Here is a 57,671-nt window from a genome sequence, read left to right on the forward strand (position 1 = left end):
CCTAGTTTGTAAGCATCTCTAGGGTGATTTGTAATAATTAAATCTGTTGTTTTTTGTGTAGCAAATAAAGGAGCTTGTTTAAACCTCTGTGCATTTGCAATAGCTAATTTTGTAGCATTATTTACAGATAAATCTCCTTTTTTATATTTAGAAAAAGGTCCTGGCCCAGCAAATGTTCTCCCAAATTTAATACCTAGGTCGTTAAATAAATAATTGGGGTCTTCAGCCAAAGCACCGTCATTGTATGACGCGTGCATTGCAAAGTATTTTTCTCTGTTTAGTTCACTTTTATCTCCAATAAATTTTTGAGTAGTAAAATCTATTTGTACACTATTATTCTGAGAAAAACATAATGAACAAAGTGTAACGCTTATAAGCGTCAAAATGTTATTTTTCATATGTTTAAAATTTTGCAAATTTGTAATATTCGTTTGTGCTAGTAATGGCAAAATAACCACCATTAGAAAGATTTTTTATATTAATAGATTTACTGTTTTTTGACTCTGAAACGGTTTTCCCTTTTAACGTAATTATTTTTATATAATCATAATTAGTAGCTGATGGTAGAATTAAAATATTAGATGTGTTATTTACAGATACCTGTATGCTTTTATCGTTTATCTCTGCAATAGATAAACGGTTGGCAGCTTTTGTAATTTGTACTCCAGAAATTTCTTTAGTTACATATGATTTTGAGTCAAAGTCTTCTTTGTCTCCAAAAGAGATTGAATACTTATAATTTTTACCCTCTAAAGCCTGTTCATAATTTATTTGTAACTGCTTTTCTCCTTGCCCTGACATAACTTTTATACGGTCTGATGATGCTAACCATTTACCACCCTCCCAAATTGCAGCTTGTATAAATATTGGTTCTTTTGTAATGTAACTTACAGGCACATTGTATTTTGAATTACTAGAAATATTAGTAGCCAAAAGTGGAGAAAACGTTACATTGTTAGAAAATGAAACAGCTTGTTTAACCATTTCTATGTTGCTAATAACCTGCCCTGTACGTGTAGTTTTCCAATTGCCATTTACATCTCTTAAACTTAAAACAAGTTTATAGCCTTTGCCTTTAGTTGGTTTTTTATTAGTGGTAATAGTTAACTTTTTTATACCCTGACCTTTTTTTACTTTTACCTTGCTACCAGCATAAAATTTAGATGGTCCACCGCTAAGTTCAACACTTAAATCGCTATCAGTTAAAGCAACATAGCCAATAGTAAACTCATACGTAGTATTAGCTTGTAAAGTAGTGTTTGGTTCTTTAATAAAAATTACTTTCTCATTTTGTCCTTGGGCTATTATGCTTGTAAAGCATAGTAGAAACAGCCAAAGAAACTCTTTTTGTAGCATTATTTTCATTTCATTTAGTTTATTAAGTAGGTGTTAGTACAATACATTATTTTACTTGTTTTATTACAAAACCATTTAGCCACAAATCGCCTGTATTTTGCAAGTTTTTAAAATTGATGGTTATTGTGCTTTTACCATCAGCAGAAAAGTTAGATGTTATAGATAATGGCTTGCGTTCTCCTGTATTATCATTCTGGTAGTAATCTACTATATGATCATCAGATTTTCTTGAAAAAGAACCATTAGTATCTACAACCTGTACTTCAATTTCATTTGTCATTTTAACGTTGCCTCTTCTAGTATGGTGAAACGTTTCTATTTCATAATTTCCAGCTTTTAAGTTACTTATGTTAAGACTTAAATTTCCTTTTTCTGAGTATAAACCATCTGTTCCCACAAAGCTTAAATCACCTAACATTGCAGTATCTCCTAACCATTTAATTTTATCTGTAGCACTAACTGCAATAGTTGCATTAAAATCCTTTAGGTTATAAGTTAAGTTAGCATTGCTGTTACCTGTCCATTCTTCCCAATCAAATTGTACTAATTGTTTATTGCCTCCAATGTCTACTCTGGTTACCGGAAAATCGTAAATAGGAGTAGCATTATTTACAATTTCATTTGTGTTATAGGTTGATGTTGTAATACTTGTTTTGGCAGATTTTAAGCCCTTAGCTTTAGCTGTAATTGTAATTTTTCCTGGATTATTTTTACCTCTAATATAAATTGATGCCACGCCGTTAAAAGAGCGTGCAGGGTTGGCATCTATTTTACCATTGTCTATTAATTCTCCTGCTCCAGATACAAAAAACTCTACGCGTTGCTTTGTATTAGTAACTACCTCGCCATTTTTATCTAAAATAGATGCGTGTACCAGTCGTATGTCAGATCCGCCAGCATAAAAAGGTTGGTCTGTGATATTTAAATCTAATTTTAAATTATACGGACTTTCTTCCTTATGCCTAATAAATTCGGTTACTTTTTCTTCGTTTGTATAACCAATTGCTTTTAAGGTTCCGCTTTTCCAATTATATTTAAATGTAAACGAAGGGTGGTTTAGGTTTAGTTTGGTAAGACTATTATCTGGAGTTTGCCTTGCAATAAGTTTCCCATTATGATAAAGTACTACCTCTTGGCAATTGCTAAAAACTCTAACTTTTCCGTTTTTAGAAGCTGTTTCATCTGCAATATGTACTATTGGTTTATTTACCAATTCAGATTGATACCAGTAGTAAACCGGTTTAGGTACTCTAAAAGCAGACAATACACCGTAAGTAGTCATAAAATCCCTTTTCCATTGATCATCATCTACATCTGGTTGTAAATGATTATAATCTGCCCCCAACCAAGTTATGGCTGCAAAATTGTTTTTATTTCCTTTATACCTAGAAATATGAAACTGATTTACCTCGGAATCTGGCGTACTACCGTGCTCCATTACCATAGTAAAAGCACTCTCAGGAAATTCTGTTCTACGGTAATCCATAGTTGCGTGTATATCTGTAACACCTTCATTTTTTACTCCGTTCCATGGGCTAGATGCAGATGCTGTTAACCTAAACGGATCTTCTTCTTTAGCAACGGTTTGCATTCTTGGTACTGGACCTCTGTGGTTTATGCCAGCACCCCAAACAATAATAGACGGGTGGTTTCTGTGGTTACGTATCATAGTTCTTGTAGCGTCTTCTAAATTAGAAAACCAAGCCTCATCTCCCCATAAAATCCATGTACTAGGCTCTTCATAAACTAAAATACCCAACTCGTCACAAGCTTGTAAAAAAGCATCATCTTGCGTGTAGTGAGATAGGCGAATAATATTCATACCTGCTTTTTTGTATTGTAGAGCTTCATTGTAATGAAAAGAATTAGGAACAGCATCACCTATATTTGGGTAATTTTGATGACGATTAGCACCAACTAAAAATAATGGCTCGCCATTTAGAACAAATCCTTTACCTTTTTCTAAACTAAATTTTCTGAAACCAAATTTGTTTTCTACAAAATCAACAGCATTATTTTTATCATAGATAACAGAGTTAGCCCTGTACAAATAAGGAGAATCTGGAGACCATAAATGGTAATTATCTTCTATAGTTGCAGATTGTCTAAAGGTGTATACAGTATTAGGCGCTATTGTTTTAGTAGAAGTAATTTTTTTTACAACCACGCCATCTTTATTTATAATTTTAGTAACTATTTTGGTGTTTTTGGCAGTAGCATTTTCGTTTTTTACGGTAGTTTTTATAGTAACTGTTCCGTTATGCTTATTTACTGTTGGGGTTGTAATATGCACGCCAGCATTAAAATCTTCCCAGTTGTAGTTAACGTGTAACTTATTTGTTGTTACCAAGTACACATCTCTATATAACCCGCCAAATTTTACATAATCTGTTCTGTGTGGGTCAGGAGCAATTACCTGACTAAAACTATTATCTGCCTTAATAGCAATAGTATTTTCTTTTCCTAAGGTTACAAAGTCTGTAATATCAAAATAAAAAGGCACATAACCATTTACAGCATAGTTGCCTACCTTTTTACCATTTACCCAAAGTTCTGTAGCATTATGTATAGCTTCAAACTCTAAAAATATTTTTCCTGTAGCATTGGCATCAATATTAATTTTCCTGCGGTACCAACTTATGTCACGTAAATACTTTTCTTGTATCCAGGTTTCTTTTATGCTATCCATTTCATAAGATACCAATTGTGGTGCATGAGGCACAGATACATTTTCCCAATTACTATCGTCATAATTAATAGTAGTAGGAGCGTTTGGTAAATCTCCTAAATGAAATTTCCAGTTAAAATTTAAGTTTGTTTTGGTTCTGTCACCAACAGTAAATCCTTCTGGTAAATTATTACTTTGTGCAAAAGAAATTGCAGTAACAAATAAACTTAAAAGCGCTAATTTTATTTTCATTATAATGAGTTTGGTTTATAAGAAATTAAAATTATTTATTCTTAGTCTATTTGGTAATTAGATATGTATTGAAAAATAGAACATATGGTTTATTACATATTTTTAAGGTGTTACAAGTATTAAAAAGCAAAGTGTTTGTATAAAAAAAGACCTTGAATTATGTTTTCAAGGTCTTATAAATTTTGGTTAAAGTAATAAGTTATTTCAATTCTAATTCTTTTATTTCCTCTGTAGTTTCTCCTCTTAATTGTGTGTATACAGAAATAAGTTCAGATAGCTTTTTGGCGTTTGTTTTTGCCAAGTTGTTTTGTTGCTCTTTGTCTTCTTTTAAATTATAAAGTTGATACTCATTAGCTATACCTAATTCTATGTTTACTTGTGTATTTATAGCTTTGCCTGGGTAAGGCGGAATCAGCACCCAGTCGCCACTCCTTAAAGCTGTTTTTTTGCTAGCTTCTAAAATTAGATGTTCTCTTCCGTTTTTAGATGTACCCAATAATACATCTAACATTTGCTTACTGTCTTCTGTTTTAGTTTTATTACCAGTTAGTTTGGCAAACGAACTAAGTAAATCTACTTGGCAAACTAGCGCATTAGATACCCCTGGTGTAATTTTCCCTTTCCAATACGTAATAAAAGGTACACGTGTACCAGCGTCAAATAAACTGTATTTTCCGCCTCTTAATCCACCTGCAGGTGTGTGTTTTCCTAATTTTTCTACAGCATCATCAAAATAGCCATCGTTTAAAACAGGACCATTATCACTTGTAAATACAATTAAAGTATTTTCTAATAACTGTTCTTTTTCTAAAGTTTTTATAAACTCACCAATAATCCAATCTGCTTCTAAAATTACATCACCTCTTGGTCCCATACCAGATGTACCAACAAAACGAGGGTGAGGTGTACGGGGTACGTGTGGTTGTTGCAAAGCATAGTATAAAAAGAAAGGCTCGTTTTTATGTTTAGTAACGTAAGATTTAGCCTCTTTTAAAAAATGATCTGCCATATCTACATCACTCCATTTAGCAGCTTCGCCACCTTTCATAAAACCAATTCTAGGAATACCGTTTACTATACTATTATTATGTCCGTGATGCCATTTCATACTTAACAATTCCGGATTGTCTTTACCTGTTGGCTGGTTGTCATAATTTTTAGAGTAATCTACCTCTATAGGATCTTTTGGATCTAAACCATCTACGTGTCCGTTTTTTATATAAACTGTTGGAACACGGTCTTGCGTAGCCGCCATAATGTAAGAATAGTCAAAACCAACCTCATTTGGGCCAGGAGAAACACGTTCATTCCAATTTACATTACCACTACCAAGACCTAAATGCCATTTACCTACAATGCCAGTAGCGTAACCTTCTTTTTTTAACATTTTAGGAATAGTAGTTTGCTCTGTGCTAATTATAAGTGGTGCTGTACCAGGTAAAATAGCGGCATCTTTATTACGCCAAGGGTACACACCAGTTAGTAAACCATATCTACTAGGGGTACAAGTTGCAGATGTAGCATAACCATTAGTAAACCTAACGCCTTCGTTGGCAAGTTTATCTATATTTGGAGTATTTATTTCTGTAGCACCATTAGCACTAATATCTCCATAGCCTAAATCATCCATATAAATAACAACAATATTTGGTTTGGTAGCCTCCATTGCTGTTTCTTTATTGGCAGATTTGTCTGTGTTTTTTTTAGTTTCTTTACAACTGCTTGTAAAAATACTAGCTACAATTGCTAGCGAAAAGTAAATATTTTTTCTTTTGGTTTTAAGTAAATGTATCATTGAATTGGTTTTGTGGCTAAAGTATTACTTTTTTAAGGATTTTTCGCGTGTTTTTTTCCATCTTTTATCCTCTTTAATTACATTTTCTGCATGAGGATCTAACCAGCCAGGAGCCTTATTTTTAGCATCCCAATTGGCATAAGACTTTTCTAAATCTAAGCATATCTCTGGATGTTGTTTAGCAATGTCATACCGCTCTAAATTATCTTCTTCAATATTAAAAAGTAAGGTTTTATTTTTATAGGCACTTTTGTATAATTTGTATTTTCCTTTTCTAACAGCATATTCAAAATTACCAGAAGACCTCCAAAATAGTATGTTGTGTGGGTTACCTTTATTTTTATTTAATATGTAAGGCATTAAATCTACACCATCTAATTGTTTTTCTTTTGAAGCACTAGCACCCGAAGCATTTAAAAACGTAGGAAATAAATCTAATGATGAAATAGGTTTAGAGTACAGGCTCTTTTCTTTTATTTTACTTGGCCAGGAAATAAAAAAAGGCACTTTTATTCCGCCTTCAAACAACATTCCTTTGTGCCCTCTGTTTGGTCTGTTGTCTGCATGCTCTATTCTTCCTCCATTATCACTTAAAAAAACTAATATAGTGTTATCTTTTATACCATTAGCAACTAGTGTGGAGTCTATTTTGCCAACATTTTCATCAACGGCATTAACCATAGCTGCATACACACTTCTGCCAGCATACTCTATATGTTTAGTTTTGTCTAAATACTTTTTTGTAGCGTGGTCTGGTGCGTGTGGTGCATTGTAAGCCAAGTAAATAAAAAAGGGTTTCTTATCTTTTTTATTAATAAAATTAATGGCTTCATTAGTAAAATCGTCTGTTAAATAACTAAGTTCCTCTTCTGGGACTGGTTTTCTGTTGCGATATATGGTCTTAATCTTACTTTGTGCTGTTCCCCAGTAGTTTATAGCTCCGCCAGGAAAGCCAAACCAATGGTCAAATCCTTGTGCAGGAGGGTACAAATCTGGGTGATCTCCTAAATGCCATTTGCCAATTGCACTTGTTCTGTAGCCTTGTTCTTTTAAAGCTTCAGATATTAGTTTTTCTGATAAGGGTGTACCAACTGTAACATCATTTTCTCCGTTATAAGGCATGTTACAATCGTGCCCAAAACGCGCCTGATATCTACCAGTAAGTAAGCCTGCTCTAGATGGACTACAATATGGATGCGAAACATATCCATTAGAAAATACAACACCTTCTGATGCTAGCCTGTCTAAGTTTGGTGTTGGAATATCTGTTGCACCATTAAACCCCACATCTGCCCAACCTTGATCATCTGTTAGTATAACAATAATATTGGGTTGCTTTTGTGCTGTTACTATTTGTATAAAAAACAGAAAATAAACAAAGAGTATTATATTTTTTAAATAGCTCATATTTACTTAGTTTTTATAGTTATTGTAGCAGAACTAAGTTTATCTGAACTTGCGGTAATTTTAATTTCACCAGCAGTTTCTGTAGCTTTTATAATAGCTAAGCTTTTACCGTAAAAGGATTTAATATAATTTGCTTTAAAAGATTCTAGTGAAGCAGAGTTGCCATTACCAACAGCTTCTAAATCTCCATTGCCAGATACTTTAAATGTTATAAGGTTATCTGCTTTAGGACATAAATTACCATCTTTATCTTCAACCCTAACTGTAATAAATGATAAATCTTTTCCAGATGCATTAATCGTATTTCTGTCTGCTGTTAATTTTATTTTATAAGGTTTACCTGCTGTTTTAATTTCTTTAGTAGCAACTGGTTTGCCATTTTTATAACCAACAACTTTTAAGCTTCCGGGTTGGTAAGGTACATTCCATGATAATCTGTATTTAGAGTCAATAGTACCGCCTTTAAAACCGTTGTATTCTGCAAAAATAGTAGTGGTGTCTTTTCCTTTTATTTTTTTGCCGTAAGATTTTCCGTTTACAAAAAGCTCTACTTCATCGCAATTTGTATACGAATAAACAGGAATGGTTTGCCCTTCTTTGCCCTCCCAGTTCCAATGTGGTAATACGTGTACCATTGGCTCTGTTGTCCATTGGCTTTGGTACAAATAAAACCTGTCTTTAGGAAAACCTACCAAATCTACAGGCGCAAAATAAGAAGCGTGAGATGGCCAATCATCATTCCAATATCCGTTTGTAGAGTTATCTCTTCCGCCATATGGAGTAGGTTCTCCTAAATAATCAAAACCTGTCCATATAAATTCTCCCAACGAATGTGGATTTTGCTTTTGGGCTTCAAATTCTACCTCTGGAGGATACGTCCAAGACGGACCAATATTTACATCATAACTAGAAACTTGATTTGTTTCTTTGCTAACTCTTTCTTTTAACGGAAACTCATAATAACCTCTAGTACTTGTTTGCGAAGATGTTTCTGAACCGTAAAAAATCATATCAGGGTTCTGTTCTCTAATTTCTGCATAGTAAGCAGGTTTGTAGTTTACACCAACAACATCTATTTGGTATGCCAATTTATTTGTAAACGAAGCAGGGTAGTAGTTAAAACCAGCAGTTGTAGGTCTAGAGGCATCTTCATTATGGCAAATGTCATTTAGCATTTTAGCTATTTTCCAACCATCTTTTTTACCTTGTTCTAAAATTTCATTTCCAATACTCCACATAATTACAGATGGGTGGTTACGATCTCTTTTTATCATATCTCGTAAATCTTTTTCTGCCCATTTGTCAAAATATTTATGGTAACCATTAGGTACTTTAGCCTCTTTCCATTCATCAAAAGCTTCATCTATAACCACAATACCTAGTCTGTCACAAACCTGTAGCATTTCTGTAGAAGGTGGGTTGTGACTTGTGCGTAATGCGTTGGCACCCATTTGTTGCATTATTTGCATTTGGCGTTCTGTAGCTCTATAATTTACAGCGGCACCCAAAGGGCCAAGATCATGATGCATACAAACACCATTAAGCTCTACAGCTTTTCCGTTTAGGTAAAAACCTTCTTTTTTAAACTCAATAGTTCTAATACCAAATTCTGTAGTATACTCATCTACAACCGTATTGTTTATTTTAATACGACTTACGGCTTTGTATAAATTAGGCTTACCAATATCCCATAGGGTAGGGTTAGAAACTGTAATTTCTTGTGTTTGTTTTTGTTCTGATGTTTTATCTAGTTCTACTTTGTTGTTAGAAACAGCAACAGTTGCATTATTTATATCTAAAATAGTTGTCTCTAGGACTATGTTGGCAGTACTATTTAATGTGTTTTTAATTTTAGTTTCTATGTTAACAATAGCTTTGTTGTCATCTATTTTAGGTGTAGTAATATATGTACCCCATTGCGGAATATGCACAGGTTCGTTTAATTTTAGCCTTACATTGCGGTAAATACCAGCACCAGGGTACCATCTTTCAGACAAAATTTCTGGAGCTAATTGTACTGCAATAACATTGTTTTCTCCAAATTTAATAAACGGTGTTAAATTATATTCAAAACCACTATATCCGTAATGGCGCTCTCCAACAAAATTACCGTTTATATACACTTTAGAGTTATCCATAACCCCATCAAACTCTATAGAAATTTGCTTGTTCTTATTTTTTGCATCTACTTTAAAATGTTTTCGGTACCAAGCAATACCATCTATGGGTAAACCACCATTACGAGCATTATTTTTGTCGCTAAACGGACCTTCTATAGCCCAATCATGTGGTACGTTTACTTTTCTCCAATTGCTATCATCAAAATTTACAGTTTCTGCATTTGGTATACTATCTTTTATAAATAACCAGTTTTTATTAAAATCTTGATCCTCTAAAACTTCTATTTCTTTTTTTTGACAAGAAGAAAAGACAACTAGAAAAAGTAGTAAAGCAGTTAGTTTATATGTTTGCATAAAGTTTATTTTTTAGTTTGATTTAAGTTGAGGTTTAGAAGTAGAAATATCTAACGGGTCATTCATTGCTTTTTGAAGCTTTTGTAGTTCATTAAATAATTGTACCACCCTGTTTTGTTCTTCAGGTAGGTTAGCAATGTTATTCATTTCTTCTGGGTCCTTGTTAAGATTAAACAGCAACACTTTTTTTATTTTTGGATATACAAGTAGCTTGTAGCCATCTTTTCTAATCATTCTTTGTACGTCTAAATACGCACCATAAACACTAGTGTATTTACTTTGGTTAGAGTTTTGTTTTGCTAATTGTAAAAAGCTATTAAACTCTACATAACTGGGTTTTTGTATACCTGCAATTTCTAGTGATGTTGCCATAGCATCTTGTAAGTACACATCTGCAGTATTTTTTTTGTTTTTTGGAATATCTGGACCAACAATTACCATTGGAGGCCTAATACTGTGGTCAAATAAATTTTGTTTACCAAGTAAGCCGTGTTTTCCCATAGCTAGTCCATGGTCTGATGTAAAAATGATATACGTATTGTCTATTTTTCCAGAGTTTTTTAATGCTTTTAGTATTTTTCCTATTTGAGCATCTAAGTGTGTTATGCTGGCGTAATACTCTTTTATATGTGTTTTTATTGCAAGCTCTGTTCTAGGAAAAGGAGCTAAGGCTTCGTCTCGTAAATCATCACCATTGGCAATACTATGCCTGTACGGATACTCTGGTAAAAAACTTTTAGGCAAACTAATGTCTTTTACATTATACATATCTTGATATGCTTTTGGAGCCTGCCTAGGATCATGCGGAGCATTAAAAGCCAAGTACATAAAAAAAGGTGTTTCTTTTTCTTTTGCTGTATTTATAAACGTAATAGCATCGTCTTTTAAAACTTCACTCCAATGTTTTCCGCCTTTCCAGTATCCGCCTTTAGTATTATCTGTAGGCAACCAAGTTGTATCTGTAGTAGTTTTTGGTCTATTGTAACCATTGGGCATAATTGTTTTAGAATCTGGGTTTTTAGTTTTGTAAAGCGAATCGAACTTTGCTACCATAGTTGCATGGTCCCAAGCATCTTTAGGCATACCAGGTCTTATATGCGCAGTGTTTTTAAAAACTTTTGTTGCTGCAGCATCTACGTGCCATTTGCCGGTCATATACGTGTCATAACCACTATTTTCTAATAGTTTTCCCCATGTTTTATCTAAAGAATCTTGTTTTTTCCAGTTTTGTCTAAAGTTATTAGCTCTCCATACAGATCTGCCAGAAATAAGCATTGCTCTAGATGCAGCACATACTGCACCGCTCCAAGAACCCATATTGTAAGCGTTAGTAAAGGTTGTACCTTGGTGTACAAGAGCATCCATATTTGGAGTCTTAATTTCAGAATTTCCTAAGGCATTAATAGATGTGTATGTTTGGTCATCTGTAAAAATAAAAACAATGTTAGGTTGTTGTTTTTTTGACTTTGGATTGCTTTTTTTACCACAAGCACTAAGTGTAAGTACTAGTATTAAAACAGCTGCATAAATCTTCATAACTATATGTTTTACCATAAAATTATTGTGCACACTAAAGTTGTGCGCACAATAATAAAATTAACTCCTATGTAACAAAGTTGAGATTTGTAGCTTTAAAAGCAGTATACAGATGGTTTTAATAATAAAACATATGTTTTTTACTAAAGTCTATTCTTTATCTGTGGTGTCTTCATTATTAATTCTTATGTATTTGCTAGGGACAACTCCAAATTGTTTTTTAAAACATTTAGAAAAGTATGACGCTGTGTTAAAACCGGTCATATACATAATTTCTTTTACAGATAAATCGCTTTTTTCAAATAGCTGTACAGCTCTTTTTAATCTAATATTTCTTATAAATTCACTAGAAGAAAGTCCCGTTAATTCTTTAATTTTTAAATACAAGTTACTTCTACTCATATTCATTTCTTTAACCAACATTTCTACACTAAATTCTGAGTTCATCATATGTTTTTCTACAATTTCTATGGCGTTTTGTAAAAAAGTCTCATCAGAAGATGTAACTGTAACTTCATTTGGTTGCAGTGTAATTTCTCTGTTAAATTTTTTCCTTAATTTTTCTCTGTCATTTAAAATATTAGAAAGTTTAAGCTCTAGTAATTCTAAGTCAAAAGGTTTTCTAATGTAAGCATCTGCACCTGTTTTAAGCCCCTCAATTTCTTTTTCTTGAGATGTTTTTGCTGTTAGCATAACTACAGGAATATGACTGGTTTCTTGTGTAGATTTTATTTGGTTACAAAATTCTATACCATCCATAACTGGCATAACTAAATCTGTAATAACAATATTAGGAATAAACTTTTTGGCAAGTTCTAGTCCTTTTTCTCCATTTTCAGCTTCGTAAACGTAGTAACTTTCACCTAGTCCCTTTTTAATAAAAGACCGTATGTCTTGGTTATCATCTATAATTAATAATATAGGTAGTTTAGATCTAGACCTAGTCATATTTTGGTCTATAATATCATCCATAAAACTAATTGCGTGTGACTCTGCATCTACCTTACTAATAAATGTATTTTCCTCAAAAACTTCATGAAAGTTAAGTTCTTTCTTTTCTTGGTAAGTTTCTTTATCTTTTGGCAACCAAACATAAAAGGTAGATCCATTTTCAGAGTCGCTCTGTACTTTTATAATACCTTGATGCAGCTCTACCAAGTTTTTGGTAAATGACAATCCAATGCCTGTTCCTTTGGTGTTTACGTGAGTTGTAATACCAATATCTGTATAAAAACGCTCAAAAATATGTTGTAACCTGTGTGCAGGTATACCAGGTCCAGAATCTTTTACTTGTATAACTATATATTTAGATTGATCTATATTAAGATCTATATCTGCAGGTTTTATAAAGTCTTTGCCATTAAATATATCTAGTTTAATACTACCATTTTCTGGAGTAAATTTAAATGCATTGGAAAGTAAATTGTTTATGATTTTTTCAACAGCATCAGGATCAAACCAACTTAAAATAGATTCATTAGAAACATTAATTTTAAAATTGATATTCTTTTTTCTACTTAAAAACTGAAATGGTTCACCAACATCCTTTAAAAACTCTACAATATTATTTTTGCTTAGGTTAAGACTCATTTTACCGTGGTCCATTTTTCTAAAATCTAATAGTTGATTTACTAAGCGTAACAAATAATCTGTGTTTTTGCGCATTAACACATATTGGTCTTTTGCTTCTTTAGGGCTAATAGTATCTGCTTTTTTTAATAAAAAATCTAAAGGGCCTTTTATAAGTGTTAGTGGAGTTCTAAATTCATGAGATATGTTTGTGAAAAACTCTAATTTTAAACGGTGAATTTCTTCGTGTTTTTCTTTCTCTAGATGATCTAACTCTAGCTTATGTTTTTCTGCAGATCTTATAATGGTGTATCTTCTAAAAGCAAGTAATAGTACAACTGCAAGCAATACGTATAGCACTTTAGCAAGTGTTGTTCTCCACCAAGGTGGCGTAACATCTATTTTTAGCTCAATTGGTGTCTCATCCCAAATGTAATCGTTATTAGATGCTTTTATTTTTAGCACATAAGATCCTGGTTCTAGATTTGTATAGGTAGCATATCTATTTTTTGATGTTGTGTATATCCAATCCTTGTCAAAACCTTCTAATTTATATGCATATTTGTTTTTTCTAGATGCGGCATAGTGCAAAGCAGCAAACTCAAAAGAGAAATTGTTTTCGCTATACTTTAGTTTTATTTTATCTATGGCGTTTATAGACTTGTCTAGAATTACTCTTCCGTTTATACGTTCTCCAATTGCAACAGGTTTATTAAAAATAGAGAAGTTGGTAAGTACAGTTTCTGCTTTAATTTTGTTACTTATTATTTCTTCAGGATAAAAAGTGGTAAAACCATTTACACCACCAAAAAATAATTGACCTTCCTTGGTTTTTAAAGCTGTTAGCTCGCTAAACTCATTACTTTGTAATCCGTCATTAACATCGTAATTCTGAAAACTTTCATCAGTAGGGTTAAATTTAGATAATCCATTGTTTGTAGATATCCATAAATTACCTTGGTTATCTTCTAAAATACCTTTAATTACATTATTGGGTAACCCTTCCTTTTCTGTGTAACGTTTAAAACCTATCGTTTTATCTTTATTTACAATTAGTTTATTTAGTCCGCCTCCAAATGTGCCAACCCATATGGTCCCTGATTTACACTCAAAAACAGTTAGTATATAATTATGACTTAATGTTGTATCATCATTAGGATTATTTTTAAAGGTTATAAATTTAGGGTTTTTAGAATTTTGCTGTTCAGGAGTTAACTTACTTAAGCCATTACCTGTGGCAAACCATTTATTTCCTTTAGAGTCTTCAAAAATATCTCTAATAATATTATTAGGTAAGCTATACTGTTGGTTGTTATTCTGTTTTAAAATATCTTTAGTAAATGTAGAGCCATCTTTATTAATTAGCCATCTGTGTACACCGTCATTATAAGTTCCTATCCATATATTTTTTTCTTTGTCTTGTAAAATAGAAAACACACTACCAGATATGTCTGGGATTAATTTTAAATCGTTTTCAGATAATTTTTTATCATTAGTAACATCAATCTCATAAAGTCCTGGAGAAAATTCACCTCCAATAAATATTTTTCTTTTATTCTTTAATTCTATTTCTTCAATAGCAAAAATTTTGTTGACATTATTAAAGTGTTGAAACTGATTAAAATCTTTGGTAATGTTATTCTTTTTAAGAAAATTAAGCCCGCCACCTTCTGTTCCAATCCATAAGTTTTGACGACTATCTTCAAAAATAGCACGCACTTTGTCATTACTTAGGCTATTTGGATCTAAGCTCTTTTTTATATGAGAGAACTGCTTTCTATGCGGATCAAATTTATTTACGCCACCACCATTGGCACCAGCCCAAATAATTCCAGTGTGGTCTATAAATAAAGATTTTATAGCATTTTTACTTAAACTATTGCTAGGGTTTTTAGGATCATATTTATAAACACTAATTAACTCTGGTTTAGCAGTGCTAGATATGTTAGAAAACTCTAGTAAACCGTTATCTCTACCTGCCCATATATGATTGTTATTTATAGAAATGGCGTTGTATGTGCCTTCTTGTAAAAGTTCAATTTGGTTGGTGTCTTTGTATGGTGAGTACTTGTATAAACCGTTACTAGTACCTAACATTAAATTACCATAACTATCTTCTGCAATAGCTTTAACATTAACACTAGGAAGATTAATAAGGTGGTTAACAGACTGAAAGTAAATGTCGCCATTATTATCTCTAGATAATTTAGACAACCCGTTTATACCACCAATCCAAACTTGATGTTTACTATCCTCAAAAAATGAACTAACATTGTTGGTGTTTTTTATTGGTCTAGAGCTGTTTTGGTATAAGTTGTAGTGTTTAAATTTTAAGGAATCTGTAGGCTCATTTAAATCTACCATACTAACACCTTTAACTGTACCAACCCATAGCCTATTACTACTGTCTCTAAAAAGTACAGTAACATAGTTGCTTTTTAAACTGTTATCATCATTAGGGTCATGCTTGTATGTTGTAAATTCTTCTGTTTCTCTATTAAAGTAATTTAATCCTCCACCAGTAGTTCCAATCCATAAATCGCCTTTTTTATCATCAATAATTTTCCAAATTAAATTACTACTAATGCTTTTTTTGTTTTCAGCATTGGGCTTAAATACCTTAAAGTTATAGCCATCATATCTATTTAATCCGTCATGAGTTCCAAACCACATGAACCGATCAATATCCTGAAAAATGACATTTACATCACTTTGTGATAAACCATTTTCTGTTGTTAAATGCTCAAACTTTAAAGAATTTTGAGCATAAGTAATTGCAGTTAATATTAAGAATAAGCTAAGTGTTAGTAGCTGTATTCTATGGTAAGGGTAAAGTTTAGTAGGGTTGCTGGTCATACTAACAAATATATCAAAATAGTAAATACAATAGATCATATGTTTTATTACTTAAATAGGTGATAAAACATATGTGTTGTGTGTAAGGTGTTGTTTTTAAGTTGTTTGCGTGTATTTGGTTGATATTCTTTAGGGTGAACAAATAACATATGTTCTAGTTTTTAAATCATTTACTGTAATTAACAAAAATGATATAAACGAACTTTACCAAAGAACTAAAGATCGTATTTGGGTAGCAATATCCAAATAAAATTAAACGCAAAATAACGCCATAAATAATGAAATATATAGTTTGTGAAAAACCAGGTAAATTTCTTTTAAAAGAGAAAGATGCACCAGTTAGAAAAGAAGGTGAAGCTCTACTAAAAATAAATAAGGTTGGTATTTGTGGTACAGATTTACACGCGTATGGTGGCAACCAAGCTTTTTTTACATATCCAAGAATTTTGGGTCATGAGTTAGCGTCTGAGGTGTTAGAAATTGGAGAAAACCCAAAAGGTATTAAAGCAGGTGATAAGGTAGTAGTAATGCCATACATAAGCTGTGGAACTTGTATAGCTTGTAGAAACGGAAAAACAAACTGCTGCACTAATATTAAAGTTTTGGGTGTGCATACAGACGGTGGTATGCAAGAACAAATTACCGTACCTGCTAGTATTTTAATACCTGCTAATAATTTATCTAATGACCAAATGGCAATTGTAGAACCTTTGGCAATAGGAGCACACGCTATTAGAAGAGCAAATATTACAAAAGGAGAAACTATAGCTGTTGTTGGTTGTGGTCCTATTGGTATAGGAATCATGAAACTAGCACAAATTGCAGGTGCCAAAGTAATAGCTCTAGATTTAAACGAGCAACGATTGCAATATGCTAAAGAAAAAATAGGTGTAGACTACACTGTAAATGTTGCAGATGATCCTGTTGCTAAAATTACAGAGATTACAAATGGCGATTTATGTACTGCTGTTTTTGATGCATCTGGGCATAAAGGAGCATTAGAAACTTGTCCTTCTTATATGTCTCACGGCGGAAGATTTATACTTGTTGGCTTGTCTAAAGGAGAGTTAACCTATATGCACCCTGCAATACACGCTAAAGAAATGACATTAATGTGTAGCAGAAATGCAACAAGTCAAGATTTTGAACACGTAATTAATGTTTTAAATCAGTTTCCTACAGAATCATTTATTACTCATACTGTGCCTTTTACAGAGATGATTTCAAATTTTGATAGTTGGCTTAATCCAGAAACAGGAGTAATAAAAGCAACTGTAAATTTTTAAAAAATAGCAATGTCTAAAAACTACATACAAATAGATGCTAAAGACAATATTATAGTAGCTATTACAGCATTAAGTAAAGGTACAGTAGTAACTATAGCAGGTAAACAAATAGTTTTGCCACAAGACATAAAGCAAAAACATAAGTTTGCTTTACATGATTTTAATACTGCAGATAAAATTTATATGTATGGTGTTTTAATTGGTAAAGCAACAACAACTATTAAAGCAGGTAGTGCAATTACAATAGAAAATGTAAAACACGCATCATCAGACTTTACAAATAAAAAAGAAGAGTTTGTTTGGAGTGCACCAGACATATCTAAGTTTAAAAACAAAACATTTAACGGGTACCATAGAAAAGATGGTAAAGTAGGTACAGCCAATTATTGGTTGGTAATACCACTAACATTTTGTGAAAACAGAAATATTGATGTTTTAGAAGCTGCACTTGCAGAGAAACTTGGCTATCAAACAAAAAAAGATTTTGCTGTAGATACAGATGCTTTAATTAAGCAGTACAAATCTGGAGCCAGCAAAGATGCTATTTTTAATACGGCTATAATTACTACTCACGAGGAAATGGCTAAAAATAGAGTATTTCCTAATGTAGACGGAATTAAGTTTTTAAAACATGATGGTGGTTGTGGAGGCATACGTCAAGACTCTGAAACTTTATGCAGACTATTAGCTGGGTACATTTGTAACCCAAATGTAGCAGGAGCTACAATTTTAAGTTTAGGATGCCAAAATGCACAAATTTCTATGCTGCAAGATGCCATTTTAGCCATAGACCCAAAGCTTACTAAACCAGTAAACTACTTAGAGCAACAAGGTAGTTTAAGTGAGCGTAACTTTATAGAAGAAGCTGTAAAACATACGTTTTTAGGTTTAATAGAAGCCAATAAAATAAATAGAAAACCCGCACCGCTTAGCAAACTAATTTTAGGGTTAGAGTGTGGTGGTTCTGATGGGTTTTCAGGAATATCTGCAAACCCTGCTTTAGGTTATACATCAGATTTATTAGTAGCCTTAGGAGGTAGTCCTGTTTTAGCAGAGTTTCCAGAACTTAACGGTGTAGAGCAAGAAATAATTAATAGATGCGATACAGAACAAGACTCTAAAAAGTTTTACAATTTAATGAGAGCGTACTCTGCTGCAGCTGTTGCTGTTGGTTCTGGTTTTGAAAACAATCCGTCTCCCGGAAATATTAAAGATGGCTTAATTACAGATGCTATGAAATCTGCAGGAGCTGCCAAAAAAGGAGGTACATCACCAGTAGTTAGTGTGTTAGATTATACAGAGCAGGTTACAAAGCCAGGTTTAAATTTATTATGTACACCAGGTAACGATGTAGAGTCTACTACCGGTTTGGTTGGTTCTGGTTGTAATGTGGTTGTATTTACAACTGGCTTAGGAACGCCCACAGGAAACCCAGTTGCTCCTGTACTAAAAGTATCTAGTAATAGTGATTTGTACCAACGTATGAAAGACATTATAGATATAAACGCAGGTACTGTTATAAGTGGAGAAGATACTATAGAAACTATGGGAGAAAAATTTTTAGAACACATTATAAAAGTAGCTAGCGGAGAAGTAGCATCTAAAGCAGTAATACACGGTAATAACGACTTTATTCCTTGGAAGAGAGGAGTTTCTTTATAAATAAGATTTACGTAGTAAACAACGTATTGTAAAAATGACAACAAAAGAAAAAACTATACAATTATTAGACAGGTACACAGCTCAAAAACCAGTTAAGCATCCCGTACGTGTTATGCAATTTGGTGGAGGTAACTTTTTGCGCGCCTTTTGTGATTGGATGTTTGATGTGTTAAACAAAACAACAAATTTTAATGGTAGTGTAGCTGTAATTAAACCAACAGAAAGAGGAGATTACACAGCTCTTAGGGAGCAAGATGGTTTGTTTACTGTAGCCTTAGATGGTATTAAAAATGGTGAAACAGTATCAGAAGTTACTTTAGTAGAGTCTATAAGTACCATTATTCAACCTTACACAGAATGGGATAAATACTTAGAGTTGGCAGAGTTACCAGAATTAAGATTTATAGTATCTAACACTACAGAAGCCGGAATTCAGTTTTCTGAAAATGATAAAATTACAGATTGCCCTCCTAAAGAATTTCCTGCAAAACTAACATTATGGTTACATCATAGGTTTAGTTACTTTAATGGAGACAAGGATAAAGGCTGTATTTTTTTGCCTTGTGAGCTAATAGAAAATAACGGTGAGGCTTTAAAAGAAACAGTTATACAGTATGCAAAACATTGGCAGTTAAAACAAGAGTTTATAGACTGGATTTTAAATTGCAACCATTTTTGTAGTACACTGGTAGACCGTATAGTATCGGGTTATCCTAAAGATAGGGTTGCGTCACTAGAGAATAAAATAGGCTTTAAAGACAAGCTTTTAGTTGCTGGTGAAGAATACCATAGCTGGGTTATTAAGGCAGATGAATTGGTACAAAAAGAATTGCCTTTTTCTAAAACAGATTTAAATGTACAGTTTGTAGATAATTTAGACGATTACCGAGAAATGAAAGTGCGTATTTTAAATGGTGCACATACTTCTTTAGTTCCGGTTGGTTATTTAGCCGGATTAAGAACGGTAAAGGAAAGTATGGATAATGATATAGTTAGTAATCATATTTTTCAAATTTTAGCTACAGAAATTAAACCTACGTTAACTAAGTTTTCTTTTAACGAAATAGATGCTTTTATAAACGCTGTGGTAGACAGGTTTAAAAATCCTACGCTTCAACATTTTTTAATTGCAATATCATTAAATAGTACCTCAAAATTTCAATCAAGATTATTGCCTGCATTTAAAGACTATAATGAGCTAAATGGTTCTTTTCCTAAACGCATTGCTTTTTCGTTGGCCAGTTTAATTCGTTTTTACAAAGGCAGTTTTAATGAAGAGGATATAGCTATTAAAGATGATAGCTTGGTAGTTGAATTTTTTAAAAATCAATGGCAAATGGTAGATAATAAGTCGCAATCTGTAACAGATTTAGTTACGCATACTCTAGCAAATAAAACTATAGTGGGTAGTGATTTAACTAAATATAAAGGGTTGGTAAACTTTATAGCTAAATCTATTTTAGAGATTGAAAAAAACGGAGTAGAAGAAAGTCTTAAAAGTTTAGAAGAATAATATGATAATAGATGCTCATCAACATTTTTGGAAATATGAACCAACAAAACATAGTTGGATAGACGATACTATGGCTGTAATTAGAAAAGATTTTATGCCAGCCAAACTAAAAAAAGTTTATTTAGAAAATAATATAGATGGTTGTGTAGCTGTACAAGCAGACCAAACAACTTTAGAGAACGACTTTTTAATAGACCTAGCTTCTAAAAATAGCTTTATAAAAGGTGTTGTTGGCTGGGTAGATTTTAGAGCTAAAAATATTGATGAGGTTTTAAAACATTACAGTAAAATAAATATAATAAAAGGCTTTAGACACGTAGTACAAGGTGAGCCAGATCATAATTTTTTATTAAGAACAGACTTTTTAAACGGAATATCAAAATTAGAAAAATACAATTTTACGTATGACATTTTGGTTTTTCCGCATCAGTTAGGAGCAGTATTAGAGTTTGTAAAAAAGTTTCCTAAAATAAACTTTGTCATAGACCATATTGCTAAACCATATATAAAAGATGGTTTTTATGATGGTTGGGCAAACTTAATGTTGGCAATTGGCGCACAACAAAATGTGTACTGCAAACTATCTGGTATGGTAACAGAAGCAGATTATATAGCGTGGACACCAGATACTATACAACCTTATATGCAATTGGTTTTAAAAGCTTTTGGAGTAGATAGGTTATTATTTGGATCAGATTGGCCTGTGTGCTTAGTAGCGGGCAACTATAAAAAAGTAAAAGAGTTAGTTACAGATTTTATTTCCCAATTAAGTGCAGAAGATCAAGAAAAGATACTTGGGTTAAATGCTGTAAAATTTTATAATTTATAAAAAGATATAAAATGGATTTAGGATTAAAAAATAAAGTAGTTGTAGTAACAGGAGCTGCAGGTATAAAAGGTAGTATAGGAGAAACAATAGTACAACATTTAGCGGCAGAGGGTGCAATACCAGTTATAGTTTGTAGAAATGATAGAGGTTTTGGATATGAAAAAGAACTTAAAGAAAAAGGTATAGATGCTTTGTTTGTAAAAACAGATTTATCAGACCATACACAAATTGAAGCTGCAGCTAAAACAATAGAAGAAAAATACGGTAAAATTGATGCCTTAATAAATAATGTTGGTGTTAATGATGGTGCAGGTTTAGATGCACCTATAGAAGATTTTATGTACTCTCTTAAGCTTAATATGGTAAGTTATTTTGCAATGGCCAAATACTGTTTGCCAATGCTAAAAAAAACTAAAGGAAATATTTTAAATATTGGGTCTAAAGTAGCACTTACAGGCCAAGGAGGTACATCTGGCTACGCAGCATCTAAAGGAGGTGTATTTGGGTTAACACGTGAGTGGGCTGTAGATTTAATTAGCTACGGGATACGTTCTAATGCCATTGTTATTGCAGAAAGTTGGACACCTGCTTATGAGGCTTGGATTAAAACTTTAGAAAACGGAGAAGAAAAACTTCAATCTATTGTAAAAAAAATACCATTAGAAAATAGAATGACAATGCCAGCAGAAATTGCAGACCAATGTTTGTTTACAATATCTTCAAAATCATCACACACAACAGGACAGTTTATCACAGTAGACGGTGGTTATGTGCATTTAGATAGGTCTTTATTAACAGAGTAAAATAATAAAACATTTGTTCTATTATTTAAGCCAGTAGTGGCCTTTGCAAGCAGCTATCATTTTTAATTTTATATAAAAGTAATTTACCTAAATATGAATCAACCAAAAGATAACCCAATAGTAAAAAAGGAATTGTTATTTCCTTTTATAATGATAACTTCTTTATTTGCTTTATGGGGAATTGCAAATGACTTAACCAATCCTATGGTTTCTGCGTTTAAAAAAGTAATGCCAGAATTGTCTAATATGCAGGCTTCTTTAGTGCAGTTTGCTTTTTATTTTGGGTATTTTTTTATGGCATTACCAGCAGCTTTATTTATTAGAAAATACAGTTACAAATCTGGTATTATATTAGGGTTGTGCTTGTATGCAATAGGAGCTTTTTTATTTTATCCGGCAGCAGCTTTACAAGAGTTTAATTACTTTTTAATTTCACTTTGGGTAATAACATGTGGTTTGGCATTTTTAGAGACCACATCTAACCCATTAATATTGTCATTAGGAGCAAAAGAAACTGCAACACAGCGTTTAAATTTAACACAAGCTTTTAACCCAATAGGATCTTTAATTGGGATGATAGTAGCACAACAATTTGTAATTTCCTCTTTACGTTCTGATGACAAAAATGAAGCAGGAGAGTTGGTTTATGATTCCTTATCTACTTCTGCAAAAGCTGTTATAAGAGAAAACGATTTAAACGTAATTAGCGTACCATACATTATACTTGGTGTAGTTGTTTTGTGTATTATGGGCATTATATTATTTATTAAAATTCCTAAATCTGTAGACGGAGATAAAATGTCTATTTCAGATTCTTTTAAAAAATTACTAGCTAATAAAAACTACATTTTTGGAGTTGTAGCACAGGCATTTTATGTAGGAGCACAAATTATGTGTTGGACCTATATTTTTCAATATGTAGATAATATAAATGAAGGTTTACCTAAAAACGAGGCATTAACAGCTACGTGGTATAATGTAGCAGCAATGATTATATTTTTATCTGGTAGATGGATAGGTACAGCTTTAATGAAAACATTAAATCCGTCTCGTGTATTACTATTATTTGGTGTAGGAGGAGTATTGTTTTCTGCAGGTGCAATTTTAATACAAGGCCAGTTAGGTTTATATTCATTGGTTACAGTGTCTTTATTTATGTCTATTATGTTTCCTACCATTTATGGTATTGCACTTAAAGATATGGGAGATGAAGCTAAAATAGGATCTGCAGGTTTGGTAATGGCAATTGTTGGCGGTGCTTTAATGCCAGTTTTACAAGGAGGAATTTTAGATTGGGGAGGACCTGGTTTTTCAGATGTAAAAGTGTTAGGGTTTATACCAGAAATTAATTTTTCATTTATACTACCACTTATATGCTTATCTGTAGTTACTGCTTATGGGTATGTAACTTATAAATCATCAAAAAAAATATAATAATGAGTACCAAAAGATATTGCTATTCTTGCGACTTAAAAGACGACTCTAAACTTATAGAAGAGTATAAAGCCTACCACGCAGCAGGTAAAGCTTGGCCAGAAATTACTAAGAGTATAAAAGATGCTGGTATTGTAGATATGCAAATTTACCTAACAGGTAATAGAATGTTTATGATAATGGAGGTAGACGCAACTTTTAATGCTAATAAAAAGGCAAAAATGGATGCAGAAAACCCCAAAGTACAAGAGTGGGAAAACTTAATGTGGAAGTACCAACAAGAATTACCATGGGCAAAAGATGGTGAAAAGTGGATTGCTTTAGAGAAGATATTTCAATTATAAAAAGTTAGTTTTTTTTAGTTCTTTTTGTTTAAGTTTAGGCTGTTTTTATTAACAGTCTAAACTTTTTACAGTTAAAAGGCCTGCTTAAAAAAGCAGGCCTTCCTTACAAATAAAACTAAACTAACTACAAGTTTTGGTTTTAAACTATACTGTTGCTATAAGCAACTATTACAATACCAATTACCATACAACTAAGTCCTAGGTATAAAAAGTTTCTTGCTTTTTTAGATGCGTTAATCCACTCTTTGGTTATTATACCACTTAAAATTGCTGTTACCACACATGAAGTATTAAAAATTGCGTAACCAACAGTGTTACCCGAAGCTCCTAATTTATAAGCTGCAAATGCAAATAGGGCAGAAGCGGCATAGTGAAAAAATGCCATTACTAATATTAATACAAAGTTTTTACTAAAAGCAGGCGTTTTAAAATCTTTCCAAGCTTTTTTACTGTTTAATTGCCATAGAAAATAGGCAGTCATTACAATACCACCACTAATAAAAATAGGAAACATAACAGCAACAGCAGTAATCCACTCAGCATTTCCTGCAGCTTGGCTAGCCTCGTGTAAGTAAGGTCTTCCTGCTGCATTAGCATAACTAAAGCCAGTAGCTAACAAACCGCCAACTACAGCAATTAAAATACCAGTGGCCATAGAACCTTTTTTTAAAGTATCATCTTTTGTGTTTTTTTCTACTTTTTCTCGTATAAAACCAGCTTTTCCGTTAGCAAATATGCCTATTAAAACAACAAACAAACCAATCAAAATTATTGATAGTTTATTAGTAGGGGGTAAGCCATCTTCAATAAAAGGTAATACAGAACCTACTAAAATTATGGTTCCAATAAATAAAGAAAACCCTAAAGACAAACCAATGTGATTAATAGCCTTGCTCCACATCATAACTCCAACTCCCCAAAGAAAACTTGTAAGTCCCATTTTTATCCATATATCTGTTGGCATATTTCCAAAAATATCACCAAACCCTTTTATTAAAGTTATTGATGCAATTATTGGAACAACAAACATTGTTAATAGAAAAAATAAGCTCCAAGTATTCTCATATTTAAAATCTTTGGTAAATTTTTCTGGTAAGGCATATAGGCCCAACATTAATCCTGCAAAAATTGCTAGTAATACTCCTTCTGTCATAGTTTGGTTGTTTTTTTGAGTGAATTAGTTATTGTTAAAATGAAAATTTAAAGACGGTTGTGCTCTTAAAATTTTCACCAGCTTTTGTGATAGATTTTGGTGAGTTTTTAATATTTGGTCCGTTAGGATATCTATGAGTTTCACAACAAAAACCTCTGTATTTGCCGTATTTAAGTCCGTTTTCTCGTTTTAAATTATTGGCAGTGTATTTACCTGTGTATAAAAGCATACAAGGCTCTGTAGTAAAAACATCTAAACTTAATTGCTCATTTTCATTGGCTACTGTTGCTACTTTAGTTACTGTTTCTCCAGTATTATCAAAAACATAAAAATGTTCAAAACCATCATTCATTGCATTGTGTGCGTCTGCAATTTTTTTTGGATTTCTTAAATCATCTACTGCATTAGAAACATCTACTATTTCTCCTGTTGCCGCACCAGTATTATCTAATTTTAAACGTTTATTTGTAAATACTTGAGCTGTATGGTTCTCTATAGATGTGTTAAAGCCAGACAAGTTAAAATAGGTGTGGTTTGTTAATGATAATGGTGTATCTGCGTCTGTAATGGCATTATAATTAATAGTAAGTTCATTATTCTCTGTTAATGAGAAAGTTACAGATACAGTAACATTTCCAGGAAAACCTTCTTCTAAATCTTTACTTATTAAAGTTAGTTTTACTAAGTTTTCATTGGTACTATCTAGACTCCATAATCTTTTGTCAAAACCCACTGTACCTCCGTGTAAATTATTAGGGCCGCAATTTTTCTCTAATTGATATTGTTTACCGTTTAAAGTAAAATTAGCATCTTTAATTTGTGAGCAATACCTACCTACGGTACTTCCAAAGTAAGGAGCATTTTCTTTATAGTCATCAGAGAAATAACCATCTAAAGTATCAAAGCCACAAGCAATTTCTACTAGGTCTCCTTTTTTATTAGGTATTTGTATAGACGTAATTGTTGCTCCGTAATTGGTTATTTTTACCACCATTCCGTTTGCATTTTTTAAAGTATATAAATCTACTTTTTTATCATCTATAAGTCCAAAATTGCTTTGTATTGGTTTCATACTATTTTTTTTATTGTTGATAAGGAGCTAGTTTTTCCCAGTTAAATACTACGCCTGTTCCTGCTTCGTTTGGAGCCACAGCTCTATGATTTTTTACAACAAGTGGTCTAGTTGTGTATTCATCTATAGGAAAACTATGTACTTCTAACCAACCTGCGTTAGGTTGGGCAGAAACTAAACTTACGTGCAGTTCTTGCATACCATGTGAACAAGCAGGAACTCCTTGTTTATCTGCTAAACGAGCAGCTTTTAACCAGCCTGTAATACCACCACAGTTAGATGCATCTGGTTGTATAAAAGAAAGCTTTGCTTGCTCAAAAGCATACTCAAACTCATGTATAGTGTGCAGGTTTTCTCCCATAGCTAAAGGAAATCCAGTTTTATCAACTATTTCTCCAAACCCTTTGTAATCATCAGGAATAATAGGTTCTTCAAACCAAGTAATATCGTATTGCTTAAAACCTTCAATAGCTTTTATAGCCTTTTCTATAGACATAGAATAATTGGCATCTACCATAAAAGTAACGTCTGGCCCAATAAATTCTCTAACAGCTTTTATTCGTTCTAAATCTTCATCTAAATTTTCTCTTCCTATTTTAATCTTAACAGCATTAAATCCGTTTGCTAAATAGGTTTTCATGTTATTAAGAAGCTTTTCTATTGGAAATTGTAAATCTATTCCGCCACAATAAGCTTTACATGTGTTATCTGTACCGCCAGCCATTTTCCATAGAGGAAGATTGGCTTTTTTACATTTAATATCCCAAAGAGCTATATCTATAGTAGAAATTGCAAATGATGCAATGCCACCACGACCAACGTAGTGAATGTGCCACTCCATAAAATCGTATATACCATCTATATCTGTACCATCTTTACCAATTAAAACAGAGGCAAAGTCATATTCTATCATTGCTTTAATTGCGTGTCCGCCTTTACCACCAGTATAAGTATAACCAGTTCCTTGGCTGCCATCTTCTAAAGTAATAGTAGTAGTTACTAACTCAAAATGTGTGTGGTCACCGTGTTTGGCATCGTTTAAAACCTCTGGCAACGGAACTTTAAATAGTTTAGCAACTACACTTTTAATTTTTGTACTCATTTTAAATATATAAAGTTGCTATTATGCTTTGTGTTTAATGTAAAAAGTCTTTTTCTCCATATACTGTTCAAAACCATATTTACCATCTTCGCCACCAGAACCAGAAAGTTTGTAACCATTATGAAAACCCTGGTGTTGTTCTCCGTGACCACGATTTACATAAATTTCTCCATATTCTAGTTCATCATTACATTTCATAATGGTATTCATATCATTAGTAAAAACCATTGCAGCAAGTCCGTATTCACAGTCATTTGCATAGCCAATAACTTCATCAAAAGTTTTAAACTTTAAAACAGGTAAAATAGGACCAAAAGATTCTTCATGAACAATAGTCATATCTTGTGTTACGTTGGTTAAAACAGTAGGCTCAAACCAGTATCCTTTTTCAAATTCTGCTCCTTCTGGTCTTTTACCACCAGTAGCTATAGTTGCACCTTCTTTTACACTAACAGCAACTAAATGCTCCATATGTTTTAACTCGGCAGCATTTACTTTAGGACCCATATCTGTATTCTCTAACATAGGATTGCCAACTTTTAATGCCTTAGTTTTTGTTATAAATTTTTCCATAAAAACATCATAAATATCTTCATGCAAATACATACGTTCATTACAGGTACAAACTTGTCCGCAATTATCAAATCTAGAATGTAAAGCAGCGTCTACAGCAGCATCAATATCAGCATCTTTAAAAACTATAAAAGGAGCTTTACCACCAAGCTCTAATTGAACGTGAGTTAAGTTATTGGCTGCATTTTTTGCTATTTGCTGACCAACAGGTGTAGAACCTGTCATTGTTACCATTTTTGTAATAGGACTTTCTACCAATGCGTTACCCATAGCTCTGCCAGGACCAGTAATAATGTTTATAACACCAGCAGGTATCCCCACTTTATTTGCTAAGTTTCCTAACTCTAGTGTTGCTAATGGTGTTTCTGATGTAGGCTTAATAACAATACTGTTACCAGCAACTAAAGCCGGACCTAGTTTACGGCCAGCCAAAGCCAAAGGAAAATTCCAAGCTGTAATTGCAACAACAACACCACGAGGAACTTTTTGAATCCAAATTTGTTCATTAGGATTGTCAGAAGGGATAATATCACCTTCAATTCTACGTGCACCCTCACAGGCATATCTAATAAATGAAGCAGTAACAGCAACCTCAAAACGGGCAACCTTTAAAAGTTTCCCTTGCTCTTTAGTTAATAGTTGAGCCAAATGTTCTGTATTTGCATCAATTTCATCTGCCAATTTATATAACATATCTGCTCTAGAACGGGCAGGTAATTTTTTCCATTCCTTTTGGGCTTTGTCTGCAGCTTTTAATGCATCTAAAGCTTCTTCAGCTGTTCCGTTTTGCACATTTGCTACCACTTCTTCTGTAGATGGGTTTACAATGGCTATGGTTTCTCCAGATGTAGATTTTACCCACTCTCCGTTAATAAATAACTTGTATTCTTTAGTTGATGACATAGTATTTGGTGTTATTTTTTTGTGTTCGTTTTTTTATAAGCATCCATACGCTCGGCAGCGTGGCCTTCAAACTCTCTTCTTAATTGCCAAAGAGGTCTTTCTAGGCTTAGTTCCCAAGCAAATAGTTGCTTGTATAATTTTTTAACTTTTTTAGGATATTGTGTTGCTAAATTGTTTGTCTCAGAGACATCTTCTTGTAAGTTGTACAGCTCTGCAGGCCTATCTGGAAATCGTATTAGTTTCCAATCCATATTCCTAATTGCTCCTCTGTTTTCTTTTTTCCAGAAAAGAACTTTATGCGGTCTTTCTTTATCTTCTCCTTTTAGATAAGGTATTAGATCTACACCGTCTAATTTTTTTAAGCTTGATGGTTCTCCGTTTGCAGCATTCAAAAATGTAGGAAAAAGATCTAAGGTGCTAATTGGGTAGTTGTATGTTGTATTTTTCTTTAGTTGACTAGGCCATGACATTAAAAAGGGAACTCTAATACCACCTTCTAAATGGTTAGCTTTTGTGCCACTAAGCGGGCTATTATTAGATTGGTTTGAGTCTGATGGTCCTCCGTTATCATTGGTAAATACAACCAATGTATTATTAGCTAATCCTTGCTTTTTTAACTCATTTAAAACAGTCCCAATAGCTCTGTCCATTGCTAAAGTCATTGCAGCTAATGTTTTTCTTTTTCCGGTAAGATTTGGAAATTTCTCTAAATCTTGTTTTGTTGCCTGCATTGGAGTGTGTACAGCATTAAAAGATAAATAGATGAAGAAGGGGTCTTGCTTGTTTTTTTTAATGAATGATATTGCTTCTTTAGCCAATTCATCTGTTAAATAGCCATTATGTTCTAAAAAGTTTCCAAACCCTCTTTCTAATCTGTCTTCATTTTTAGTTAGTACATTATTTTCGTTATAGGGTAGGTAGCTACGAGCACCTCCTCTAAAACCATAAAATGTATCAAAACCACGTTTTGAAGGGTGAAAACGGTCTGCGTTACCCATATGCCATTTTCCAAATAAGGCAGTGGTATAACCTTGTTTTTTTAAGTAATCTGCAATAGTAAGTTGGTTTGTAGGCAGCCCCATATTATCACCTGTTAAACCAGAATAGCTCATGTAACCGGGTACGTTATTTTCTTCAAAACCAAATTTTTGTTGGTATTGACCTGTTAACATACCGGCTCTAGACGGTCCACAAACAGCTGCACTTACGTAAGCTTGTGTAAATTTTACACTCTTTTTAGCAAGTTTATCTAGTTCTGGAGTTTTAAATTCAGTACTACCTTGAAAACCAAAATCTGCATAACCAGCATCATCAGATAGTATAAAAACAATATTAGGTTTTTGCTGGCCAAATAGTAAACTCACCTCTAAAAGGACACAAAAAAGAACTGCTATTTTTATATTTTGATGATGCATTGTTATACTATATAAATTAATTATCTACCCATCCATCCGCCATCTACTAAGACGATAGAACCACTCATATAATTTGCAGCTTCAGATGCTAAAAAGACCACAGGACCAGCAAAATCTTCTGGTTTACCCCATCTTCCTGCAGGTATTCTTGCTAAAATAGATTCTGCTCTTTCTGGATTATTACGTAAAGCTTCAGTATTATCTGTGGCAATGTAACCAGGAGCAATGGCGTTTACATTTACGCCTTTACCAGCCCATTCATTAGCAAATGCCATAGTTAACTGTCCAATAGCGCCTTTACTAGCAGCATAGCCAGGAACTGTAATACCACCTTGGTATGTTAATAATGAAGCTGTAAAAACAATTTTTCCGTTACCTCTAGCAACCATTTCTTTACCAATTTCTCTAGTAAGTATAAATTGTGCATTTTGGTTAACTTCAATTACTTTATCCCACATTTCATCTGGATGCTCTACGGCCGGAGCTCTTAAAATTGTACCAGCATTGTTTATTAGAATATCTATTTGTGGATGATCTTTTTTTACCTGATTTATAAATGTGTATAATGCTTTTCTATCAGAGAAATCGCATTGGTATGCGCTAAACTTTTTGCCTTTAGCTTCTACTTCTTTAGCCACGCTACTGCCCGTTAACTCTAAACTTGCCGAAACACCAATAATGTTTGCGCCAGCTTCTGCTAATCCAATAGCCATAGCTTTACCAATTCCTCTTTTACAACCTGTAACTAAAGCTGTTTTACCTTCTAATTTAAATGTATCTAAAACACTCATTTTCTTATTTCTTAAATTATAAACTACAATCCATTAATACTTTCATCCCAGAAGGATTTTTATCTATATTTTCAAATACATCCTGAATTTTACTTAATGGCTGTACGTCTGTAATCATTGCCTCAAAAGGCAGTTTGTTTTCTGTTATTAATGCAATAGATTTTTCATAATCTTCTTTCTCGTAAACTCTAGCTCCAATTAAGCTTAGTTCTTTCCAGAAAAATTTAAAAAGATCTACAGGCTTTTTATCTCCGTGTATAGCAACCATTAAAATTCTACCTCTAATACCAGCAACCTCGCACATAATATCTAAAGCAGGTTGTACACCAGCTACTTCAAAAACTACGTCTGCTCTTTTATCATCAGTTTTGCTTTTAACGTATTCTACTAAATCAACCTCAGTAGGGTTTACGGCATCAAAACCTAGGTCTTTAGCCATCTTAATTCTGGTAGGGTTAACTTCAGAAATTATTACTTGTGCACCAACTTCTTTAGCAACCATAGCAACCAACATACCTATTGGTCCACCTCCTAAAACAACAGCAGTTTCACCTTTTATAAGTCCGCTTCTACGTACATCATGTGTTGCTACAGATAGTGGTTCAATTAAAGCAGCTAGTTTTAAATCTGTTTCTGGTTTTAATTTATGAAGTACAAATGTGGGAACATTCCAATACTGTTGCATAGATCCAGGACTGTCTATACCTATAAATTTTAAATCTTCACAGATGTGGTTAAATCCCTTATCAGAAGCTTTAACTTTTCTGTCATCTAAAGGCCTAACAACAATTTTTTCCCCTACTTTGTAATCGGTTACATTTTTACCAACAGCATCAATAACGCCAGACATTTCATGACCAATTGTTTGTGGTATTGAAACTCTTTTATCCATCATACCGTGGTAAATGTGCACGTCGGTACCGCAAACACCAGAGTAGGCTACTTTAATACGTACTTCATCTTCAGTAGGTTCTTCAATTTTTTTATCAATTATGGCAAAAGTTTTATTGCCCTTGTATTGTGTTGCTATCATTTATTTAAGTTTCAAATAGTAAACTAGTTTCATATTTGAAACAAAGATACATTTTTTTATAAGATATAAACTATCTATATAAACTTAAATTAAGTGTAATGTGTTAAAATATAGTAGTGTAGGGGTAAACCCTTTATTAAATAAGGGCTTGTAGATTATGTGTGTAATTTATGTATTGTATTATAAAGCTTGCTTTTACTGAGAAATAAAACCAAGTTTTACAGAAATATCTAAGGCATATTTTGCTACAATTTGCCCTTTTTTATGAAAATCTTCATGAGGTAATCTACCATGTGGAGCTGTTATCCAAAGCGCAGCTACTGGGTAACCAGACTCATTAAATATTGGTGCGCCTATACAGTGTATACCTTGTATATCTTCACCATTATCTATAGCATAACCATTTTGTTTTACCAATGCTAATGTTTCTTTAAACTCCTTTTTAGATGTAATGGTGTTTTTTGTGTACTTAGTAAGTGTTGTTTTTTTTAAAATTTTATCTGATTCTTCTTTGGGTAAAAAAGCTAAAATACATTTACCTCCAACCGAGCTATGCAGGTTAAATTGCGTGCCAGGTTCTACAAATAATTTAACAGGATATGAAGATGAAACTTGTTCTAAAATTGTTCCTTTGGTGTCTAACAGAACCCCTAGCATTACAGATTCTTTTAGCTCGTCTCTTAAGGCTCGCATAACATCTATAGACATCTCTACAATGCTCTGTTCGTTCATTGCAGATATGCCTAGAGTAAGCATTTTTCTGGATAAAGTTATTTTTTTTGTAGTCTCGTTTTTCTGAAGATAATTTTTAAAAATAAGTGTGCTTACTACTCTAAAGGCAGTAGTTTTTGTTAAAGCAAGAGCTTCTGTAATTTCTGCAAGAGTTAAACCATCTTTTTTTGTAGCTAATATTTCTATAGCCAATAATCCTTTTTCTAAATTAGGAACATTGTATTCTGATTTTAAATCTACTTTAAGTTTGCTCATAAGACATCTACTTATATACCGTAAAATTACTACTATTTATTCAACTACAAATAGAATAAAAAAAAGGAACAATGTATAACTGTTCCTTTTTAGTGTTTAGTTTATAGTATTACCTATTTGGATTTTACACCTTTTGCTTTGTGCGAAGTTTTTTTAGCAGAGGTAAAGCTCATTATACTTTGGTAGTCACCACTGTTGTAAATGTGAGTTAATCCCCAGCGTAAAATTTCAGTAGGATCTTTTTCTGTGTCTGCAGATCTGTTTAAACCTATTGCATGTGCTGGTACGCCAGGAATAACAGATTTAATTTCAAAATTAATACCATCTGGAGCCCATTGTATAGTGTTTTTCTCCGGACCATCTGTAGTAATTAATGATGCAATACCACCATTATATGGCCAAACACAAATTTCATGCCCACTATTACTTATTGGGTTATATGGCGATTTTACATAAGGACCTAAAGGGTTGTCTGCAATAGCAACTCCATGGCGTATTTGTCTACCGCCAAATGTAATTTTTTCGCCCATTTGTTCTCCTTTGTAATACAAGTAAAATTTACCTTTGTATGGTAAAATACAAGGGTCATGTACTTTATGACTGTCAAAGTCACCTTTTTTCTCTACTGCAAAACGGTCTTGCTCTTCACCTTTCCAAATACCGTTGTCTGCTGGGCTAAGAATAGGTTCTTTGCTTTTTGTCCATGGTCCATTAGGAGAATCTGACCAAGCCAAGCCAACTTGGTTTTTTACACGTACATTGTATGGTGATTTTACAGTTTGATAGCATAGATAATATTTGCCTTCATATTTCATTATTTCTACAGTAAAAACAGATCTATCATCATAAGCACCTTTTTCTCCTCTTGCTACAGCAACACCTTCTTCTTTCCAAGTTTCACCATCTTCAGACGTAGCGTACCAAATATCACACCTATCCCAAGGAAAAACTTTTTCATTTTCTATATCACCACCAAAACCCTGAGACGGGCCTAAACTTTTACTGTACCAAACGTAATATTTACCATTTTCTTTAATAATTGCACTAGGATCTCTACGTACAACACCTTCTTCATAAGCTAAATCTCCTTTTAAAGGTTTTAAGTTAGAAAACTGTATAAACCAATTGTTACCCAAATCTGCTGGCCACTGTAATGCCCTTTTGGTAGCGCTGCTTAGTGAATCCGGGTTTGTAATACCTAATTCATCAATTTGCTCTGGAGTAATTTTTGTTTTAGATTCCTTTGCAACACTGCTATTGTTTGTGTTGGTATTGTTTTTACATGCTGTAATTAAAAGTAAATAAGTAAATGCACATAATAATATTTTATTTCTGTTCATAGTATTAATTGTTGTTTGGTTCTATAGTAATTTTTATTTCGTTGCTATTTATTGTGTCAGAGTTTGCTTTAATTGTAATTGGGTTTGTCTTGTCTTTTAAAGACTGAATAATTAAAAGAGCTTTTCCTCTATAGGTTTTAATTTTATTATTTTTAAAATACTGTGTATTGGTTATACTACCATTATCTACACCAAGTAATATGGCATCACCAATAATTTTAAAATCTATAGTCTTGTCTTCTGATTTTATAGGGTTTCCGTCTTTATCTTCAATTTGCGCAACAATGTGTGCAACACTATAACCGTCTGCTGTTAATATCTCTTTGTCTGCAGTTAGTTTAATTGTAGTAGGCTCAGATGTTGTAATTATTTTGGTTTCTACTTTTTTGTCACCTTTTAAGCCTACTGCTTTTAAAGTACCTTTTTTAAAAGGAACAGCCCATTTGTATATATGATCTTCAAAATCACTTAGTTTTTTTATTCCTAATGATTTGTCATTCAAATAAAGCTCAACCTCTTCACAGTTAGAGTATACTTCTATAACAGTAGTTTCATTTTCTTTATAGTTCCAGTGTTCATTTACGTTATGCCATTGCCATAAAGCAGTTTTCCATTTGCCTTCTTTTTTTTCTACAGGATTGCTGTTGGCATCTAGTTTGTAAATAGATTTATCTAAAATTTGAGAAGTAATGTAAATATTTGGTTTGTTATTCCATAGTGTATTAAACATATGGTATGATGGTTTTTTAAAGCCAGCTAAATCTAACAGACCACTAGAGGTACCTTTTTTTGGCCAGCCTTTGTTAGATTCCCCCATATAATCTATACCTGTCCATAAAAATGTACCAGAGATAAAAGGTCTTTCCATTACAGCTTTCCATTCATGCCATTGCCCTAAATTTTCTGTTCCCATAACAGGTAAATTAGGATAGTTTTTGTGTCCGTAATCATATATTACTCTACGGTAACTAAAGCCAATAATATCTAAAGCATCTGCATAACCAGACTCATAACTAGAAGAAGGTAAAATGCTGTTTGCAATTACATATCTAGTAGTATCTAACTCTTTAGTCCATTTTGCTAGTTTTTTGGCTGTTTCACCAATATCATATTTAGCTTTAGGTAGGGTGTTTAATTTTTCTTTTATGGTGTTAATATCGTTAGGTGGTAGTGACCAAAAATAGTTTCCACTCCAATCCATATTATTAAAAAAGCCTGTAGATTCTGCATTTCTTGGATATGTCCATTCAATTTCATTTCCTATACTCCATTGAAAAATTGATGGATGATTTCTGTGTGATAAAACTGTGTTTTTTAAATCTTTTTCTGCCCATTCTTGAAAATGTTCTACATAGCCTCTTGTAATATAGTCAACACTTTTTTCGTTCATATTTTTTCTCTTGTCCTTTGGGTTGTCCCATTCATCAAAAAATTCATCTTGTACAAGAAATCCCATTTCATCGCATAAATCTAAAAACTCATTAGAAGCAGGGTTGTGAGATATTCTAATAGCATTACAACCTATATCTTTTAATGCTTGCAATCTTCTTTTCCAAACTCCTTTTGGTACAGCCGCACCAACAAGCCCAGCATCATGGTGTAAACAAACACCTTTAATTTTTCTGTTTTTTCCGTTTAAATAAAAGCCTGTATCAGCATCAAACTTTATACTGCGTATTCCAAATTTTGTTTTTTGAGTGTCAATTACATCATCATCTAACTTAATTGTAGTAATTGCAGTATATAGAGTAGGGTTGTTGGTATCCCATAACTTAGGGTTGTCAACAGTAATAGCAGTTATGTCTTTTAATAATGCATTTTTAGCTACAGATATTTTTTTGGTGTCTGTATTTACAACTATATCATTTTTGTCATAAATAGTTGTGGTTAGCTCTGCTGTTTTTGTAGTGTTGTATTTGTTATTTATAGTTGTTTGTATGTTAACAGTAGCTAGTTCTCTAGTTATGCTAGGTGTTGTAATAAAAGATCCCCAAATAGGAATATGTAACTTGTTTTTGGTTATAAACTTCACATTTCTGTATATTCCAGAGCCAGTATACCATCTACTATCTGCGTATCTAGTCCTATCTACTTTTACGTTTATAGTATTTTCTTTTCCATTTTCTTTTAGAGCATCAGTAATATCATAATAAAAGGGAGAGTAACCATAGGGGTGAAAACCTAACTTGGTGTTGTTTAATGTAATAGTTGCATTGTTATACACACCGTCAAAAACAATATATGCTACTTGGTTGCTATTTAAATTTGCAGTAAATTTTTTCTCATAATATCCAATTCCACCCAATAAATAACCTGTAGCGCCTTCACCTTTTATAGAGTCAAATTTATTAGAAATACTCCAATCGTGTGGTAATCTTATTTTTTGCCAATCGTTATCTTTAATGCCTGAGACAGAATCTTCAAGTTTAAAATTCCAATCAAAATTAAAGTCGTTTTTTGGAACTACAGTTTCTTGTGTACTACAGCTAATTGCTGTAATTAAGAATAGAGTAATAATAGCTATTTTGTATTTCATTTTACAATTGTTTGTATTCTAAAACTTTTAGGTGTTATGGTAAGGCTATACTTGTGTCAATTCTTAAATAAAAATGTATAGTCAATAATGCAAATATGTATATATATTGATACTAAAATATATATAAGGACTAGACAATAACTGAACAACACACAATACGTTCTATCTTTTTAAACATTTGGACTAGACATTAATTTAACAACTTAAAAAATGAAGACTTTAAGTAGAAAATATTTTTTTTACAGTAAAATAACAGAAGCTTAAAATATAGAGTAAAAGAGGTGTGTTATATCTTGGGAAGCAAATGGTAGAAAAAAAATTGTAATAAAATAAAAAAAACCTTGCAGAAAAAATCTGCAAGGTTTAAAATAAAGATTTCTCTTTGTGACCGGGCTGGGGCTCGAACCCAGGACCCTCTCCTTAAAAGGGAGATGCTCTACCAACTGAGCTACCAGGTCATTATTCCAGCGAAGCAGCATATTGCTGTTTGCGGGTGCAAATATATAACCTTTATTTTATTCTGCAAGGGTTTTTCTTGTATAAAAACATTTAAAATATAATAAAATTTGTAACCCCTTAACAAATAATAAATTAAAATAAATAATATTAAAAATAAAGCATAAAAAAAACCGAAAGTATAAACTTTCGGTTTTTGTGACCGGGCTGGGGCTCGAACCCAGGACCCTCTCCTTAAAAGGGAGATGCTCTACCAACTGAGCTACCAGGTCATTATTCCAGCGAAGCAGCATATTGCTGTTTGCGGGTGCAAATATATGACCTTTATTTAATTTCACAAGGACTTTTTTAAATTTTATTCTATTTTTTTTATTTCGATATAAAATAGATCATCTTTGTATAAAAAAGATACATGCAGATAGTACTTATTGGTTATATGGGGAGTGGAAAATCTACAATAGGGAAGGAGCTTTCCAAACGTTTGAAAATCAATTTTTTGGATTTAGATTCTTATATAGAACAAAAATATGAAATGACTATTTCTGAGCTTTTCACTGCTAAAGGAGAAATATTTTTTAGGAAAGCAGAAATAGTATGTTTGAATGAGATTTTTGCCTCAAAAGAAGATTTTGTACTTTCTACAGGAGGAGGAACTCCTTGTTATGGAGATAACATTAAAGTAATGACTAGTAATACCAATAATGTATTTTATTTAAACGTACCTATCCCAGAATTAATAAAAAGGTTAGTAAAAGAAAAAGAACAAAGACCGTTGATAGCTAATGTCCCAGAAAACGAGTTACCAGAGTTTATAGGAACGCACTTGTTTGAGCGTAGTTACTTTTACACAAAAGCACACCATACTATTTTAGTACAGCAGAAAGAGGCGTTAAAAGTAGTAGATGAAATTGTAGAGAAACTAGTTTAAGTAAACAGCATCATCATTATCTTTAAATTCTACTTCTATATGTTCTTGTAACGATGTAGATAAAGAAATTCCTTTGTAGTCTGCCTTTACAGGATATTTTTTGTGATTTCTATTTACTAAAACTCCTGTTTTAAGCTGGCGTAATGGTACTTTTAAAAAATGAAAAACACCATAAATTAATGTGGTTCCAGAGTTTAGTACATCATCTATTAAAACAACAGATTTGTTTGTGTATTCTTCTTTTGTGATAGATGTAGTGACACCACTTTCTAATGGGTTTTTTTTGTTCATTTTTACAGTGCAAAGCGTAATTTTTGCAGTTGTAATATCTTCTAAAACAGCACTAAGTTTTTTTGCAAATTTAAGTCCGCCACCTTCTATACCGGCAATTATAATCTCTGTCTCTTCAACATTAGCTTCGTATATTTGGTAAGCTATACGCTTTATTTTATGCTGAATTTGGTTGTGAGATAATATTTTGTTCTGCATTTGTGCTCTAGTTTTATATAGTCAAAGATAGTAAACACTTTTTAAGTGTTATTCTTCTTCTGTAGAATTTGTGGTCGTATAATCGTCTATTTCTCTACGGTCTTTTTTGGTAGGTCTTCCAGTTCCCTTTTTTCTGTAATAATCCTTAGAGTATTTTAGTAAGTCAGAGTGCTCAAAAGCTTCTTTAGGTGTAGTATCTTTTCTGTACATATCTACTAATTTTGCTCCAACTCTGTTTGGCGGCACATCTAAAATAGTAAACTGGTAATTAATTTGGTTTTTGCGTACTGTTATTTTATCCATAGGAAAAACATCTCTAGACGGTTTAACTACTTTATCATTTACTTTAATATGTCCTTTTTTACAGGCCTCAGTAGCAATATTTCTTGTTTTAAAATAGCGTGTGCACCATAAATATTTGTCTATCCTCATATTAACTCTAAATTCTTTGTTAACTACTTCTGCAAAAATAGGGGAAAATTGTATCTTGCGACTCATAAATTAGAATAGATGAAATTTAAGAACATATTTTTAGTTGCGTTACTTGTCGTAATACTTTGGGCTTGTAATAGCGATGATAATGGTTTTACAATAGAGCCTCCAAAAGCATTAAGTGAAATAGTAGACCAAGATAAAGACTCTATAGTTAAATACTTGGAAACACACTTTTACAACTATGAAGAATTTCAAAGTCCACCAGCAGATTTTGATTATAAAATTGTTTTAGGTAAAATTGAAGGGGATAATGCAGATAAAACTCCGTTAATAGATATGATGACGGCTGTTAAAACAACGGTGCGCTCTGAAGAAAGAGGTATAAATGATGATAAAGAGGTAGAGCATACCTTTTATTATTTAGTTGCTAGGGAAGGAATAGGGCAAACAGCACAGACTGCAGATTCTACCTATATACATTATGAAGGTTTATTGTTAGATGATACAGTTTTTGATGCATCTACATCTGCACCTTTGTGGTTGGGTTATACTAATAGAATTAGAGGAATTTCTGAAGCTGTACAGTTCTTAAAAGCGGGTAAAGTATTAACAAATGATGATATAAATGATGATGGAACATTTGAAGTAAGTGATTATGGGGTAGGTATGATAATTTTTCCTTCGGCACTTGGTTATTACAACAGTGCTCAGCCATCTATACCTGAATATAGTCCTTTGATTTTTAAAATTGATTTAATAGCCGTAAATAAAGCAGATCATGATAATGACGGTGTACCATCATATTTAGAAGATTTAAATGGAAATGGTTATTTATATGATGATAATACAGATTTAAAATCAGAAAACAGTTCAACATCAATAGCAACAACACCAGACTTTTTAGATACAGATGATGATAATGATGGTATATTAACTAGAGATGAAATTAGTGATGAAGATGGTAATATTATTTTACCTTACCCAGATACTGATGGTGATGGTGTGCCAAACTATTTGGATCCAAATAACTAATAGTATTAACACTATTTATATAGTTAAAAATTAAAAAGCCCTAGAAATTAATTTCTAGGGCTTTTTTTAGTTCTTATCTCAACTTAATAATTATACATTAAATTTATAGTTTTAAAGATAAACTTAATATAAGTTGATCTGGTCTGGTGTCTATTCTGTCTTTTTGTACAGATGTGATATCAGCATTAATAATGTCAACTTCATTGTCGCTAAAGCCTCTTTCATACCTAATATCAACTCCTAATTTACCTAAGTTAACACCTACGCCTACGTTAAGACCTACGGTAAAGTCGTTCTCTACATCGCCAATAGTTATACCATCATAATCTGTACCTAAAATATACTGAAAAGCAGGACCTGCAAATACGTTTACAGGACCAATAACTTTTGCGCCAACTAAAACTGGTAAATCTAGTTTTTGCATTTTAAAATCTTCAGCATACCCAGATTTTAAAGATGTGTACACTAATTCTGGTCTTAAATACAAGTTGCCACCAGTTTGTGCAAAAATACCAAAGTGAAAACCTACATTTTTGTCAGGATCATTGTATGCATCTTTTGCAGAGTCATAATAATCTCCGTTACCACCATAGTTTAAACCTCCTTTAATACCAAAACTTGCATCAGTTTGGGCAAAAGTTGTTAAACTTGCCAAAGCCATTGTAATTACTAAAAGTGTTTTTTTCATTTTAAAAGTGTTTTAAACAAAAAGAGAGCGACTGTAAAAAAACAATCACTCTCAATATGTTATTAATTAATATGTAAGTTAAGTATCAAAAACGATACCATTTCCTTACTTGCGTTCTATAACTTTTAAAACGGCTTTTTCTATAGCTTTATTGTCTAAACCGTATTTTTCCATTAATTGTGCAGGAGTACCACTTTCTCCAAAAGTATCGTTAGTACCAATAAACTCTTGCGGAGTTGGTTGGCTAGTTGCTAAAACACGAGCAACACTTTCTCCTAAACCACCTAAAACATTATGTTCTTCTGCAGTTACAATACAACCTGTTTTTTTAACAGAGTTAATAATTGCGTTAGCATCTAAAGGTTTTATTGTGTGCATATTTATAACTTCTGCAGAAATACCTTGGCTTTCTAAGTTTTCGGCAGCCACTAGAGCTTCCCAAACTAAGTGGCCTGTAGCAACAATAGTAACATCTGTACCTTCTGTTAAGTGTAAAGCTTTACCTATTTCAAATTTTTGATCTACAGGAGTAAAGTTAGCTACTTTTGGTCTTCCAAAACGTAAATAAACTGGGCCTTCATATTCTGCAATTGCAATGGTTGCTGCCTTTGTTTGGTTATAATCACAAGGGTTAATAACTACCATTCCTGGTAACATTTTCATTAATCCTATGTCTTCTAATATTTGGTGTGTAGCACCATCTTCACCTAGAGTAACACCGGCGTGAGAAGCACAAACTTTTACATTTTTACCAGAATAAGCTATAGATTGGCGTATTTGGTCATAAACTCTTCCTGTAGAAAAGTTTGCAAAAGTACCTGTAAAAGGTATTTTACCTCCAATAGTTAAACCTGCAGCAATACCCATCATATTAGCTTCAGCAATACCTATTTGAAAGAATCTCTCTGGATTTTCTTCTATAAATTTATCCATTTTAAGAGAACCAATTAAATCTGCACATAATGCAACAACATTAGGATTTGTTCTTCCTAATTCTGCTAAACCTGCACCAAAACCACTTCTAGTATCGTTTTTTCCTTGATCTATGTATTTTTTCATATCCTTTATGATTTTTCTCTGTGTAAGAGAAGGTAGATTTAATTTTTATTAGTAGTCTCCTAAAGTTTCAGGATTTTGTGCTAGTGCAGTCTCTAGTTGTTCATCACTAGGAGCTTTACCATGCCATGCGTGTGTGTGCATCATAAAATCTACACCATTACCCATAACCGTGTGTAATAAAACACAAATTGGTTTGCCATTACCTGTCATAGACTTTGCCTTTTTAAGACCAGCTATTACAGCTTCAAGGTTGTTACCTTCTTTAACATCTAAAACGTCCCATCCAAAAGCTTCAAATTTAGCTCTAATGCTACCCATATTTAATACAGTGTCAGTAGAACCATCAATTTGTTGACCATTTAAATCTATAGTAGAAATTAAATTATCAACTTTATTGGCAGAAGCATACATCATAGCTTCCCAGTTTTGACCTTCTTGTAACTCACCATCACCGTGTAAACTATACACAATGTTGCTGTCTTTGTTTAGTTTTTTAGCAAGTGCTGCACCAATAGCTACAGACATTCCTTGTCCTAATGATCCAGATGCTATACGCACACCAGGTAAACCTTCATGTGTAGTTGGGTGTCCTTGTAGTCTAGAATTAATTAGTCTAAAAGTGTTAAGCTCGTCTACAGGAAAATACCCGCTACGTGCTAATACACTATAGTAAACAGGAGAAATATGACCGTTAGATAAAAAGAAAAGGTCTTCACCTTTACCATCCATGTCAAATCCTTCGTTTAGTTCCATTAATTCATTGTACAGGGCTACAAAAAATTCTGCACAACCTAAAGAACCACCTGGGTGGCCAGAGTTTACTTTGTGCACCATTCTTAAAATATCCCTTCTCACTTGCGTGGTCAAATCTTGTAATTCTTCCAGTCTTGGCATTTTATATGTTGTGTTAATTCGCGTGTAAAAATAAGCTCTATCTTTTGCGTGTACAAGGCTAGTTATTATAATTTATTAACTACTTTATAATTAATACAGAACTTTATTTTTTTGTTGGCAATTTTTTGTAGATGAGTTGATTATATTTGCGGTTATAAATACTATAGTTTTTGAAATTTACATTAGAAAAAAAAGACCCGCAGAGTAAAGCACGTGCAGCTACAATGGTAACAGATCACGGTGTTATAGAAACACCTATTTTTATGCCAGTTGGTACAGTAGCTTCTGTTAAAGGGGTTCATCAGAGAGAATTAAAAGAAGAAATAAATCCAGATATTATTTTAGGAAATACATACCATTTGTATTTGCGTCCTAAATTAGATATACTTGAAGCAGCTGGTGGTTTACACAAGTTTATGGGCTGGGATCGTAATATTTTAACAGATAGTGGTGGTTACCAAGTTTATTCTTTATCTGCTAATAGAAAAATAAAAGAAGAAGGTGTTAAGTTTAAATCTCATATAGATGGTTCTTACCACTTTTTTACTCCAGAAAACGTAATGGAAATTCAGCGTACTATTGGCGCAGATATTATTATGGCTTTTGATGAGTGTACACCTTACCCTTGCGATTATAATTATGCAAAGCGCTCTATGCATATGACGCACCGTTGGTTAGACCGTTGTATGAATCACTTAGAAAAACTACCTTTTAAGTACGGATACGAACAAACATTTTTTCCTATTGTACAAGGTTCTACGTATAAGGATTTACGTAAACAATCTGCAGAGTATATTGCAAACGCAGGTGCAGAAGGTAATGCTATTGGCGGCTTGTCTGTAGGTGAGCCAGCAGAAGAAATGTATGCAATGACCGAGGTTGTTTGTGATATTTTACCAGAAGAAAAGCCAAGATATTTAATGGGTGTAGGTACACCAATTAATATTTTAGAGAACATTGCTTTAGGTGTAGATATGTTTGACTGTGTAATGCCAACTCGTAATGCGCGTAATGGTATGTTATTTACAGCGCACGGTACTATTAATATAAAAAATAAAAAGTGGGAAGCAGATTTTTCTCCTATTGATGAAATGGGAATTACATTTGTAGACACAGAGTATACTAAAGCTTATTTACGTCATTTATTTGCTGCTAATGAGTATTTAGGTAAGCAAATTGCTACCATACATAATTTAGGTTTTTATTTATGGTTGACTCGTGAAGCTAGAAAGCATATTATTGCCGGAGATTTTACCGAATGGAAAAATATGATGGTAAAACAAATGGATAAAAGATTGTAATAGTTGAGTATATTAGATAAATACATATTAAAACGCTACCTGCTTACCTTTGCGGTAATGCTACTGTTATTTGTGCCAATAGGTGTAATGCTAGATTTGGCAGAAAAAATAGCTAAAATGGTACGTAATGAGGCACCAACTATAGAGATTTTAAAGTATTATATGAACTTTATTATTTATATAGGTAGCTTATTATTTCCTATATTTTTGTTTTTGTCTATCATCTTTTTTACATCTAAACTCGCCTCAAATACAGAAATTGTCGCAATATTAAGCTCAGGAGTTTCTTTTGGTAGGTTTTTAAGGCCTTATTTTATGGGTGCTACCATTATTGCTGTACTAATGTTTGTAATGGCAATGTTTATTGTCCCCAAAGCCAGTTTAGATTATCATGAGTTTATATTTAAGTACTTAAAAAAAGGTAAAAAGTTTCAGGAGACCAGTAATATTTATAATCAATTAAACGAAAACGAATTTCTTTACATTAGTAATTTTGACCCAAACAGACAGTTAGGGAGCAATTTTGTGTTAGAACATTTTAATGATGATGATAAATTAGCATACAAACTTACAGCTTCTAGTATTAGATGGATACCAAAAGACACTGTTTATAGATTAACAGGTTTTACATCTAGAGTATTAAAAGAAGATATAGAAGTGGTTGAAAAGCAGAGTAGACTAGATACTATTTTTAATTTTAAAATAGATGATTTAACTCCTGTTAGTTACGTAGCTGAAACTAAAAATATTTTTGAGCTAAACGAGTTTATTGAAGATCAGCGTAAAAAAGGAGCGTCTAACATAAATACATATGTAATGGCTAAGTATAAGCGTTGGGCATTACCTGTAAGTGCTTTTATACTAACTTTAATAGCAGTATCTGTTTCTTCAATAAAGCGTAGAGGAGGTATGGGGCTAAATTTAGCATTTGGAATTGTAATTGCCTTTGTTTACATATTTTTTGATAGAGTTTTTGCTATTCTTGCAGAAAAAGCAGGTTTGTCACCCTTAATAGCTATCATAATACCTAATGCAATATTTGCAGTCATTGGCTTATTCTTGTTAAAAAATGCTAAGCGATAAATTTAAAAACTATCTACACTTACACTTTATTGTATTTGTTTGGGGCTTTACAGCTGTATTAGGTAAATTAATAACTATAGACGCGCTACCATTAGTTTGGTATCGTATGTTTTTTGCAGCTATTTTTGTGCTGCTATTTATATTGGTACGTAAAAACAGATTAAAAGTTAGTCGCAAAACATTATTGTTACTGCTTGGTACTGGTGTAATAATAGCCTTGCATTGGGTAACTTTTTTTTCCTCTATAAAAGTCTCTAATGTATCTGTAACATTAGCAACAATTTCTTCTGGGGCATTTTTTGCAGCCATTTTAGAACCAATTTGGTATAAACGTAAAGTTATTTGGTATGAGATTGTTTTTGGACTTGTGGTTATTGGCGGTTTAGGTTTAATATTTAATATTGATGCATCATATAAAGAAGGTATTATACTGGCATTAATTTCTGCATTTTTAGCCACAGTTTTTTCTTTAATGAATGGTAAGCTTATTAAAGAGCACAAACCTTCAATTATTTCTTTTTATGAGCTTGGAGCAGGTGTAGTGTTTTTATCAATTTATATGCTTTTTCAAGGTAATTTAGAACAAGTAAGTTTTAAATTATCAACATCAGATTGGATTTACATTCTAATACTAGCATCATTTTGTACAGCTTACGCATTTATTGCATCGGTTAAAATAATGAAATTTTTAAGTCCGTACACTGTAATGCTAACTACAAACCTAGAGCCTGTTTACGGTATTTTATTAGCGTTTATAATTTTTGGAGATAGTGAAAAAATGGACCCTATGTTTTATTTAGGAGCATTTATTATTTTAATAACAGTAATTGCAAATGGTATTTTAAAAAATAGAACGGCCAAAAAGAATTTAAAAGCCGCTAACAAGCAAGTAGTTGTTTAACTTTTTAAGGTTATAAACTATCTTTGTTGATATCTACCAAAGTTTATTGCTGCTAATTTTATGGATTACATTATTTTTGCGTCAAAGCAAAAAAGTATGAGTTCATCTAATAGCGAAAGATATAACCAAAGAGGAGTTTCTGCATCTAAAGAAGATGTACATAATGCAATTAAGAATATAGATAAAGGTCTTTTTCCTAAAGCGTTTTGTAAAATTGTTCCAGATTACTTAACTGGCGATAAAGAGCACTGCTTGGTAATGCACGCAGATGGTGCAGGTACAAAATCGTCTTTAGCATATATGTATTGGAAAGAAACAGGAGATATTTCTGTTTGGAAAGGCATAGCACAAGATGCTTTAATTATGAATATTGATGACCTTATATGTGTTGGAGCAACAGATAATATAATGTTATCTTCTACCATAGGAAGAAATAAGAATTTAATTCCAGGAGAAGTTTTGTCTGCTATTATAAATGGTACAGAAGAACTTATTGAAGATTTAAAAAATCACGGAATAGTAATACATTCTACAGGCGGTGAAACGGCAGATGTAGGTGATTTGGTACGTACAATAATTGTAGACTCTACTGTAACAGCAAGGCTTAATAAAAAAGATGTTATAGATAATGCCAACATTAAAGATGGCGATGTTATTGTAGGTTTAGAGTCTTTTGGACAAGCAACATATGAAACCGAGTATAATGGTGGTATGGGAAGTAACGGACTTACCTCTGCAAGACACGATGTGTTTTCTAAATACTTAGCAGAAAAATACCCAGAGAGTTTTGATGCTGCTGTACCTGAAGATTTGGTATATTCTGGCGCTGTTAAATTAACAGATGCTGTAGAAAACTCTCCAATAGATGCAGGTAAATTGGTGTTGTCACCAACTAGAACGTATGCACCTATTATTAAAAAAATATTAGAAAAGTATAATGCAGCTGACATACACGGTATGGTGCATTGTAGTGGAGGAGCACAAACAAAAATTTTACACTTTGTAGATAATTTACACATTGTAAAAGACAACCTTTTTCCTGTGCCACCTTTATTTAAATTAATACAAGAGCAGTCTAAAACAGATTGGAAAGAAATGTACCAAGTTTTTAACTGTGGTCACCGTATGGAGTTGTACGTAAACCCTGCAGTAGCAGAAGACTTAATTGCTATTTCTAAAAGTTTTGGTGTAGATGCTAAAATAGTTGGTAAAGTAGAGGCTAGTGCAACTAAAAAATTGACTATTACTAGTGAGTATGGAACTTTTGAGTACTAACTAACAACAATTTTCACCTTTTAATCGTTGTATTTATTAAACAACTAATTATGGAAAGAAAACAGTTTTTAAGAACCTTAGGAGCAGGTGCGGCTTTTGCTTTAACGTTTCCTTGTTTAGGTGGGTGTTCTAGTGATAGCGACAGTGAAGAAGGAGATAAGAAAGAAGTACCTACTAATGTAGATTTTACTATAGATTTGGAGTCTAGTGAAGCTTCTAATTTACAAAACAATGGAGGTTTTATTTTGAAGAATGATGTTGTTGTGGTTAAAAATTTAGAAGGTGAGTTTGTAGCTGCTACTCAAATTTGTAGTCACGAAAATTATGACCAAGTACGTTTTGCAGACGTAGATGGTGGTATTTTTTATTGTGACGTTCACGGCTCTAGATTTAGTCAAACTGGTGAGCCTTTAAACCAAGTAGATAGCAAAGCAGCAAAACCATTAAAAGTGTACCAAATAACACTTACGGGTACTATGCTACGTGTATTTGAGTAGTTTGGCAATATTTTTGTTTTTAAATTGATATGAAAAATTTAATATTAGTCTTTAGCTTATTATTTTCTGGAATAATAACAGCACAAGAATGGAGTACTAGTTTTTCTGATGCAGTAAAAAAAGCAAAAGAAGAGCAGAAGCAAGTATTATTGGTTTTCTCGGGTTCAGACTGGTGCGCGCCTTGTATAAAGTTAGATACTGAAATTTGGAAATCATCAGAATTTAAAAAATATGCAGAAGAACATTTAGTTCTTTACAGAGCAGATTTTCCCAGAAAAAAGAAAAATAGATTAGCTAAAGATATAGAATTAGCTAACAAAGAGTTAGCAGATACCTATAACCAACAAGGTTTTTTTCCGTTAGTACTACTTTTAGATGCAGATAAAAATATTTTAGGTAAAACGGGATATAAAAACGTTTCTCCATTAAAATATATAGCGCATTTGACTACTTTTGTTAAGTGAAAAAATTAGTATTCCCCCTGTTTTGTTTTTTCTTTATGCTTACAGTTGCACAAGAAAAGCATATTACTGCCCACAGAACTGTAAAATTAATGGGCAATAGATTTGATTTTACCATAGTAGCAAAAGAAACAGCTACAGCAAATGCATATATAGATGAATGTATTGCAGAGGTAAAAAGAGTAGAAAAAATTATTTCCTCTTGGGATGCAAATTCCCAAACTACACAAGTAAATAAAAATGCAGGTATTGCTCCTGTTAAAGTGGCACCAGAGCTTTTTGGTTTGGTAGAACGTTCCTTACAAATATCTAAAGTTACAGATGGTGCTTTTGATATAACCTATGCGGCTTTAGACAATGTTTGGAAATTTAATATAAATATGGAGTATTTGCCTACAGACTCTCAGGTTGCAAACTCAATTGCAAATGTAGGCTACCAAAATATTATTTTAGATAAAGAAAAGAAAACCATTTTTTTATCAAAAAAAGGAATGAAAATAGGCTTTGGAGCTATAGGTAAAGGCTTTGTAGCAGATAAAGTAAAAGAGCTAATGATTGGCAAAGGTGTTGTTGGTGGTATAATTAACGCATCTGGAGATTTAACAACTTGGGGAACGCAAGTTAGTGGTAAAAAATGGTTGGTAGGTATTAGTAATCCGTTAGATGCAGATAAAATATTTTCTTGGTTACCAATTGTAGAGTCATCCGTAGCAACATCTGGTAATTATGAAAAATATATCATTTTTAAAGGAGAAAAGTACTCGCATATTATAGATCCTAGAACCGGTTGGCCTTCTAAGGGCGTAAAAAGTGTTTCTATTTTTGCTAAAAAAGCAGAACTGTGTGACGCACTTGCAACATCAATATTTGTAATGGGAGTAGAAACTGGCTTATCTGTAATAGAGCAACTAAAAGGTGTAGAAGTCATAATCGTAGACCAGAAAAACCAAATACATAAAAGTAAAGGCATTGCTTTTCAGAATAATTATTAAATTTAAAGTATGAAAAAATTATTCATTCTTTTTTGTTTAGCACTTTCTGCAACATCTTGCGTTGCCGTAAAAGGGTATGATAAGGTATATCTCAATGATGAAGAAATGACCTTGGCGGCAAAAAACATAGAACGTTACGAAACTAATTTTCAGGTTTACAGGGAGTCTGCTTCAGGGGCTAATGGCGGTAAAACCGGTGGTGGCTGTGGCTGTAACTAATAAAAATTAAAGTAATGCAAAAGGTTTTTATACTAATGGCTATGTTGTTTTCTGTTGTTTTTTATGCGCAAGAAACAGAAGAAGCTACTTATACTAAGCGTGTTTTAGAAGAGACAGAAGTAGATTTACTTTTTAGTTATTATGACCAAGACGGTGATAATGCAGCTGTAAGTGGTGGCGAAGGTACACAAGAATTAACAGACGTAACATCTACAATTGTTGTAAAAATGCCTCTAAATAATGATGACGTACTTACTGTAGATGTTGGTATATCTGCGTATACGTCTGCTTCCTCTAGTAACGTAAATCCTTTTGATGGCGATGTAACAAAAAAAGCAAGTCCTTTTAGCGCATCATCTGGTGCATCTAAAAGTGATAAATTAGTGCACATTAAAGCAGGTTATGAGCATAGTTCTAAAGACCGAAACCAAATTGTGGGCGCAAACTTTTACGCTGCCAAGGAGTATGATTATAGTTCTTTAGGTTTAGGAGTTAGTTATGCATATTTATTCAACGAGAAAAATACAGAATTATCATTCTCTGGACAAGTATATTTAGATACTTGGAAACCTCAATATCCAACGGAATTAAGAACTGGTTTTTTTGATAATAGAATAACAGGCACAGGTACATATAATCCTAATTTTACAGCATTTACAGATAAAAACAGAAATACCTATTCTGTTTCTTTAGGTTTATCTCAAATACTAGGTAAAAAAGTGCAAGGCTCTTTATTTGCAGATGTTATTGTACAAAGCGGATTATTAAGTACACCTTTTCAACGGGTGTATTTTGGAGATGTAAATAATTTTTTTATAGATGATTTTCAATTAGCTGATGATGTAGAAATTTTGCCAGACAATAGAGTTAAAATTCCAATAGGAGGTCGTTTAAATTATTATGTAAATGATGCATTAATAGTACGTACTTACTATCGTTTTTATACAGATGATTGGGGAGTAAGCTCTAATACAGCAAGTATAGAGTTGCCTATAAAGTTAAATAATGCCTTTACATTATATCCTACATATAGATTTTACAACCAAACGGCCGCAGATTATTTTTATGAAAAAGAAGCAGCTGTATCTACTTTAGCTTACTACACATCAGATTATGACTTAAGTAAGTTTGTATCTCATCAATACGGTGCCGGATTGCGTTACAAAGATATTTTTGCAAAACAGAAGGTTTTTGGTTTTGGTTTAAAAGCTGTAGATGTAAGAGGTACAATGTATAATAGAGACAACGGACTAGACTCTTTTATAGTTAGTTTGGGTGCTACTTTTGTAAATATGAAGTAGTAAAAAGCTCTTTTTTATTGTCAACACTGTTTTGTTGTTTATAAATCTTTAAAAATATCGTAAATTCGCAGTCCAAGCGAAGCACGGATTATGATTGACAAATTAAATATAGTAAAACAACGTTTTGATGAGGTTTCGGATTTAATTATCCAGCCAGATATTATATCAGATCAAAAACGCTATGTAGAGCTCAACAGAGAATACAAAGATCTTAAGAAGTTATGTGACAAAAGAGATATTTATCTTGAGTACACAAACAATATAGAAGAAGCTAACGAAATTATAGCAGACGGAAGTGATGCTGAAATGGTAGAAATGGCCAAAATGCAGCTTGAAGAAGCTAAAGCAGGTTTACCTCCGTTAGAAGAAGAAATTAAACTATTGCTTATACCAAAAGACCCAGAAGATTCTAAAAATGTTGTGGTAGAGGTAAGAGCAGGTACTGGTGGAGATGAAGCTAGTATTTTTGCAGGCGATTTGTTTAGAATGTACACTAAGTATTGTGAGTCTAAAGGTTGGAAAACCAATGTTATAGATTTAAGTGATGGTACCAGTGGTGGTTATAAAGAAATTCAGTTTGAAGTTACAGGTGATGAGGTTTACGGTACATTAAAGTTTGAAGCTGGTGTACACCGTGTACAACGTGTGCCACAAACAGAAACTCAAGGTAGAGTGCATACAAGTGCAGCAACAGTAATGGTATTACCAGAAGCTGAAGATTTTGATGTGCAAATAGACCCTAAAGATGTTCGTATAGATTTCTTTTGTTCTTCTGGACCAGGTGGGCAGTCTGTAAACACAACGTATTCTGCAGTACGTTTAACTCACGTGCCAACAGGTTTAGTTGCGCAGTGTCAAGATCAAAAATCACAGCACAAAAACAAAGAAAAAGCATTTAGAGTATTACGTTCTAGATTGTATGATTTAGAATTGGCTAAAAAGCAAGAAGAGGATGCGGCTAAACGTAACTCGCAAGTTAGTAGTGGAGACCGTTCTGCAAAAATTAGAACTTACAACTACCCACAAGGTAGAGTTACAGACCACAGAATTGGTTTAACTCTTTACGATTTGCAGAATATTATAAATGGTGATATTCAAAAAATTATAGATGAATTAAGACTGGTAGAAAATACAGAGAAATTAAAAGAAGCATCTGAAATTTTCTAATAAAACATAATTCTAATAAAAAGAAGAGATTTTGTACGTTGATATATTGAAGAATGAAGAAGTTCAGATTCAAAAAAAATCAATTACAAAATCTTTTTTTATACACTAAAGTCAAAAAAAACACAAAATGACAACAGAACAGTTAGTAGCACAAATACATAAAAAAAAATCTTTTTTGTGCATAGGTTTAGATGTAGACTTAACTAAAATTCCGCAGCATTTATTAAAAGAAGAAGATCCTATTTTTGCTTTTAACAAAGAAATTATAGATGCTACGCACCATTTATGTGTTGCCTACAAACCAAATACAGCTTTTTATGAAGCATATGGTATAAAAGGTTGGATGGCTTTAGAAAAAACAATAAAATACCTTAATACCAACTACCCAGAAATTTTTACTATAGCAGATGCTAAACGTGGAGACATAGGAAATACCTCTACAATGTATGCTAAAGCTTTTTTTGAGGACTTAGGGTTTGACTCGGTAACTATTGCCCCTTATATGGGAAAAGACTCTGTAGAGCCTTTTTTAGCCTTTACAGACAAGCATACAATATTATTAGCTTTAACATCTAACGCAGGTGCTTTTGACTACCAAACAAAGCTTGTAGATGGTAAAGAGTTATATAAACAAGTATTAGAGACCTCTAAAACATATAAAGGGGCTAAAAACTTAATGTATGTTGTTGGGGCAACTAAAGCAGAATATTTATCTGAAATTAGACAAATAATACCTGACAGTTTTTTGTTAGTACCAGGAGTAGGGGCACAAGGAGGTAACCTTGCTGATGTTTGTACTTATGGGATGAGTTCTAATGTAGGTTTATTAATAAACTCATCTAGAGGTATAATTTATGCTGGCGCCGATTTAAATTTTGCCGATAGCGCTGCAAAAAAAGCTCTAGAGTTACAACAGCAAATGAAAGTAGAGTTAGAAAAATTAAACTAATTTCTCTAAAGTTCTCCTTGTTTTAACAGCCTTTACTTGTAAAAACTCTGCCAACTTAGTGTTACTATTTCCTATCTGAGCAGCCATTTCTACAAAAGAATTGTATCTGCGTTCTAGAAGAGAAACCATATTTTCTTCGTTAGTTAAAGGAGTAGTTGTGCCTACTTTGCAATATTGATTTTTCATAGCTAATGTTTTGTTCTTTACAAAGATACGTTTCAATTAGGGGTTTTGGTTCACTGGAAAAGGGGTGTACAGCTAATAAATAGGTTATTTATCTTTTTTTTAACTTTAATTTCTGAAAATCCTAACATTGTGATACAATCAACATATAAAATTCCTATTTTTACGTGCTTAAAGCATCATCAATCAATACAAAAATATATTGCTTAATTATACAACTTATAGACACAAAACTTCTGAGAAATGGGTTACGTTTATTCACGGAGCAGGAGGTAGTTCTTCTATCTGGTTTAAACAAGTAAGAGCATTTAGGAGTGAGTTTAATATACTACTTATAGACCTTAGAGGTCACGGTGGTTCTAAACACAGTTTTAAAGATGTGTATGATAAAAAGTACACCTTTAATTTTTTAACTGAAGATATTGTACAGGTACTAGAGTTTGAAAAAGTTAAAAAATCGCACTTCATAGGTATATCATTAGGTACAATTTTAATTAGAAACTTAGCAGAAAACTATCCAGAAAAGGTAGAGAGTATGGTATTGGGAGGTGCAATACTAAAATTAAACTTTAGATCGCAAGTATTAATGCGTTTAGGAACCATTTTTAAATCTGTTGTTCCTTATTTATGGTTGTACAAGTTTTTTGCGTTTGTAATAATGCCAAATAAGAACCATAAAGAGTCTAGATCTCTTTTTGTACGTGAAGCTAAGAAATTATACCAAAAAGAATTTATACGTTGGTTTAAGCTTACGGCAGACATAAATCCGTTGTTGCGTTTTTTTAGAACAAAAGATATAAAAATACCTGCGTTATACATTATGGGGCAAGAAGATTATATGTTTTTACCATCAATAAGAAAAGTAGTACAGCAGCATAAGTCATCGGAACTGGTAGTAATTGAAGACTGTGGACACGTAGTAAATGTAGAGCAACCAGACGTTTTTAATGAAAAAGTTATAAAATATATAGCATCATTTTAAATACAAAATGCTATAAAAAACAAAAACCGGTGCTCCCACCGGTTTTAAACTAACTAACTCAAAAAAATACTAACTCAATTTTTTTACAAAAATCGAAAATTTTGTAATATCCACGGTTAACTAAACATTAATAATAAGTTAGATAACGCGTTTCATATTTAGATAACGTCCTTATTTTTAGATTATTGTAAAAGAGTAAAAAAAATTAGTAATATTTTTAATCTTGTAGGGCAAATACTTTTTTAAGAAGATCTGTAGACCTAGAAGACACTTTGTTTCTTATTTCTTTTTCTTCAACAGCAATCATTGTAAATACACCTTCTAAAGCTTGTTGTGTAACATAGTCTGTTAAATCTGGATTTACAGGTTGTACTAATGGTATGTTGTTGTATTTAGTAATTAATTGTGTCCAAATTTTATCTGCACCAACTTTAGAAAAAGAGCTTTTAATTACAGGATTAAATTTATTGTATAATGCCGTTTCTGTATTTGTAGTTAAATATTGTGTAGCAGCATTATCAGAACCAACTAATATATTTTTAGCATCTGTAAAGCTCATATTTGTTATCGCATTTACAAAAATAGGAGTAGCCTCACCAACAGCATCTTCTGCAGCTCTGTTAATAGCTTTTAAACCTTCGTCTGCTAAATTACCTAACCCAATTTTACGTAAAGTGTTATCTACTTTTTGTAATTCTTCTGGTAGTAATATTTTTACAAGTTCATTTTTATAGTAGCCATCTTTAAGAGTAAGCTTGCTAACTTGTTTTTGTACACCTTGGTTAAGTGCTGCGGTTAAGCCATTTGCAATTTCTTGGTTGCTTAATACAGCTCCGCTTTGTGGTAATTGATTAACTACTTGTTGTAACTCTGCACAACTAACTAAGCTAAAAATAGCAAAAAGTAATAGTAATTTTTTCATAATGTAATGGTTTGTGTTTTTTACTGTCCCATATTAAGGAGGTACAAAAGTAATAAAAGCCCTGAGTTTTATGTCTTTTTTTGTTTTTTTTTAACCTTAATTATAAAGTCTTATAATTTCACCATTACGTTTTCCTTTTACGCTTCTAACATAAGCACCAACTAACTTGTTCATAGATATTGGCATATTACCAGGGAAAAAATCTTTGTACTTTTCATAAGCGTCTTCTACAACATTAGCAGACACGGCATTAACTCTTATTCCGTTCTCTATTTCTAATGCTACAGCCATAACAAAGCTATGTATAGCTCCGTTAACCATAGCTGCACTGGTTGTTTTAGCTACAGGATCATCTGCTAAAATACCTGTAGTTAAGGTAATAGAACCATTTTTATTTAAATAGCTTTTACCTATACGTACAAGGTTTACTTGTCCCATTAGTTTGCTATTAAGTCCAATATGGTAATCCTCTTCGGTTAAGTTATTAAATGTATCCCATTTGGCTTCACCTGCAATAGATATTATAGCATCTAGTTTTCCTATTTTAGAAAACATTTCTTTTATAGAGTTGCTATTGGCAATATCAACAGTTATATCACCGCTTGTTCTACCAGCAACAAGTACCTCTGCTTCATTTTTAAAGTGTGCTGTTACTTTTTTACCAATTGTTCCGTTACCACCAATAATTAGAATTTTCATATCAATATATTTATAATTACACATTTCTTTTTTGTCTGTGTGTATTGCTTTTTCGTTTTTTATAAATTGTTAATGTGGCTATTATGCTCCATAATAAATTAGTTACAAATGGAGGAATTGCATTGTAATAGTAACAATTTAAAGCAATAAAAAGTCCGCCTATTAAATTAAGATATTTACCGTAGTCTAAATACTTTACATTTTCTATAAGGGTAAGTGCATAAGCTAAAATAATTAATACAGATCCTGACCAACCTAAAATATCTATTGTTAATTTCATTTTATATATTGTTATATCTAAATATGTCTATATGATAAAGTAAAAAAATACTAACTAATAAAGTTAGTATACTCTTTAACAGTTTTTTCATTACGCTTAAAATAAGCCCATTTACCGTGCTTGGTAAGTATTAACAACCCACATTTTTCCATATTTGTTAAATAGGTAGATATTGTAGATTGAGATAATCCAGATTTTTCTTGAATATAAGTTACACAAACCCCGTCATTAAAATGTTTTAAGGTTTCGTGAGGTGGAAAATTAGCTTCAGGTTTTTTTAACCATTCCATAATTTGAACTCTGGTTTGGTTAGATAAGCATTTACCTATTTCTGTGGCTAATTTTACATTCATACTTCAAATATATCTATAATTCTAGATATATAAAAATGAGAAGTGTAGTTTAAACAGGATTTTAACAAATAGGTTCCCAGTAGTTTGCGTGTAGTAAAAAGTTTTTAAACGTAATAGTTTTAGGTTTGTCTCCCTTTTCTTTTATATAAAATGCAGCTTTTTCTTTATCCCAACCTAAAATTATATAACTGTGTTTTATACTTAAATAAGATTGATAAACATTTTTTAACTCTTCAAGTGTAGAAGAAAGTTCTTTGGTGTTAGAAAAACTTTTGTTTGTTATACTAGTTTTAATAATTTTTAGATCGTGTTTATTTATACTGTCTAAAGTACCTAATATTAGGTGGTCTAATGTTTCATCATTTTTAATACTATTTACAATCTCTTTAATTTTGGATATGGATTTTGGATTAGCATTGTTTTGATCGTAATTAAATACCCAAGCACTTTTTTTATCTACGTTTAACCCAAAAGGTATAAGTTCTGGTGTAACTTTGGTATCTGTACCTTCTCTTGGTATGGTAAAGTTTAAATAAAAAGCAGGACTTTTTAAAAATGGAATTATTTGAGCAGAAGAAAAACTATTAAAGCCAAAATTATCTGGTAAAATTGAAGATATTTCTTGATTAGAGCTTACACTTTTTGTCCAGTTACAAGTTTCTTCATTTGTTTGCAGAAATGTGTAGTTTTTATTAGAGTCTTTGTAAGCTGCAACTATGGCACTACAGTAGCAACCACAAGTAGGGTAGGTACCGCAAATTTCTAAGTAACCGTTTTTAGCATCATCTATAATATCTAAATTTTTTTTCTCTTCTTTATTTAGATCCTGAAAATTAGAATAACAACTTTTTACTTTTTGCCAAAGAACTTTATTTAAATCAATTTTTGTTTGAGAATAAATAGTGTTGGTAAGTAGTATAGCTAAAAGAGTAATAACAATTTTTTTCATAGAGTCTAAATTAATTACACTTGTATTTTATTTAAAAGTAGACAATTTTAGCTCTATTTAAAAACGTCTGTATATTTTATGGTAACCTTTCTTAGATTTTCAGACAGTGTTTTTAACCAAACCAATTGGTTAGATATTAAGTGGGACTCTTGTAGATTGAGCAAAGTGTCTTTATCTATTTCTGTTTTTCCGGCTTCAATATCTTTATCTCTAGCTAAGGCTAAGGCATCAAAATCTTTAATAAGTTTTTGTTGCGCTTTGTCTACTTGTAACTCTTCTTCAACTGCAGTAAAGTTTACTTTTTCTAATGTTAAAGCCGAATTTTTTAATGAAGTATTTATACTAGAAACAATAATATCAAACTCCTTAGAAGCAGGAGTAGTCTTGTGGTTTAAAATATAACTTCCTATAGACGCAATAGCAGATAACATTGTATGGTTAAGCGTAACAATGTCATAAATTAAAACAGATTCTTTTTGTTTAGATT

General features: G+C 32.4%; 51 protein-coding genes and 2 tRNA genes (2 of these 53 running past the window's edge). 21 read left to right on the forward strand and 32 right to left on the reverse strand.

Annotation, left to right across the window (positions count from 1 at the left end; translation table 11 throughout):
- The 8 genes from Q4487_RS14300 to Q4487_RS14335 all read right to left on the reverse strand — a co-directional run.
- Positions 1–398 carry the 5' end (the start) of a beta-agarase gene (locus Q4487_RS14300; RefSeq protein ID WP_303544886.1) on the reverse strand. The gene continues 1,420 nt to the left of window position 1, outside the view, so 398 of the gene's 1,818 nt are visible here — the first part of the coding sequence; its start codon is at positions 396–398; its stop codon lies off the left edge, out of view.
- A gap of 4 nt (positions 399–402) precedes the next feature.
- Positions 403–1,365, reverse strand: coding sequence for a hypothetical protein (locus Q4487_RS14305; RefSeq protein ID WP_303544889.1), 963 nt, complete (start codon positions 1,363–1,365; stop codon positions 403–405).
- Positions 1,366–1,402: 37 nt separating this feature from the next.
- Positions 1,403–4,276, reverse strand: a complete 2,874-nt coding sequence (locus Q4487_RS14310; RefSeq protein ID WP_303544891.1) for a sugar-binding domain-containing protein — start codon at positions 4,274–4,276, stop codon at positions 1,403–1,405.
- 199 nt (positions 4,277–4,475) lie between these two features.
- Complete coding sequence (locus Q4487_RS14315; protein WP_303544894.1) at positions 4,476–6,071, reverse strand: arylsulfatase; 1,596 nt, start codon at positions 6,069–6,071, stop codon at positions 4,476–4,478.
- A gap of 24 nt (positions 6,072–6,095) precedes the next feature.
- Positions 6,096–7,478: a sulfatase-like hydrolase/transferase gene (locus Q4487_RS14320; RefSeq protein ID WP_303544896.1), complete on the reverse strand. Its 1,383-nt coding sequence runs from the start codon at positions 7,476–7,478 to the stop codon at positions 6,096–6,098.
- A gap of 2 nt (positions 7,479–7,480) precedes the next feature.
- On the reverse strand, positions 7,481–9,952 hold the full coding sequence (gene galB, locus Q4487_RS14325) for a beta-galactosidase GalB (RefSeq protein ID WP_303544898.1): 2,472 nt from the start codon (positions 9,950–9,952) through the stop codon (positions 7,481–7,483).
- 12 nt (positions 9,953–9,964) lie between these two features.
- Positions 9,965–11,488 carry a sulfatase-like hydrolase/transferase gene (locus Q4487_RS14330; protein ID WP_303544901.1) on the reverse strand — a complete coding sequence of 508 codons (1,524 nt, stop codon included), beginning with the start codon at positions 11,486–11,488 and terminating at the stop codon, positions 9,965–9,967.
- Between the two features lie 150 nt (positions 11,489–11,638).
- Positions 11,639–15,952 carry a two-component regulator propeller domain-containing protein gene (locus tag Q4487_RS14335; RefSeq protein ID WP_303544906.1) on the reverse strand — a complete coding sequence of 1,438 codons (4,314 nt, stop codon included), beginning with the start codon at positions 15,950–15,952 and terminating at the stop codon, positions 11,639–11,641.
- 239 nt (positions 15,953–16,191) lie between these two features.
- Here Q4487_RS14335 and Q4487_RS14340 point away from each other — a divergent pair, with 239 nt between their 5' ends.
- The 7 genes from Q4487_RS14340 (at position 16,192) to Q4487_RS14370 (ending at position 23,784) form a co-directional block, all read left to right on the forward strand.
- The gene (locus Q4487_RS14340; RefSeq protein WP_303544909.1) at positions 16,192–17,199 is read left to right on the forward strand and encodes a zinc-binding alcohol dehydrogenase family protein; all 1,008 of its coding nucleotides are present in this window, start codon (positions 16,192–16,194) and stop codon (positions 17,197–17,199) included.
- Positions 17,200–17,208: 9 nt separating this feature from the next.
- The gene (locus Q4487_RS14345) at positions 17,209–18,861 is read left to right on the forward strand and encodes a UxaA family hydrolase (RefSeq protein ID WP_303544913.1); all 1,653 of its coding nucleotides are present in this window, start codon (positions 17,209–17,211) and stop codon (positions 18,859–18,861) included.
- 34 nt (positions 18,862–18,895) lie between these two features.
- The gene (locus Q4487_RS14350) at positions 18,896–20,374 is read left to right on the forward strand and encodes a tagaturonate reductase (RefSeq protein ID WP_303544915.1); all 1,479 of its coding nucleotides are present in this window, start codon (positions 18,896–18,898) and stop codon (positions 20,372–20,374) included.
- Between the two features lies 1 nt (position 20,375).
- On the forward strand, positions 20,376–21,203 hold the full coding sequence (locus Q4487_RS14355; RefSeq protein WP_303544918.1) for an amidohydrolase: 828 nt from the start codon (positions 20,376–20,378) through the stop codon (positions 21,201–21,203).
- An 11-nt stretch (positions 21,204–21,214) separates the two neighbouring features.
- Entirely contained in the window at positions 21,215–22,006 is a 792-nt protein-coding gene (locus Q4487_RS14360; RefSeq protein WP_303544922.1) for an SDR family oxidoreductase, read from the forward strand.
- Positions 22,007–22,099: 93 nt separating this feature from the next.
- Positions 22,100–23,440, forward strand: coding sequence for an L-fucose:H+ symporter permease (gene fucP, locus Q4487_RS14365; protein ID WP_303544924.1), 1,341 nt, complete (start codon positions 22,100–22,102; stop codon positions 23,438–23,440).
- Positions 23,441–23,442: 2 nt separating this feature from the next.
- A complete protein-coding gene (locus Q4487_RS14370) occupies positions 23,443–23,784 on the forward strand; it encodes an L-rhamnose mutarotase (protein WP_303544927.1) in 342 nt (113 codons plus the stop codon).
- Between the two features lie 139 nt (positions 23,785–23,923).
- Here the strand turns inward: Q4487_RS14370 and Q4487_RS14375 are convergent, their stop codons facing one another.
- From Q4487_RS14375 to Q4487_RS14430, 12 genes are all read right to left on the reverse strand, one after another.
- Complete coding sequence (locus Q4487_RS14375) at positions 23,924–24,937, reverse strand: L-rhamnose/proton symporter RhaT (protein ID WP_100895238.1); 1,014 nt, start codon at positions 24,935–24,937, stop codon at positions 23,924–23,926.
- A 34-nt stretch (positions 24,938–24,971) separates the two neighbouring features.
- Positions 24,972–26,009 carry an aldose epimerase family protein gene (locus Q4487_RS14380; RefSeq protein ID WP_303544934.1) on the reverse strand — a complete coding sequence of 346 codons (1,038 nt, stop codon included), beginning with the start codon at positions 26,007–26,009 and terminating at the stop codon, positions 24,972–24,974.
- Positions 26,010–26,019: 10 nt separating this feature from the next.
- Complete coding sequence (locus Q4487_RS14385) at positions 26,020–27,111, reverse strand: mandelate racemase/muconate lactonizing enzyme family protein (RefSeq protein WP_303544937.1); 1,092 nt, start codon at positions 27,109–27,111, stop codon at positions 26,020–26,022.
- A 21-nt stretch (positions 27,112–27,132) separates the two neighbouring features.
- Positions 27,133–28,587 (reverse strand): aldehyde dehydrogenase, encoded by a 1,455-nt coding sequence (gene aldA, locus Q4487_RS14390; RefSeq protein ID WP_100895241.1) that lies wholly within the window; start codon positions 28,585–28,587, stop codon positions 27,133–27,135.
- A gap of 11 nt (positions 28,588–28,598) precedes the next feature.
- A complete protein-coding gene (locus tag Q4487_RS14395) occupies positions 28,599–30,002 on the reverse strand; it encodes a sulfatase (protein WP_303544942.1) in 1,404 nt (467 codons plus the stop codon).
- 20 nt (positions 30,003–30,022) lie between these two features.
- Entirely contained in the window at positions 30,023–30,793 is a 771-nt protein-coding gene (locus tag Q4487_RS14400) for an SDR family oxidoreductase (protein WP_303544945.1), read from the reverse strand.
- 16 nt (positions 30,794–30,809) lie between these two features.
- On the reverse strand, positions 30,810–31,826 hold the full coding sequence (locus Q4487_RS14405; protein WP_100895244.1) for a zinc-binding dehydrogenase: 1,017 nt from the start codon (positions 31,824–31,826) through the stop codon (positions 30,810–30,812).
- 195 nt (positions 31,827–32,021) lie between these two features.
- A complete protein-coding gene (locus Q4487_RS14410) occupies positions 32,022–32,813 on the reverse strand; it encodes an IclR family transcriptional regulator (protein WP_303544949.1) in 792 nt (263 codons plus the stop codon).
- A 113-nt stretch (positions 32,814–32,926) separates the two neighbouring features.
- Positions 32,927–34,153 carry a family 43 glycosylhydrolase gene (locus Q4487_RS14415; protein WP_303544952.1) on the reverse strand — a complete coding sequence of 409 codons (1,227 nt, stop codon included), beginning with the start codon at positions 34,151–34,153 and terminating at the stop codon, positions 32,927–32,929.
- A 4-nt stretch (positions 34,154–34,157) separates the two neighbouring features.
- Positions 34,158–36,689: a glycoside hydrolase family 2 TIM barrel-domain containing protein gene (locus Q4487_RS14420; RefSeq protein ID WP_303544955.1), complete on the reverse strand. Its 2,532-nt coding sequence runs from the start codon at positions 36,687–36,689 to the stop codon at positions 34,158–34,160.
- 385 nt (positions 36,690–37,074) lie between these two features.
- Positions 37,075–37,147, reverse strand: a tRNA-Lys gene (locus tag Q4487_RS14425).
- 197 nt (positions 37,148–37,344) lie between these two features.
- Positions 37,345–37,417: transfer RNA gene (locus tag Q4487_RS14430), tRNA-Lys, on the reverse strand.
- 140 nt (positions 37,418–37,557) lie between these two features.
- Between Q4487_RS14430 and Q4487_RS14435 the strand changes: the two genes are divergently transcribed.
- Positions 37,558–38,073 carry a shikimate kinase gene (locus tag Q4487_RS14435; RefSeq protein ID WP_303545589.1) on the forward strand — a complete coding sequence of 172 codons (516 nt, stop codon included), beginning with the start codon at positions 37,558–37,560 and terminating at the stop codon, positions 38,071–38,073.
- On the opposite strand, the gene Q4487_RS14440 is transcribed toward Q4487_RS14435, so the two are convergent.
- A complete protein-coding gene (locus tag Q4487_RS14440; protein WP_303545591.1) occupies positions 38,065–38,562 on the reverse strand; it encodes a phosphoribosyltransferase family protein in 498 nt (165 codons plus the stop codon). The two genes, Q4487_RS14435 and Q4487_RS14440, sit on opposite strands and share 9 nt — an antisense overlap.
- 48 nt (positions 38,563–38,610) lie before the next feature.
- A complete protein-coding gene (locus Q4487_RS14445) occupies positions 38,611–38,994 on the reverse strand; it encodes an RNA-binding S4 domain-containing protein (RefSeq protein ID WP_100895250.1) in 384 nt (127 codons plus the stop codon).
- 78 nt (positions 38,995–39,072) lie between these two features.
- On the opposite strand from Q4487_RS14445, the gene Q4487_RS14450 reads away from it, so the two are divergent.
- Complete coding sequence (locus Q4487_RS14450; protein ID WP_100895251.1) at positions 39,073–40,029, forward strand: FKBP-type peptidyl-prolyl cis-trans isomerase; 957 nt, start codon at positions 39,073–39,075, stop codon at positions 40,027–40,029.
- A 103-nt stretch (positions 40,030–40,132) separates the two neighbouring features.
- On the opposite strand, the gene Q4487_RS14455 is transcribed toward Q4487_RS14450, so the two are convergent.
- The 3 genes from Q4487_RS14455 to Q4487_RS14465 form a co-directional block, all read right to left on the reverse strand.
- Positions 40,133–40,717 (reverse strand): porin family protein, encoded by a 585-nt coding sequence (locus tag Q4487_RS14455; RefSeq protein ID WP_303545594.1) that lies wholly within the window; start codon positions 40,715–40,717, stop codon positions 40,133–40,135.
- Positions 40,718–40,822: 105 nt separating this feature from the next.
- The gene (locus Q4487_RS14460) at positions 40,823–41,776 is read right to left on the reverse strand and encodes a transketolase family protein (RefSeq protein WP_100895253.1); all 954 of its coding nucleotides are present in this window, start codon (positions 41,774–41,776) and stop codon (positions 40,823–40,825) included.
- Positions 41,777–41,824: 48 nt separating this feature from the next.
- Entirely contained in the window at positions 41,825–42,670 is an 846-nt protein-coding gene (locus Q4487_RS14465) for a transketolase (protein WP_303545598.1), read from the reverse strand.
- A gap of 170 nt (positions 42,671–42,840) precedes the next feature.
- Between Q4487_RS14465 and tgt the strand changes: the two genes are divergently transcribed.
- The 11 genes from tgt (at position 42,841) to pyrF (ending at position 52,816) form a co-directional block, all read left to right on the forward strand.
- Positions 42,841–43,971 carry a tRNA guanosine(34) transglycosylase Tgt gene (tgt, locus tag Q4487_RS14470; RefSeq protein ID WP_100895255.1) on the forward strand — a complete coding sequence of 377 codons (1,131 nt, stop codon included), beginning with the start codon at positions 42,841–42,843 and terminating at the stop codon, positions 43,969–43,971.
- Positions 43,972–43,974: 3 nt separating this feature from the next.
- The gene (locus tag Q4487_RS14475; protein ID WP_303545604.1) at positions 43,975–45,054 is read left to right on the forward strand and encodes an LptF/LptG family permease; all 1,080 of its coding nucleotides are present in this window, start codon (positions 43,975–43,977) and stop codon (positions 45,052–45,054) included.
- Positions 45,041–45,955: a DMT family transporter gene (locus Q4487_RS14480; RefSeq protein ID WP_100895257.1), complete on the forward strand. Its 915-nt coding sequence runs from the start codon at positions 45,041–45,043 to the stop codon at positions 45,953–45,955. The genes Q4487_RS14475 and Q4487_RS14480 overlap by 14 nt, the downstream gene beginning before the upstream one ends.
- Before the next feature lie 96 nt (positions 45,956–46,051).
- Complete coding sequence (locus Q4487_RS14485; protein WP_303545608.1) at positions 46,052–47,230, forward strand: AIR synthase related protein; 1,179 nt, start codon at positions 46,052–46,054, stop codon at positions 47,228–47,230.
- A 50-nt stretch (positions 47,231–47,280) separates the two neighbouring features.
- Positions 47,281–47,727 carry a ubiquinol-cytochrome c reductase iron-sulfur subunit gene (locus tag Q4487_RS14490; protein WP_303545611.1) on the forward strand — a complete coding sequence of 149 codons (447 nt, stop codon included), beginning with the start codon at positions 47,281–47,283 and terminating at the stop codon, positions 47,725–47,727.
- A 29-nt stretch (positions 47,728–47,756) separates the two neighbouring features.
- Positions 47,757–48,191, forward strand: coding sequence for a thioredoxin family protein (locus Q4487_RS14495; protein ID WP_100895259.1), 435 nt, complete (start codon positions 47,757–47,759; stop codon positions 48,189–48,191).
- Entirely contained in the window at positions 48,188–49,180 is a 993-nt protein-coding gene (locus tag Q4487_RS14500) for an FAD:protein FMN transferase (RefSeq protein WP_336622679.1), read from the forward strand. Before Q4487_RS14495 ends, Q4487_RS14500 begins: the two co-directional genes overlap by 4 nt.
- Before the next feature lie 9 nt (positions 49,181–49,189).
- Positions 49,190–49,399 carry a DUF4266 domain-containing protein gene (locus Q4487_RS14505; RefSeq protein WP_303545615.1) on the forward strand — a complete coding sequence of 70 codons (210 nt, stop codon included), beginning with the start codon at positions 49,190–49,192 and terminating at the stop codon, positions 49,397–49,399.
- 14 nt (positions 49,400–49,413) lie between these two features.
- A complete protein-coding gene (locus tag Q4487_RS14510; RefSeq protein ID WP_303545618.1) occupies positions 49,414–50,700 on the forward strand; it encodes a DUF3570 domain-containing protein in 1,287 nt (428 codons plus the stop codon).
- A 90-nt stretch (positions 50,701–50,790) separates the two neighbouring features.
- On the forward strand, positions 50,791–51,867 hold the full coding sequence (prfA, locus tag Q4487_RS14515; RefSeq protein ID WP_100895263.1) for a peptide chain release factor 1: 1,077 nt from the start codon (positions 50,791–50,793) through the stop codon (positions 51,865–51,867).
- Positions 51,868–51,994: 127 nt separating this feature from the next.
- Positions 51,995–52,816 carry an orotidine-5'-phosphate decarboxylase gene (gene pyrF, locus Q4487_RS14520; RefSeq protein WP_100895264.1) on the forward strand — a complete coding sequence of 274 codons (822 nt, stop codon included), beginning with the start codon at positions 51,995–51,997 and terminating at the stop codon, positions 52,814–52,816.
- Here the strand turns inward: pyrF and Q4487_RS14525 are convergent.
- Positions 52,808–53,002 (reverse strand): hypothetical protein, encoded by a 195-nt coding sequence (locus tag Q4487_RS14525; protein ID WP_100895265.1) that lies wholly within the window; start codon positions 53,000–53,002, stop codon positions 52,808–52,810. The genes pyrF and Q4487_RS14525 overlap by 9 nt on opposite strands.
- Before the next feature lie 199 nt (positions 53,003–53,201).
- On the opposite strand from Q4487_RS14525, the gene Q4487_RS14530 reads away from it, so the two are divergent.
- Positions 53,202–53,981 carry an alpha/beta fold hydrolase gene (locus tag Q4487_RS14530; protein WP_303545625.1) on the forward strand — a complete coding sequence of 260 codons (780 nt, stop codon included), beginning with the start codon at positions 53,202–53,204 and terminating at the stop codon, positions 53,979–53,981.
- A gap of 217 nt (positions 53,982–54,198) precedes the next feature.
- On the opposite strand, the gene Q4487_RS14535 is transcribed toward Q4487_RS14530, so the two are convergent.
- From Q4487_RS14535 to Q4487_RS14560, 6 genes are all read right to left on the reverse strand, one after another.
- The gene (locus Q4487_RS14535; RefSeq protein WP_100895267.1) at positions 54,199–54,903 is read right to left on the reverse strand and encodes a DUF4197 domain-containing protein; all 705 of its coding nucleotides are present in this window, start codon (positions 54,901–54,903) and stop codon (positions 54,199–54,201) included.
- Between the two features lie 96 nt (positions 54,904–54,999).
- On the reverse strand, positions 55,000–55,602 hold the full coding sequence (locus Q4487_RS14540; protein ID WP_303545628.1) for a short chain dehydrogenase: 603 nt from the start codon (positions 55,600–55,602) through the stop codon (positions 55,000–55,002).
- A gap of 16 nt (positions 55,603–55,618) precedes the next feature.
- A complete protein-coding gene (locus tag Q4487_RS14545) occupies positions 55,619–55,882 on the reverse strand; it encodes a hypothetical protein (protein WP_100895269.1) in 264 nt (87 codons plus the stop codon).
- 50 nt (positions 55,883–55,932) lie between these two features.
- Positions 55,933–56,235: a helix-turn-helix transcriptional regulator gene (locus Q4487_RS14550; protein ID WP_100895270.1), complete on the reverse strand. Its 303-nt coding sequence runs from the start codon at positions 56,233–56,235 to the stop codon at positions 55,933–55,935.
- Positions 56,236–56,296: 61 nt separating this feature from the next.
- Positions 56,297–57,184, reverse strand: coding sequence for a hypothetical protein (locus tag Q4487_RS14555; protein WP_303545632.1), 888 nt, complete (start codon positions 57,182–57,184; stop codon positions 56,297–56,299).
- Positions 57,185–57,237: 53 nt separating this feature from the next.
- Positions 57,238–57,671, reverse strand: partial view of an FUSC family membrane protein gene (locus tag Q4487_RS14560; protein WP_303545635.1) — the end only. 1,825 nt of this gene lie beyond the right edge of the window; the window shows 434 of its 2,259 coding nt (coding positions 1,826–2,259); the start codon falls outside the window, past its right edge — the gene reads right to left on this strand; it ends in the stop codon at positions 57,238–57,240.

The organism is Cellulophaga sp. 3_MG-2023 (genome assembly GCF_030546975.1).
GTDB lineage: Bacteria > Bacteroidota > Bacteroidia > Flavobacteriales > Flavobacteriaceae > Cellulophaga.

What these genes read in the sequence shown, in the direction of transcription:
- Q4487_RS14305 (WP_303544889.1), bottom strand. Translation starts at nt 1,365, where the DNA reads ATGAAAATAATGCTACAAAAAGAGTTTCTTTGGCTGTTTCTACTATGC.
- Q4487_RS14310 (WP_303544891.1), bottom strand. Translation starts at nt 4,276, where the DNA reads ATGAAAATAAAATTAGCGCTTTTAAGTTTATTTGTTACTGCAATTTCT.
- Q4487_RS14315 (WP_303544894.1), bottom strand. Translation starts at nt 6,071, where the DNA reads ATGATACATTTACTTAAAACCAAAAGAAAAAATATTTACTTTTCGCTA.
- Q4487_RS14320 (WP_303544896.1), bottom strand. Translation starts at nt 7,478, where the DNA reads ATGAGCTATTTAAAAAATATAATACTCTTTGTTTATTTTCTGTTTTTT.
- galB (WP_303544898.1), bottom strand. Translation starts at nt 9,952, where the DNA reads ATGCAAACATATAAACTAACTGCTTTACTACTTTTTCTAGTTGTCTTT.
- Q4487_RS14330 (WP_303544901.1), bottom strand. Translation starts at nt 11,488, where the DNA reads ATGAAGATTTATGCAGCTGTTTTAATACTAGTACTTACACTTAGTGCT.
- Q4487_RS14335 (WP_303544906.1), bottom strand. Translation starts at nt 15,952, where the DNA reads ATGATCTATTGTATTTACTATTTTGATATATTTGTTAGTATGACCAGC.
- Q4487_RS14340 (WP_303544909.1), top strand. Translation starts at nt 16,192, where the DNA reads ATGAAATATATAGTTTGTGAAAAACCAGGTAAATTTCTTTTAAAAGAG.
- Q4487_RS14345 (WP_303544913.1), top strand. Translation starts at nt 17,209, where the DNA reads ATGTCTAAAAACTACATACAAATAGATGCTAAAGACAATATTATAGTA.
- Q4487_RS14350 (WP_303544915.1), top strand. Translation starts at nt 18,896, where the DNA reads ATGACAACAAAAGAAAAAACTATACAATTATTAGACAGGTACACAGCT.
- Q4487_RS14355 (WP_303544918.1), top strand. Translation starts at nt 20,376, where the DNA reads ATGATAATAGATGCTCATCAACATTTTTGGAAATATGAACCAACAAAA.
- Q4487_RS14360 (WP_303544922.1), top strand. Translation starts at nt 21,215, where the DNA reads ATGGATTTAGGATTAAAAAATAAAGTAGTTGTAGTAACAGGAGCTGCA.
- fucP (WP_303544924.1), top strand. Translation starts at nt 22,100, where the DNA reads ATGAATCAACCAAAAGATAACCCAATAGTAAAAAAGGAATTGTTATTT.
- Q4487_RS14370 (WP_303544927.1), top strand. Translation starts at nt 23,443, where the DNA reads ATGAGTACCAAAAGATATTGCTATTCTTGCGACTTAAAAGACGACTCT.
- Q4487_RS14375 (WP_100895238.1), bottom strand. Translation starts at nt 24,937, where the DNA reads ATGACAGAAGGAGTATTACTAGCAATTTTTGCAGGATTAATGTTGGGC.
- Q4487_RS14380 (WP_303544934.1), bottom strand. Translation starts at nt 26,009, where the DNA reads ATGAAACCAATACAAAGCAATTTTGGACTTATAGATGATAAAAAAGTA.
- Q4487_RS14385 (WP_303544937.1), bottom strand. Translation starts at nt 27,111, where the DNA reads ATGAGTACAAAAATTAAAAGTGTAGTTGCTAAACTATTTAAAGTTCCG.
- aldA (WP_100895241.1), bottom strand. Translation starts at nt 28,587, where the DNA reads ATGTCATCAACTAAAGAATACAAGTTATTTATTAACGGAGAGTGGGTA.
- Q4487_RS14395 (WP_303544942.1), bottom strand. Translation starts at nt 30,002, where the DNA reads ATGCATCATCAAAATATAAAAATAGCAGTTCTTTTTTGTGTCCTTTTA.
- Q4487_RS14400 (WP_303544945.1), bottom strand. Translation starts at nt 30,793, where the DNA reads ATGAGTGTTTTAGATACATTTAAATTAGAAGGTAAAACAGCTTTAGTT.
- Q4487_RS14405 (WP_100895244.1), bottom strand. Translation starts at nt 31,826, where the DNA reads ATGATAGCAACACAATACAAGGGCAATAAAACTTTTGCCATAATTGAT.
- Q4487_RS14410 (WP_303544949.1), bottom strand. Translation starts at nt 32,813, where the DNA reads ATGAGCAAACTTAAAGTAGATTTAAAATCAGAATACAATGTTCCTAAT.
- Q4487_RS14415 (WP_303544952.1), bottom strand. Translation starts at nt 34,153, where the DNA reads ATGAACAGAAATAAAATATTATTATGTGCATTTACTTATTTACTTTTA.
- Q4487_RS14420 (WP_303544955.1), bottom strand. Translation starts at nt 36,689, where the DNA reads ATGAAATACAAAATAGCTATTATTACTCTATTCTTAATTACAGCAATT.
- Q4487_RS14435 (WP_303545589.1), top strand. Translation starts at nt 37,558, where the DNA reads ATGCAGATAGTACTTATTGGTTATATGGGGAGTGGAAAATCTACAATA.
- Q4487_RS14440 (WP_303545591.1), bottom strand. Translation starts at nt 38,562, where the DNA reads ATGCAGAACAAAATATTATCTCACAACCAAATTCAGCATAAAATAAAG.
- Q4487_RS14445 (WP_100895250.1), bottom strand. Translation starts at nt 38,994, where the DNA reads ATGAGGATAGACAAATATTTATGGTGCACACGCTATTTTAAAACAAGA.
- Q4487_RS14450 (WP_100895251.1), top strand. Translation starts at nt 39,073, where the DNA reads ATGAAATTTAAGAACATATTTTTAGTTGCGTTACTTGTCGTAATACTT.
- Q4487_RS14455 (WP_303545594.1), bottom strand. Translation starts at nt 40,717, where the DNA reads ATGAAAAAAACACTTTTAGTAATTACAATGGCTTTGGCAAGTTTAACA.
- Q4487_RS14460 (WP_100895253.1), bottom strand. Translation starts at nt 41,776, where the DNA reads ATGAAAAAATACATAGATCAAGGAAAAAACGATACTAGAAGTGGTTTT.
- Q4487_RS14465 (WP_303545598.1), bottom strand. Translation starts at nt 42,670, where the DNA reads ATGCCAAGACTGGAAGAATTACAAGATTTGACCACGCAAGTGAGAAGG.
- Q4487_RS14480 (WP_100895257.1), top strand. Translation starts at nt 45,041, where the DNA reads ATGCTAAGCGATAAATTTAAAAACTATCTACACTTACACTTTATTGTA.
- Q4487_RS14485 (WP_303545608.1), top strand. Translation starts at nt 46,052, where the DNA reads ATGAGTTCATCTAATAGCGAAAGATATAACCAAAGAGGAGTTTCTGCA.
- Q4487_RS14490 (WP_303545611.1), top strand. Translation starts at nt 47,281, where the DNA reads ATGGAAAGAAAACAGTTTTTAAGAACCTTAGGAGCAGGTGCGGCTTTT.
- Q4487_RS14495 (WP_100895259.1), top strand. Translation starts at nt 47,757, where the DNA reads ATGAAAAATTTAATATTAGTCTTTAGCTTATTATTTTCTGGAATAATA.
- Q4487_RS14505 (WP_303545615.1), top strand. Translation starts at nt 49,190, where the DNA reads ATGAAAAAATTATTCATTCTTTTTTGTTTAGCACTTTCTGCAACATCT.
- Q4487_RS14510 (WP_303545618.1), top strand. Translation starts at nt 49,414, where the DNA reads ATGCAAAAGGTTTTTATACTAATGGCTATGTTGTTTTCTGTTGTTTTT.
- prfA (WP_100895263.1), top strand. Translation starts at nt 50,791, where the DNA reads ATGATTGACAAATTAAATATAGTAAAACAACGTTTTGATGAGGTTTCG.
- pyrF (WP_100895264.1), top strand. Translation starts at nt 51,995, where the DNA reads ATGACAACAGAACAGTTAGTAGCACAAATACATAAAAAAAAATCTTTT.
- Q4487_RS14525 (WP_100895265.1), bottom strand. Translation starts at nt 53,002, where the DNA reads ATGAAAAATCAATATTGCAAAGTAGGCACAACTACTCCTTTAACTAAC.
- Q4487_RS14535 (WP_100895267.1), bottom strand. Translation starts at nt 54,903, where the DNA reads ATGAAAAAATTACTATTACTTTTTGCTATTTTTAGCTTAGTTAGTTGT.
- Q4487_RS14540 (WP_303545628.1), bottom strand. Translation starts at nt 55,602, where the DNA reads ATGAAAATTCTAATTATTGGTGGTAACGGAACAATTGGTAAAAAAGTA.
- Q4487_RS14545 (WP_100895269.1), bottom strand. Translation starts at nt 55,882, where the DNA reads ATGAAATTAACAATAGATATTTTAGGTTGGTCAGGATCTGTATTAATT.
- Q4487_RS14550 (WP_100895270.1), bottom strand. Translation starts at nt 56,235, where the DNA reads ATGAATGTAAAATTAGCCACAGAAATAGGTAAATGCTTATCTAACCAA.
- Q4487_RS14555 (WP_303545632.1), bottom strand. Translation starts at nt 57,184, where the DNA reads ATGAAAAAAATTGTTATTACTCTTTTAGCTATACTACTTACCAACACT.